The 57,213-nt window shown below is 72.1% G+C and carries 54 protein-coding genes and 1 riboswitch (2 of these 55 only partly in view); of the genes, 48 read left to right on the top strand and 6 right to left on the bottom strand.

Annotated features, from left to right (window positions below; genetic code table 11):
* From recG to mutM, 8 genes are all read left to right on the top strand, one after another.
* Positions 1-1,080, top strand: the final stretch of a protein-coding gene (gene recG, locus ABZ576_RS14315; RefSeq protein ID WP_360739781.1) for an ATP-dependent DNA helicase RecG. Its footprint begins 1,200 nt before the window's first position; the window shows 1,080 of its 2,280 coding nt (coding positions 1,201-2,280); its start codon lies beyond the left edge, outside the window; its stop codon occupies positions 1,078-1,080.
* A gap of 109 nt (positions 1,081-1,189) precedes the next feature.
* Positions 1,190-1,777, top strand: coding sequence for a 16S rRNA (guanine(966)-N(2))-methyltransferase RsmD (rsmD, locus tag ABZ576_RS14310; protein ID WP_360739779.1), 588 nt, complete (start codon positions 1,190-1,192; stop codon positions 1,775-1,777).
* Positions 1,778-1,803: 26 nt separating this feature from the next.
* Positions 1,804-2,283 (top strand): pantetheine-phosphate adenylyltransferase, encoded by a 480-nt coding sequence (gene coaD / locus ABZ576_RS14305; protein ID WP_360740062.1) that lies wholly within the window; start codon positions 1,804-1,806, stop codon positions 2,281-2,283.
* A gap of 57 nt (positions 2,284-2,340) precedes the next feature.
* Positions 2,341-3,468, top strand: a complete 1,128-nt coding sequence (locus ABZ576_RS14300; RefSeq protein WP_360739777.1) for an ATP synthase F0 subunit B — start codon at positions 2,341-2,343, stop codon at positions 3,466-3,468.
* A 130-nt stretch (positions 3,469-3,598) separates the two neighbouring features.
* A complete protein-coding gene (locus ABZ576_RS14295; RefSeq protein ID WP_360739776.1) occupies positions 3,599-4,252 on the top strand; it encodes a YceD family protein in 654 nt (217 codons plus the stop codon).
* A 2-nt stretch (positions 4,253-4,254) separates the two neighbouring features.
* Positions 4,255-4,428: a 50S ribosomal protein L32 gene (rpmF, locus tag ABZ576_RS14290; protein WP_003951102.1), complete on the top strand. Its 174-nt coding sequence runs from the start codon at positions 4,255-4,257 to the stop codon at positions 4,426-4,428.
* 20 nt (positions 4,429-4,448) lie between these two features.
* Complete coding sequence (gene rnc / locus ABZ576_RS14285) at positions 4,449-5,291, top strand: ribonuclease III (protein ID WP_360739775.1); 843 nt, start codon at positions 4,449-4,451, stop codon at positions 5,289-5,291.
* A gap of 92 nt (positions 5,292-5,383) precedes the next feature.
* Positions 5,384-6,244 carry a bifunctional DNA-formamidopyrimidine glycosylase/DNA-(apurinic or apyrimidinic site) lyase gene (mutM, locus tag ABZ576_RS14280; RefSeq protein ID WP_360739774.1) on the top strand — a complete coding sequence of 287 codons (861 nt, stop codon included), beginning with the start codon at positions 5,384-5,386 and terminating at the stop codon, positions 6,242-6,244.
* Here the strand turns inward: mutM and ABZ576_RS14275 are convergent.
* Positions 6,217-6,612 (bottom strand): helix-turn-helix domain-containing protein, encoded by a 396-nt coding sequence (locus ABZ576_RS14275; RefSeq protein WP_360739772.1) that lies wholly within the window; start codon positions 6,610-6,612, stop codon positions 6,217-6,219. The two genes, mutM and ABZ576_RS14275, sit on opposite strands and share 28 nt — an antisense overlap.
* A 104-nt stretch (positions 6,613-6,716) precedes the next feature.
* Here ABZ576_RS14275 and ABZ576_RS14270 point away from each other — a divergent pair, with 104 nt between their 5' ends.
* On the top strand, positions 6,717-7,301 hold the full coding sequence (locus tag ABZ576_RS14270) for a flavodoxin family protein (protein ID WP_360739770.1): 585 nt from the start codon (positions 6,717-6,719) through the stop codon (positions 7,299-7,301).
* 111 nt (positions 7,302-7,412) lie between these two features.
* Here the strand turns inward: ABZ576_RS14270 and ABZ576_RS14265 are convergent, their stop codons facing one another.
* Entirely contained in the window at positions 7,413-8,798 is a 1,386-nt protein-coding gene (locus ABZ576_RS14265; protein WP_360739768.1) for a CAP domain-containing protein, read from the bottom strand.
* A 208-nt stretch (positions 8,799-9,006) separates the two neighbouring features.
* Here ABZ576_RS14265 and ABZ576_RS14260 point away from each other — a divergent pair, with 208 nt between their 5' ends.
* The 4 genes from ABZ576_RS14260 (at position 9,007) to ABZ576_RS14245 (ending at position 15,676) form a co-directional block, all read left to right on the top strand.
* Positions 9,007-9,288, top strand: coding sequence for an acylphosphatase (locus ABZ576_RS14260; RefSeq protein ID WP_360739767.1), 282 nt, complete (start codon positions 9,007-9,009; stop codon positions 9,286-9,288).
* Between the two features lie 379 nt (positions 9,289-9,667).
* Entirely contained in the window at positions 9,668-9,871 is a 204-nt protein-coding gene (locus ABZ576_RS14255; protein ID WP_014675251.1) for a hypothetical protein, read from the top strand.
* Positions 9,872-10,117: 246 nt separating this feature from the next.
* A complete protein-coding gene (locus ABZ576_RS14250) occupies positions 10,118-14,077 on the top strand; it encodes an AAA family ATPase (protein WP_360739765.1) in 3,960 nt (1,319 codons plus the stop codon).
* A 180-nt stretch (positions 14,078-14,257) separates the two neighbouring features.
* Entirely contained in the window at positions 14,258-15,676 is a 1,419-nt protein-coding gene (locus ABZ576_RS14245; protein ID WP_360739764.1) for a sugar porter family MFS transporter, read from the top strand.
* A 466-nt stretch (positions 15,677-16,142) separates the two neighbouring features.
* On the opposite strand, the gene ABZ576_RS14240 is transcribed toward ABZ576_RS14245, so the two are convergent.
* Positions 16,143-17,594 (bottom strand): cytosine permease, encoded by a 1,452-nt coding sequence (locus tag ABZ576_RS14240; protein WP_360739762.1) that lies wholly within the window; start codon positions 17,592-17,594, stop codon positions 16,143-16,145.
* A 169-nt stretch (positions 17,595-17,763) separates the two neighbouring features.
* Here ABZ576_RS14240 and ftsY point away from each other — a divergent pair, with 169 nt between their 5' ends.
* Entirely contained in the window at positions 17,764-18,966 is a 1,203-nt protein-coding gene (gene ftsY / locus ABZ576_RS14235; protein ID WP_360739760.1) for a signal recognition particle-docking protein FtsY, read from the top strand.
* Positions 18,967-19,054: 88 nt separating this feature from the next.
* On the opposite strand, the gene ABZ576_RS14230 is transcribed toward ftsY, so the two are convergent.
* The gene (locus ABZ576_RS14230; RefSeq protein ID WP_360739758.1) at positions 19,055-19,711 is read right to left on the bottom strand and encodes a bifunctional DNA primase/polymerase; all 657 of its coding nucleotides are present in this window, start codon (positions 19,709-19,711) and stop codon (positions 19,055-19,057) included.
* Between the two features lie 457 nt (positions 19,712-20,168).
* Here ABZ576_RS14230 and ABZ576_RS14225 point away from each other — a divergent pair, with 457 nt between their 5' ends.
* The 6 genes from ABZ576_RS14225 to ftsH all read left to right on the top strand — a co-directional run bounded on the left by ABZ576_RS14225 (position 20,169) and on the right by ftsH (position 29,852).
* Positions 20,169-21,647, top strand: a complete 1,479-nt coding sequence (locus tag ABZ576_RS14225; protein WP_360739757.1) for a hypothetical protein — start codon at positions 20,169-20,171, stop codon at positions 21,645-21,647.
* 330 nt (positions 21,648-21,977) lie between these two features.
* The gene (locus ABZ576_RS14220; RefSeq protein ID WP_360739756.1) at positions 21,978-23,318 is read left to right on the top strand and encodes an ammonium transporter; all 1,341 of its coding nucleotides are present in this window, start codon (positions 21,978-21,980) and stop codon (positions 23,316-23,318) included.
* Complete coding sequence (locus ABZ576_RS14215; RefSeq protein ID WP_030990174.1) at positions 23,315-23,653, top strand: P-II family nitrogen regulator; 339 nt, start codon at positions 23,315-23,317, stop codon at positions 23,651-23,653. The genes ABZ576_RS14220 and ABZ576_RS14215 overlap by 4 nt, the downstream gene beginning before the upstream one ends.
* Positions 23,654-23,696: 43 nt before the next feature.
* A complete protein-coding gene (locus ABZ576_RS14210; RefSeq protein ID WP_360739755.1) occupies positions 23,697-26,186 on the top strand; it encodes a [protein-PII] uridylyltransferase in 2,490 nt (829 codons plus the stop codon).
* An 84-nt stretch (positions 26,187-26,270) separates the two neighbouring features.
* A complete protein-coding gene (gene ffh / locus ABZ576_RS14205) occupies positions 26,271-27,821 on the top strand; it encodes a signal recognition particle protein (RefSeq protein WP_360739754.1) in 1,551 nt (516 codons plus the stop codon).
* Positions 27,822-27,911: 90 nt separating this feature from the next.
* Positions 27,912-29,852 carry an ATP-dependent zinc metalloprotease FtsH gene (ftsH, locus tag ABZ576_RS14200; RefSeq protein WP_360739753.1) on the top strand — a complete coding sequence of 647 codons (1,941 nt, stop codon included), beginning with the start codon at positions 27,912-27,914 and terminating at the stop codon, positions 29,850-29,852.
* A 29-nt stretch (positions 29,853-29,881) separates the two neighbouring features.
* Here ftsH and ABZ576_RS14195 read toward each other — a convergent pair whose 3' ends face one another.
* Complete coding sequence (locus ABZ576_RS14195; protein ID WP_360739752.1) at positions 29,882-30,763, bottom strand: SAM-dependent methyltransferase; 882 nt, start codon at positions 30,761-30,763, stop codon at positions 29,882-29,884.
* A gap of 512 nt (positions 30,764-31,275) precedes the next feature.
* Here ABZ576_RS14195 and ABZ576_RS14190 point away from each other — a divergent pair.
* From ABZ576_RS14190 to ABZ576_RS14110, 17 genes are all read left to right on the top strand, one after another.
* Entirely contained in the window at positions 31,276-31,872 is a 597-nt protein-coding gene (locus ABZ576_RS14190; RefSeq protein WP_360739750.1) for a hypothetical protein, read from the top strand.
* Positions 31,873-32,305: 433 nt separating this feature from the next.
* A complete protein-coding gene (gene rpsP / locus ABZ576_RS14185; RefSeq protein WP_030785131.1) occupies positions 32,306-32,725 on the top strand; it encodes a 30S ribosomal protein S16 in 420 nt (139 codons plus the stop codon).
* A gap of 5 nt (positions 32,726-32,730) precedes the next feature.
* Positions 32,731-32,970 carry an RNA-binding protein gene (locus tag ABZ576_RS14180; RefSeq protein ID WP_003973401.1) on the top strand — a complete coding sequence of 80 codons (240 nt, stop codon included), beginning with the start codon at positions 32,731-32,733 and terminating at the stop codon, positions 32,968-32,970.
* Positions 32,971-33,052: 82 nt separating this feature from the next.
* Positions 33,053-33,607, top strand: a complete 555-nt coding sequence (gene rimM, locus ABZ576_RS14175) for a ribosome maturation factor RimM (RefSeq protein WP_360739748.1) — start codon at positions 33,053-33,055, stop codon at positions 33,605-33,607.
* Positions 33,607-34,440 carry a tRNA (guanosine(37)-N1)-methyltransferase TrmD gene (trmD, locus tag ABZ576_RS14170; RefSeq protein ID WP_360739747.1) on the top strand — a complete coding sequence of 278 codons (834 nt, stop codon included), beginning with the start codon at positions 33,607-33,609 and terminating at the stop codon, positions 34,438-34,440. The genes rimM and trmD overlap by 1 nt, the downstream gene beginning before the upstream one ends.
* A gap of 135 nt (positions 34,441-34,575) precedes the next feature.
* Positions 34,576-34,926, top strand: coding sequence for a 50S ribosomal protein L19 (gene rplS / locus ABZ576_RS14165; protein ID WP_043504413.1), 351 nt, complete (start codon positions 34,576-34,578; stop codon positions 34,924-34,926).
* Between the two features lie 45 nt (positions 34,927-34,971).
* The gene (gene lepB, locus ABZ576_RS14160; protein ID WP_360739745.1) at positions 34,972-35,673 is read left to right on the top strand and encodes a signal peptidase I; all 702 of its coding nucleotides are present in this window, start codon (positions 34,972-34,974) and stop codon (positions 35,671-35,673) included.
* Positions 35,666-36,757, top strand: coding sequence for a signal peptidase I (gene lepB / locus ABZ576_RS14155; RefSeq protein ID WP_360739743.1), 1,092 nt, complete (start codon positions 35,666-35,668; stop codon positions 36,755-36,757). The genes lepB (ABZ576_RS14160) and lepB (ABZ576_RS14155) overlap by 8 nt, the downstream gene beginning before the upstream one ends.
* The gene (gene lepB, locus ABZ576_RS14150) at positions 36,645-37,658 is read left to right on the top strand and encodes a signal peptidase I (protein ID WP_360739741.1); all 1,014 of its coding nucleotides are present in this window, start codon (positions 36,645-36,647) and stop codon (positions 37,656-37,658) included. The genes lepB (ABZ576_RS14155) and lepB (ABZ576_RS14150) overlap by 113 nt, the downstream gene beginning before the upstream one ends.
* Before the next feature lie 195 nt (positions 37,659-37,853).
* Positions 37,854-38,639, top strand: coding sequence for a signal peptidase I (gene lepB / locus ABZ576_RS14145; protein ID WP_360739740.1), 786 nt, complete (start codon positions 37,854-37,856; stop codon positions 38,637-38,639).
* Between the two features lie 100 nt (positions 38,640-38,739).
* On the top strand, positions 38,740-39,249 hold the full coding sequence (locus ABZ576_RS14140; RefSeq protein ID WP_360739738.1) for an NUDIX hydrolase: 510 nt from the start codon (positions 38,740-38,742) through the stop codon (positions 39,247-39,249).
* A 56-nt stretch (positions 39,250-39,305) separates the two neighbouring features.
* The gene (locus tag ABZ576_RS14135; protein ID WP_014675276.1) at positions 39,306-39,614 is read left to right on the top strand and encodes a DUF2469 domain-containing protein; all 309 of its coding nucleotides are present in this window, start codon (positions 39,306-39,308) and stop codon (positions 39,612-39,614) included.
* A 76-nt stretch (positions 39,615-39,690) separates the two neighbouring features.
* Positions 39,691-40,083: a YraN family protein gene (locus tag ABZ576_RS14130; RefSeq protein WP_360739737.1), complete on the top strand. Its 393-nt coding sequence runs from the start codon at positions 39,691-39,693 to the stop codon at positions 40,081-40,083.
* Complete coding sequence (locus tag ABZ576_RS14125) at positions 40,084-41,691, top strand: YifB family Mg chelatase-like AAA ATPase (RefSeq protein WP_360739736.1); 1,608 nt, start codon at positions 40,084-40,086, stop codon at positions 41,689-41,691. It begins immediately after the preceding gene.
* 283 nt (positions 41,692-41,974) lie between these two features.
* The gene (gene dprA, locus ABZ576_RS14120; RefSeq protein ID WP_360739733.1) at positions 41,975-43,243 is read left to right on the top strand and encodes a DNA-processing protein DprA; all 1,269 of its coding nucleotides are present in this window, start codon (positions 41,975-41,977) and stop codon (positions 43,241-43,243) included.
* Between the two features lie 323 nt (positions 43,244-43,566).
* Positions 43,567-44,409, top strand: coding sequence for an RNA polymerase sigma factor WhiG (whiG, locus tag ABZ576_RS14115; RefSeq protein ID WP_360739731.1), 843 nt, complete (start codon positions 43,567-43,569; stop codon positions 44,407-44,409).
* 65 nt (positions 44,410-44,474) lie between these two features.
* Positions 44,475-45,032, top strand: coding sequence for a helix-turn-helix domain-containing protein (locus tag ABZ576_RS14110; protein ID WP_360740059.1), 558 nt, complete (start codon positions 44,475-44,477; stop codon positions 45,030-45,032).
* Between the two features lie 283 nt (positions 45,033-45,315).
* Here ABZ576_RS14110 and ABZ576_RS14105 read toward each other — a convergent pair whose 3' ends face one another.
* On the bottom strand, positions 45,316-45,882 hold the full coding sequence (locus tag ABZ576_RS14105; protein ID WP_360739730.1) for a M23 family metallopeptidase: 567 nt from the start codon (positions 45,880-45,882) through the stop codon (positions 45,316-45,318).
* 275 nt (positions 45,883-46,157) lie between these two features.
* Between ABZ576_RS14105 and rpsB the strand changes: the two genes are divergently transcribed.
* The 11 genes from rpsB to ABZ576_RS14050 all read left to right on the top strand — a co-directional run.
* Positions 46,158-47,051: a 30S ribosomal protein S2 gene (gene rpsB, locus ABZ576_RS14100; RefSeq protein ID WP_360739728.1), complete on the top strand. Its 894-nt coding sequence runs from the start codon at positions 46,158-46,160 to the stop codon at positions 47,049-47,051.
* A gap of 152 nt (positions 47,052-47,203) precedes the next feature.
* The gene (gene tsf / locus ABZ576_RS14095) at positions 47,204-48,040 is read left to right on the top strand and encodes a translation elongation factor Ts (protein ID WP_360739726.1); all 837 of its coding nucleotides are present in this window, start codon (positions 47,204-47,206) and stop codon (positions 48,038-48,040) included.
* A 216-nt stretch (positions 48,041-48,256) separates the two neighbouring features.
* On the top strand, positions 48,257-49,015 hold the full coding sequence (gene pyrH / locus ABZ576_RS14090) for a UMP kinase (RefSeq protein ID WP_014675284.1): 759 nt from the start codon (positions 48,257-48,259) through the stop codon (positions 49,013-49,015).
* Between the two features lie 181 nt (positions 49,016-49,196).
* Positions 49,197-49,754 (top strand): ribosome recycling factor, encoded by a 558-nt coding sequence (gene frr / locus ABZ576_RS14085; protein ID WP_073890041.1) that lies wholly within the window; start codon positions 49,197-49,199, stop codon positions 49,752-49,754.
* Entirely contained in the window at positions 49,754-50,887 is a 1,134-nt protein-coding gene (locus ABZ576_RS14080) for a phosphatidate cytidylyltransferase (RefSeq protein ID WP_360739724.1), read from the top strand. The genes frr and ABZ576_RS14080 overlap by 1 nt, the downstream gene beginning before the upstream one ends.
* 332 nt (positions 50,888-51,219) lie before the next feature.
* The gene (locus tag ABZ576_RS14075) at positions 51,220-52,698 is read left to right on the top strand and encodes a cytochrome P450 (RefSeq protein WP_360739722.1); all 1,479 of its coding nucleotides are present in this window, start codon (positions 51,220-51,222) and stop codon (positions 52,696-52,698) included.
* A gap of 73 nt (positions 52,699-52,771) precedes the next feature.
* Positions 52,772-52,969: a hypothetical protein gene (locus ABZ576_RS14070; protein WP_360739720.1), complete on the top strand. Its 198-nt coding sequence runs from the start codon at positions 52,772-52,774 to the stop codon at positions 52,967-52,969.
* 188 nt (positions 52,970-53,157) lie between these two features.
* Positions 53,158-54,264, top strand: a complete 1,107-nt coding sequence (gene rlmN / locus ABZ576_RS14065; RefSeq protein WP_360739718.1) for a 23S rRNA (adenine(2503)-C(2))-methyltransferase RlmN — start codon at positions 53,158-53,160, stop codon at positions 54,262-54,264.
* A gap of 23 nt (positions 54,265-54,287) precedes the next feature.
* Positions 54,288-54,396, top strand: a riboswitch (TPP riboswitch).
* Positions 54,397-54,478: 82 nt separating this feature from the next.
* Positions 54,479-55,555: a thiamine ABC transporter substrate-binding protein gene (locus ABZ576_RS14060; protein ID WP_360739716.1), complete on the top strand. Its 1,077-nt coding sequence runs from the start codon at positions 54,479-54,481 to the stop codon at positions 55,553-55,555.
* A 38-nt stretch (positions 55,556-55,593) separates the two neighbouring features.
* Complete coding sequence (locus tag ABZ576_RS14055; RefSeq protein ID WP_360740056.1) at positions 55,594-57,195, top strand: iron ABC transporter permease; 1,602 nt, start codon at positions 55,594-55,596, stop codon at positions 57,193-57,195.
* On the top strand, positions 57,196-57,213 hold the start of the coding sequence (locus tag ABZ576_RS14050; RefSeq protein ID WP_360739715.1) for an ABC transporter ATP-binding protein. 1,002 nt of this gene lie beyond the right edge of the window; only the first 18 of its 1,020 coding nucleotides appear in the window; its start codon is at positions 57,196-57,198; its stop codon lies beyond the right edge, outside the window. It abuts the gene before it with no gap.

Raw genomic sequence — 57,213 nt, 5'->3', positions numbered from 1 at the left:
GCCCTGCTCGACCTGGCCACCGGCGAGGCCGGCATCGTCATCGGCACCCACGCCCTCATCGAGGACAAGGTCCGCTTCCACGACCTCGGCCTGGTCGTGGTGGACGAACAGCACCGCTTCGGCGTGGAACAGCGCGACGCCCTGCGCGGCAAGGGCAAACAGCCCCCGCACCTCCTCGTGATGACGGCCACGCCCATCCCGCGCACGGTCGCCATGACGGTCTTCGGCGACCTGGAGACCTCCGTCCTGGACCAGCTCCCGGCGGGCCGCTCCCCGATCGCCAGCCACGTCGTCCCGGCCGCCGACAAGCCCCACTTCCTCGCCCGCGCCTGGGAACGGGTCCGCGAGGAGGTCGAGGCCGGCCACCAGGCGTACGTCGTCTGTCCGCGGATCGGCGACGAGGAGGACGACCCGGAGAAGGCCGGCAGGAAGAAGCCGTCCGAGGCCGAGGGCGAGGCCGACAAGCGCCCCCCGCTGGCCGTGCTCGACGTCGCCGGCCAGCTGGCCGCCGGCCCCCTGAAGGGCCTCGCGGTCGAGGTGCTGCACGGCCGTATGCACCCCGACGACAAGGACGCCGTGATGCGCCGCTTCGCGGCCGGCGAGACGGACGTCCTGGTCGCCACCACCGTCATCGAGGTCGGTGTCAACGTCCCGAACGCCACGGCCATGGTCATCATGGACGCCGACCGCTTCGGCGTCTCCCAGCTGCACCAGCTGCGCGGCCGGGTCGGCCGCGGCTCCGCCCCCGGCCTGTGTCTCCTGGTCACCGAGATGCCCGAGGCGAGCCCGGCCCGCCAGCGGCTGAACGCGGTCGCCTCCACCCTGGACGGCTTCGAACTCTCCCGCATCGACCTCGAACAGCGCCGGGAGGGCGACGTCCTCGGCCAGGCCCAGTCCGGTGCCCGCTCCAGCCTCCGGGTCCTGGAGGTCATCGAGGACGAGGAGGTCATCGCGGAGGCGCGCGAGGAGGCGGCGGCGGTGGTGGCGGCGGACCCGGAGCTGCGGCACCTCCCGGGCCTGCGCACCGCCCTGGACGCCCTCCTGGACGAGGAGAGGGAGCAGTACCTGGAGAAGGGGTGAGCCGCAGCGCCCCGGAGGGGGCCGCGAGCGCCCGGGAAAGGGCCGTGAGCGGCCACGGCGCACCAGCTGCCACACTGAATCCGTAACCATCCCTGGACAAGGACCCGACATGACCCGCGTGATCGCCGGTCGGGCAGGCGGCCGCCGCCTCTCCGTGCCGCCCGGCACTGGAACCCGGCCCACCTCCGACCGTGCCCGCGAAGGTCTCTTCTCCACCTGGCAGTCCCTCCTCGGCGGCCCCCTGGACGGCGAGCGGGTCCTCGACCTCTACGCCGGCTCGGGCGCCGTGGGCCTGGAGGCGCTGTCCCGGGGCGCGAGCCACACCCTGCTGGTCGAGGCGGACGCACGCGCCGCGAGGACCGTCCGGGAGAACGTGAAAAACCTGGGTCTGCCGGGCGCCGAGGTCAGAGCGGGCAAAGCGGAACAGATCATCAAGGCCCCGCCGCCGGCACAGCCCTACGACCTGGTCTTCCTCGACCCGCCGTACGCCGTCACGGACGACGATCTTCGCGAGATCCTGCTCACACTCCGCTCGGAACGCTGGCTCGCTGAGCAAGCGCTCGTCACCGTGGAGCGCAGCACCAGAGGCGGCGAATTCCGCTGGCCGGACGGCTTCGAGGCGATCCGGTCCCGTCGCTACGGCGAGGGAACGTTTTGGTACGGTCGCGCCGCCTCTACGTGCGAAGACGCACGATGACCGGACCGGAGAGCGAGGGATCACAAGTGCGCCGCGCCGTCTGTCCCGGGTCGTTCGACCCGATCACCAACGGACACCTCGACATCATCGCCCGGGCCTCCCGTCTCTACGACGAGGTCTACGTTGCGGTGATGATCAACAAGTCCAAGAAGGGCCTGTTCGAGATCGAGGAGCGGATCGAGCTGATCCGCGAGGTCACCTCCGAGTTCTCCAACGTCCGCGTGGAGGCGTTCCACGGCCTCCTCGTCGACTTCTGCAAGCAGCGCGACATCCCCGCCATCGTCAAGGGCCTGCGCGCCGTCAGCGACTTCGACTACGAGCTCCAGATGGCCCAGATGAACAACGGCCTCACCGGCGTCGAAACGCTGTTCGTGCCCACCAACCCCACCTACAGCTTCCTGTCCTCCTCCCTCGTGAAGGAGGTCGCCGCCTGGGGCGGCGACGTCTCCCACCTGGTGCCCGCCCAGGTCCTGGAGGCGCTGAACAAGCGCCTCGGCAGGGACTGATGGGGCTACAGTCGTCCCGTCCGTCTCCAACCCGGCTGTAGAGAGTGGCGAGCACAGGTGGACGTGCAGAAGAAGCTCGACGAGATCGTCTCCACGGTCTCCAGTGCCCGGTCCATGCCCATGTCGGCGTCGTGCGTGATCAACCGCGCCGAGCTGCTCGCGATGCTCGAAGAGGTGCGCCAGGCGCTGCCCGGCTCCCTCGCCCAGGCGCAGGAGCTGATCGGCGGCCGTGAGCAGATGGTCGAGCAGGCCCGGCAGGAGGCCGAGCGGATCATCGAGAACGCCCACGCCGAGCGCGGATCGCTGATCTCCGACACCGAGATCGCCCGCCGCTCCCAGGCCGAGGCCGACCGGATCCTCGCCGAGGCCCGCAAGGAGGCCGAGGAGATCCGCGCCGAGGCCGACGACTACGTCGACTCCAAGCTCGCCAACTTCGAGGTCGTCCTCACCAAGACCCTCGGCTCGGTCGGCCGCGGCCGCGAGAAGCTGCTCGGCACCGGCCCCGGCCTGGACGAGAACGGCTACGAGGACGAGGACGCCCCCGAGCGCAGCCAGGACCCGGAGACCCTGCGCCAGGACGCCGACGCCTACGTCGACGCCAAGCTGGGCGCCTTCGAGGCGGTCCTCGCCAAGACCCTGGAGGCCGTCGGCCGCGGCCGGCAGAAGCTGCACGGCCGGATCGCCACCGACGACCTCGGCGCCCTCGCCGCCGACACCACGACCTTCCAGCACTCCAGCGACGCCGACTACCTCGCCGACCTCGCGGCCCTCGCGGACGGCGACCGCGCCGCCCGGCGGGAGCCCGAGCCGTCGTACGAGCCGCAGCCCGGCTACGCCCCCGACCCCGGCTACGCACCGGCGGCAGCCGCCCCCGTGCAGCAGCAGGACCCCTACGCGGGCTTCCCGCAGCAGCCGGACTACCCGCCGCAGCAGGACCCGTACGGCTACGGGCAGGCCGACCCCTACGCGTCCCCCGCCTCCGGCTACACCCCGGCGGGAGCCGCCCCCTTCCAGGGCTCCTACGACGCCCCGCAGGCCGCCTACGACCCCGGCCGGGCCCAGCGGCCGCAGGAGCCCCAGCAGCAGCCCCAGCAGGGCTACGCCCTGGACGAGACCAGCCTCTTCGACACAAGCATGATCAGCGCGGAGCAGCTGAGGGCGTACGAGCAGGGCCGGGGCCTGTAGCAGCCGGCGGATTGGGCGCTGAGCGAAAGGTCCAGTATCCTGGCTCTTCGGTCGCGCGTATCCCCGCGATCACCGCTGCCCGGAACACCTGCGGGCGGCGTCCCTCCGAGTTCGAAGATCGAAAGCAGGAATGGCCTCCAACGCCCGCCTCGACCACCGCAACCCCCTCGTGTTCGACACGCACGAGCTGGGTCGGCGTCCTGGCGCGCTCCAGCGCCTGACCCGCACGATCGACGCTCCCGCCGACCTCGGCATCGAGGGGGTCATCGGAGTGCCGCAGGGCGCCCCGGTGGAGCTCGACCTCCGGCTCGAGTCGGTCATGGAAGGGGTGCTTGTCACAGGCACCGCCCGTGCAACGGCCGAGGGGGAGTGCGTAAGGTGTCTGGAGCCGGTCGGGCTGGAGCTCGAAGCGGACTTCCAGGAACTGTTCTCGTACCCTGACGCCGACGACCGGGGCCGTGTGATCGCGGAACCCGGCGCCGACGCCGAGGACGACGAGGACAGGTTCTTCCTCGAGGACGGACTGTTCGACCTCGAACCTCTGCTGCGCGATGCGGTGGTGCTCGCACTGCCGATGCAGCCGGTGTGCCAGGAAGGCTGTCCGGGCCTGTGCTCCGAGTGCGGGGCGCGGCTCGCGGACGACCCGGACCACCACCACGACGCCGTCGACATCCGTTGGGCGGCTTTGCAGGGACTCGCCGGTTCACTCGAAGACGGCGAGAAGGACGAGATGAGCGGCGGCGCGCCTCAGTCAGCACGCGCCGACGAGAAGCAGGAGAAGTAGCCGTGGCTGTTCCGAAGCGGAAGATGTCGCGCAGCAACACGCGCCACCGCCGGTCGCAGTGGAAGGCTGCGGTCCCCACCCTGGTTGCGTGTGAGCGCTGCCACGAGCCCAAGCAGCAGCACATCGCGTGCCCGTCTTGCGGCACCTACAACAAGCGCCAGGTCCTCGAAGTCTGAGCGGGCTGGTGAGAGGCACTGTGTCCACGGCGAAGAAGAACTCTCCCCGCGTCAGCGGGGGTGGCCCGGCGGACAACCAGGCCTCGTCCCATGCGCTTCTGGAAGGGCGGCTCGGCTACCAGGTCGAGTCCGCCCTTCTGGTGCGTGCGCTGACCCACCGTTCCTACGCGTACGAGAACGGCGGTCTGCCGACGAACGAGCGGCTGGAGTTCCTCGGGGACTCCGTGCTCGGCCTCGTCGTCACGGACACGCTGTACCGCACCCACCCCGACCTGCCCGAAGGCCAGCTGGCCAAGCTGCGGGCCGCGGTGGTCAACTCGCGTGCGCTGGCGGAGGTCGGCCGTGGCCTCGACCTCGGCGCCTTCATCCGGCTCGGCCGGGGTGAAGAGGGCACGGGCGGCCGGGACAAGGCGTCCATTCTCGCCGACACCCTGGAAGCGGTGATCGGCGCGGTCTATCTCGACCAGGGCCTCGACGCGGCCTCCGAACTGGTGCACCGCCTGTTCGACCCGCTGATCGAGAAGTCCTCCAATCTCGGCGCCGGCCTGGACTGGAAGACCTCGCTCCAGGAGCTGACCGCGATCGAGGGGCTCGGCGTGCCCGAGTACCTGGTCACGGAGACCGGCCCCGACCACGAGAAGACCTTCACTGCTGCCGCCCGCGTCGGAGGCGTCTCGTACGGCACCGGCACCGGCCGCAGCAAGAAGGAGGCGGAGCAGCAGGCCGCCGAGTCCGCCTGGCGGTCCATCCGGGCCGCAGCGGACGAGCGCGCCAAGGCGGCCGACGAGGCCGCCGCGGAGCCTGTGCGGGAGACGGCCGACGAGGCCGTCAAGGGCGGCGGTACGCCGTCCGCCACCGCCTGACCGCCCAGCACACGAGCGCCCGCCCCCGCCCTCCGGGCGGGGGCGGGCGCTCGGTTCATCCACCGGTCCGTACGGTTCTGACGGGGGTCGCCATGCCCGAGTTGCCCGAGGTCGAGGTCGTCCGGCGCGGCCTGGAGCGCTGGGTCGCCCACCGGACCGTCGCCGAGACCGAGGTGCTGCACCCACGCGCCGTGCGCCGGCACCTCGCCGGTGCCGACGACTTCACGCACCGGCTCAAGGGCCACCACATCGGCACGCCCCGCCGGCGCGGCAAGTACCTGTGGCTGCCGCTGGAGGAGACCAACCAGTCCGTCCTCGCCCACCTGGGCATGAGCGGCCAGCTGCTGGTCCAGCCGCACGACGCGCCGGACGAGAAGCACCTGCGCATCCGCGTCCGGTTCGCCGACGCCCTCGGCACCGAACTCCGCTTCGTCGACCAGCGCACCTTCGGCGGGCTGTCGCTGCACGACAACACCCCCGACGGCCTGCCCGACGTCATCGCGCACATCGCCCGCGACCCGCTGGACCCGCTCTTCGACGACGAGGCGTTCCACCGGGCGCTGCGCCGCAAGCGGACCACCGTCAAACGGGCACTGCTGGACCAGTCGCTGATCAGCGGCGTCGGCAACATCTACGCGGACGAGGCCCTGTGGCGCGCCCGCCTGCACTACGAGCGCCCGACGGCGACCCTCACCCGCCCGGTCACCACCGCGCTCCTCGGCCACGTCCGGGACGTCATGAACGCGGCCCTCGCCGTCGGAGGCACCAGCTTCGACAGCCTGTACGTCAACGTCAACGGCGAGTCCGGCTACTTCGACCGTTCGCTGGACGCCTACGGCCGGGAGGGCCTGCCGTGCAGGCGCTGCGGGACCCCGATGCGCCGCCGCCCCTGGATGAACCGGTCCAGCTACTTCTGCCCGAAGTGTCAGAGGGCGCCGCGCGTCTCGTCGTAACGCGCGCGGGCCGCGAGGACGTCGTCCATCGCGCCCTCCACGCAGTCGATCAGCGCCAGGAGCCGTTCGGCGACCCGACGGCCCAGGGGAGTCAGTTCGTAGTCCACCCGGGGCGGGTTCGTCGGCTGGGCCTCGCGGTGCACCAGGCCGTCGCGCTCCAGCGCGTGCAGCGTCTGGGACAGCATCTTCTCGCTCACGCCGTCGACGCGGCGGCGCAGTTCATTGAAGCGCAGCGAGCCCTCGTACAGCGCGCCGAGGGTCAGTCCGCCCCAGCGGCCCGTGACGTGCTCCAGCGTGCCGCGTGACGGGCAGGCCTTGGCGAAGACGTTGTAGGCGAGGTCTTCGTGGTCCTCGGTGGTGGCGCTCATACCACAAGCGTACGCGAACGCAGCGCTAACCCGCAGGTTGCACTAACCAGAAGTTAGTGCTTTCCTGTGGTCACTGCTTCGCGCTGCCCATCCGAGGAGTCGTCGTGACCACCCCTGTCGTTTCCATCGCCTACCACTCCGGCTACGGCCACACCGCCGTCCTCGCCGAGGCCGTCCGCTCCGGTGCGGTCGCGGCCGGTGCCGAGGTGCACCTGGTCAAGGTGGACGAGATCACCGAGGAGCAGTGGGAGACGCTGGACCGCTCCGACGCCATAGTCTTCGGCTCGCCCACCTACATGGGCACGGCCTCCGGCGCCTTCCACGTCTTCGCCGAGGCGACCTCCAGGCGCTGGTCCGGCCAGGACTGGAAGGACAAGCTGGCCGCCGGCTTCACCAACTCCGCCTCCAAGAGCGGCGACAAGCTGCACACCCTCCAGTTCTTCCAGACCCTCGCCGCCCAGCACGGCATGCACTGGGTCAACCTCGGCCTGCTCCCCGGCTGGAACAGCAGCACCGCCTCCGAGAACGACCTCAACCGCCTCGGCTTCTTCGCCGGCGCGGCCGCCCAGAGCAACAACGACCAGGGTCCCGAAGGCGTCCACAAGGCGGACGTGGCCACGGCCGAGCACCTGGGCCGCCGGGTGACGGAAACGGCGCGCGTCTTCGCCCGGGGCCGCGCCACCGCGTAGGTCCGCCGGCACGGCGGCGCGCCGGGTGAGCCCGCCGGCACCCGGCGGTCTCACCCGAGCGCTCGGCCCCCCGGCACGGGCCCCACCCGCACCGACCGCGGGGCCGGCCGGTCAGTAACCGAAGTCCTGCGTCCACCAGGGGCCGCCCGGTCCGAAGTGGACACCGACGCCGAGGGTCTTGAAGTCGCAGTTCAGGATGTTGGCGCGGTGGCCGGGGCTGCTCATCCAGGCCGCCATGACGGCCGCCGCGCCGGCCTGGCCCCGGGCTATGTTCTCGCCGCCGAGGCTGGTGACGCCGGCCTTCGCGGCCCGGTCCCACGGAGACCTGCCGTCCGGGTCGGTGTGGTCGAAGAAGCCTCGCGCGGCCATGTCGTCGCTGAACGCCTCGGCCAGGGCGGTGAGCGAGGAGTTCGCCGCCAGCGGGCTGCATCCGGCCTTCGCCCGTTCCTCGTTGACCAGCTTCAGGACCTCCGCCCCGGCGGCGGCCTCCCTCGACACAGTCACCTGCGCGGAGGTCGGCGTCGGCGCTCCGGTGGCCGTACGCGACGGGGTGCTCCGGGGCTTGGCGGACGCCGACGGCTTGGCGGACGCCGACGGCTTGGCCGGGGTGGCCTTGCGCGTGGGCCCGGCCGGGGTGGCCTTGCGCGTGGGCCCGGCCGGGGTGGCCTTGCGCGTGGGCCCGGCCGGGGTGGTCTTGCGCGTCGGCTCGGCCGGGGTGGTCTTGCGCGTCGGTTCCCGGGTGGCGGTCTTCGACGGGGACGGCGTGGGGGAGGCGGATGCCGATGCCGACGCGGATGCCGACGGGCTCGTGGACGCGCCGTGCCCGGTCTTCGCGCCGGTCGCGGTGCCGCTCGGGCTGCCGGTGCCGGTACCGGACCCGTCGGCCCTGCCCGAGGTGCCGCCCTGCTCGCCGGCCGTGTTGCCGGGCGAGCCCGCGACCTGCACCCGGTCACCGCCGGTCGTGTGCGTCCCCCCGCCGAGCCGGTAGGTCTCCAGGCCCGGCAGCACACCCGTGGCCACCGCGACCGTGCCGAGGGCGACGGCCACGGACACCCCGAGCAGGCCCGCGCGCACCGGCCGCAGGATCTTCTTCCGGTGCCGCCGGCCACCGTAGGACCCGTCCGACGGGGTCAACCCGCCACCGGAGCCGTGCCCGCCGGAGTTCCCGCCGGAGCCGGAGCCGGAGCCGGAGCCGGAGTTCCCGCCGGAGCCGGAGCCGTGGCCGCCGCCCCGGAAGCCGCCGCCGGAGCCGCCCGCGGCCGCTTCCGTTTCGTCGTCCGTCGCGAACAGGTACGCCTGGGCCTTGGCAGTGGCCTCGGCATAGGCCTCGGGGTTCAGGTAGGGCGCAGTGCCCATGGGTATCCGCCGGCCGTCACGGTCCCGCGCGGACGAGTGCAGGGGACCGGGGCCCGCGGCACCGGAGTGCGGTGTGTCCGGAACCCCGGCGGCGCGGCCCGTGGCGGCGCGGCCGGCGCCGATGCGTCGGTGGCGGCCCATGTCCTTGCCCTCTTCCTCAGTGCTTCCTCGTGCCCGCGGTCGACCCGGTGCCCGCACGGTGAGCGACTCGCCGTCGAGTGACGACCTCTGGCCGACCCGACTCACTCGATCGAGTGAGTTTCAGCTGCGATTCATTGGGTCCGGACGGTACCCCATGGAACTGGGGGACGACGTGTCCGGAAAGACACCGGCCGGTTAGGTTGCACCCATGAGTGAGGACGTACGACTGATCGCCTGGGTACGTGGACACGTGCAAGGTGTGGGTTTCCGCTGGTTCACGCGTGCCAAGGCCCTGGAGATCGGCGGGTTGAGTGGTTTTGCTCTCAATTTGGCCGACGGCCGCGTCCAGGTGGTCGCGGAGGGCGCCCGGGAGGGCTGCGAGGGCCTGCTGGACTGGCTCCAGGGCGGCGACACGCCCGGACGCGTGGACGGCGTGACCGAGATCTGGGACACACCCCGCGGGGGCTACGACGGCTTCGCGATCCGCTGATCCCCGGCGCCTGCGGAACGGGGCCGCCGCCCTTCCATCTGCCGCGGGCATGTGCGGAAAGCGGAAACGCCCTGGTGGTTGCCAAGTCGGGCGTGGCATGGCAGGCTCCGCAGGTACTGCTGGTCGTCACGCCCTGAGGGCCCGGAGGAGTCGCAGCGCCGCCGTTTCCCGGCCGCGCGCCCCGGTTCGCCCGCCAATACAGGGCGTGATCGTGTTGACCGTCAAACTTTTTGGTGAGACGCTGAAAGCCCCGCGCACCTTAGCTGTTTGGCATGGAGCAACAGCAGAGCACCACCCGGATGTGCCAAGCACCGCGGGTGCGAATCCCTCACGACCCACACCGCATCGGTCGGTCACTCAGTGTGGAGGACCATCCATCATGGCAAAGGCGCTTCTCGGTTACGTCGGCGGCTCCGACCCTCGACTCCTCGCCGAGATGCGACGGCTGCAGCAGCGCGTTCAGGACCTGGAGTCCGAGCTCGTACGGATCCAGGCGGAGAACGAAGCGCTGACGGCTGCCGCCTCTCAGGACAGGATCATGGAGAGCATCGACGCACACCAGGCGGAGCCTGCGCTCACCTGATCGCTGCACAGCTCCACGACAGCAGTCGCAGCGGACGGGCTGCCCGTATCAACCGCTCAATTGATCCAAGCGACTGAAACCCAGTCGTTCAGAGTTGCAAGGGACGCTTCGGCGTCCCTTCTTTCTTTCCCCGCGCATCCTTTCACCTTCTTCAACGTCTGGTGTGCCCCTCCCGTTCACTGGCGAAACCGTGGGGTTGCGAGTGTCCGTGGAGTGAGATAGCGGCGGCGGGTAGAGTCCGGCGGCGTGCACCTCAAGGCCCTCACCCTCCGCGGCTTCAAGTCGTTCGCCTCGGCGACCACGCTCCGGTTCGAACCGGGGATCACGTGTGTCGTCGGCCCGAACGGCTCGGGCAAGTCCAATGTGGTGGACGCGCTCAGCTGGGTCATGGGCGAACAGGGCGCCAAGTCGCTGCGCGGCGGCAAGATGGAGGACGTCATCTTCGCCGGCACCACCGGCCGCCCGCCGCTCGGCCGCGCCGAGGTGTCCCTGACCATCGACAACTCCGACGGGGCGCTGCCCATCGAGTACGCCGAGGTCACCATCACGCGGATCATGTTCCGCAACGGCGGCAGCGAATACCAGATCAACGGCGACACCTGCCGCCTCCTCGACATCCAGGAGCTGCTCTCCGACTCCGGCATCGGCCGGGAGATGCACGTCATCGTCGGCCAGGGTCAGCTCGACTCCGTCCTGCACGCCGACCCCATGGGCCGCCGGGCCTTCATCGAGGAGGCCGCGGGCGTCCTCAAGCACCGCAAGCGCAAGGAGAAGGCGCTGCGCAAGCTGGACGCGATGCAGGCCAACCTCGCGCGCGTGCAGGACCTCACCGACGAACTGCGCCGCCAGCTCAAACCCCTGGGCCGGCAGGCGGCGGTGGCGCGCCGGGCAGCCGTCCTCCAGGCCGACCTGCGCGACGCCCGGCTGCGGCTCCTCGCCCACGACCTGGTACGCCTGCGCGAGGCACTCCAGGCCGAGATCGCCGACGAGGCCGCCCTGAAGGAGCGCAAGGAGACCGCCGAGCAGCGGCTGAAGGAGGCCCTGCACCGCGAGTCCGCGCTGGAGGACGAGGTACGCCGGCTCACGCCGCGCCTCCAGCGCGCCCAGCAGACCTGGTACGAGCTGTCCCAGCTGGCCGAGCGGGTGCGCGGCACCGTCTCGCTGGCCGACGCCCGGGTCAAGAGCGCCACCTCCGCGCCGGGGGAGGAGCGGCGCGGCCGGGACCCCGAGGACCTGGAGCGCGAGGCCGCGCGCGTCCGCGAGCAGGAGGCCGAGCTGGAGGCCGCCCTGGAGGCGGCCCAGCGGGCGCTGGACGACACGGTGGCCCACCGCGCCGAGCTGGAGCGCGAGCTGGCCGTGGAGGAGCGCCGGCTGAGGGACGTCGCCCGCGCGATCGCCGACCGCCGCGAGGGGCTGGCCCGGCTGTCCGGCCAGGTGAACGCGGCCCGCTCGCGCGCCGCCTCCGCCCAGGCCGAGATCGACCGGCTGGCCCTGGCCCGCGACGAGGCGCGGGAACGCGCGGTGCGCGCCGAGGAGGAGTACGAGGCCCTCCAGGCCGAGGTCGACGGCCTCGACGCCGGCGACGCCGAGCTGGCCGAGCGGCACGAAGCGGCGAAGCGGCAGCTGGCGGAGGCGGACGCGGCCCTGGGCGCGGCCCGGGAGGCACTCACCGCGGCCGAGCGGGGCCGGGCGGCGACCCAGGCCCGCCATGACGCCCTGTCCCTCGGCCTGCGCCGGAAGGACGGCACCGGCATACTCCTCGGCGCCCGCGATCGCCTGACCGGAGTGCTGGGCCCGGCGGCGGAGCTGCTGAAGGTCACCCCCGGCCACGAGATCGCGCTCGCCGCGGCCTTCGGCGCGGCCGCCGACGCGATCGCCGTGACGACCCCCGCGGCGGCGGCCGAGGCGATCACCTTGCTCCGCAAGCAGGACGGCGGCCGAGCAGCCCTCCTCCTGTCAGACGCCCCGGACCCGACGCCCGCCGGAATCACGCGCACCGACGCCCCCGGCCACGCCGAACGGCCAGACGACGGTTCCGCGTCAGCACCCGCACGCGACACGGGAACCGGCGCGCCTGGCCACGACGGACGGACAGCCGGCGCTCTCGGGGAAGCGCCCGCAAGGGGCGCGGGGAACGGCGCGCACAGCCACGACGGACGGACAGTCGGCGCTCTCGGGGAAGCGCCCGCAAGGGGCGCGGGGAACGGCGCGCACAGCCACGACGGACGGACAGTCGGCGCTCTCGGGGAAGCGCCCGTAGGGGGCGCGGGGAACGGCGCGCACAGCCACGACGGACGGACAGTCGGCGCTCTCGGGGAAGCGCCCGTAGGGGGCGCGGGGAACGGCGCGCCCAGCCACGACGCACCCGCACCCGCCCACCGACCAGGCACCCCCCTCCCCGGCGGCCCCCTCCCCGCCGCCGACCTCGTCCGCGGCCCCGTCGAGCTGATGCCCGCCGTCCGCCGCCTCCTGCACGGCATCGTCGTGGTCGACACCCTGGACGACGCCGAGGCGCTGGTCTACGCGCGCCCGGACCTCACCGCCGTGACCGCCGAAGGCGACCTCCTGAGCGCCCACTTCGCGCACGGCGGCTCCGCCGGCGCGCCCAGCCTGCTGGAGGTGCGGGCCTCCGTCGACGAGGCCGCGGCCGAGCTGGCCGAGCTGGCGGTGCGCTGTGAGGAGCTGGCCCGGGAGCAGCAGTCGGCGGCCCGACGGCGTACCGAGGCCGCCGCTCTCGTGGAGGAACTCGCAGAGCGGCGGCGGGCCGCCGACCGGGAGAAGTCGGCCGTGGCCCAGCAGCTCGGGCGGCTGGCCGGACAGGCGCGCGGCGCCGCCGGGGAGGCCGAGCGGTCGGCCGCGGCGGCGGCCCGCGCGCAGGAGGCGCTGGAGAAGGCCGTACAGGAGGCCGAGGAACTCGCCGAGCGGCTCGCGGTCGCCGAGGAGATGCCGGTGGAGGAGGAACCGGACACCTCCGTCCGGGACCGGCTCGCCGCCGACGGGGCCAACGCCCGGCAGACCGAGATGGAGGCCCGCCTCCAGGTCCGTACGCACGAGGAGCGGGTCAAGGGACTCGCGGGGCGCGCCGACTCCCTCGACCGGGCGGCCCGCGCCGAACGTGAGGCACGCGCGCGTGCCGAGCAGCGCCGGGCCCGGCTGCGCCACGAGGCGGCCGTGGCCGAGGCCGTGGCCCTGGGCGCCCGGCAGCTGCTCGCGCACGTCGAGGTGTCCCTCACCCGGGCCGAGCGGGAGCGCACCGCCGCCGAGGCCGCGAAGGCCCGGGGCGAGCGGGAACTGGCCGCCGCCCGGACGGCGGGCCGGGAGCTGAAGGCCGAACTCGACAAGTTGACGGATTCGGTCCACCGCGGCGAGGTACTCGGCGCCGAGAAGCGGCTGCGCATCGAGCAGCTGGAGACCAAGGCGCTGGAGGAGCTGGGTGTCGAACCGGAGGGGCTGGTGGCGGAGTATGGTCCGCACCTGCCCGTGCCGCCCTCGCCCCCCGCCGAGGGCGAACGGCTGCCGGACGACCCGGAGCACCCGCGCAACCAGCCCCGCCCCTTCGTGCGCGCCGAGCAGGAGAAGCGGCTGAAGGCCGCCGAGCGGGCCTACCAGCAGCTGGGCAAGGTCAACCCGCTGGCGCTGGAGGAGTTCGCCGCGCTGGAGGAGCGGCACAAGTTCCTCAGCGAGCAGCTGGAGGACCTGAAGAAGACCCGCGCCGACCTGCTCCAGGTGGTGAAGGAGGTCGACGAGCGCGTCGAGCAGGTCTTCACCGAGGCGTACCGGGACACCGCCCGGGAGTTCGAGGGCGTCTTCGGCCGGCTCTTCCCCGGCGGCGAGGGCCGCCTGGTGCTGACCGACCCCGGCAACATGCTCGCCACGGGCGTGGACGTCGAGGCGCGTCCCCCGGGCAAGAAGGTCAAGCGGCTGTCGCTGCTCTCCGGCGGTGAGCGCTCGCTGACCGCGGTGGCGCTCCTGGTGTCGATCTTCAAGGCCCGGCCGAGCCCCTTCTACGTCATGGACGAGGTCGAGGCCGCGCTGGACGACACCAACCTCCAGCGGCTGATCCGGATCATGCAGGAGCTCCAGGAGACCTCGCAGCTGATCGTGATCACGCACCAGAAGCGCACGATGGAGGTCGCCGACGCGCTCTACGGCGTCTCCATGCAGGGCGACGGTGTGTCAAAGGTCATCTCACAGCGGCTGCGGTAACTCTCTGTTCAAGAATTGAACACAACCCCTCAGGGCATATCTAAAAACTCACAGTCGTTGAACTATTGACTTCGAAACTTGAAGGCATAGTCTCTCCAGCGTTGCTTTTACCTTCAGGTGTCGCCACCTGAGAGGGCTCACCCCCACGCGGCAGCGTTGCCGCGGCCCGAGGAGATACACGTGACCAGCACAGCGCAGGCACCACAGTCAGGAGCCAGGACGGCCCACCCCGATCATCTCGGGCACGTCATATTCATCGCGGCGGCCGCCGCCATGGGCGGCTTCCTCTTCGGCTACGACAGCTCCGTCATCAACGGCGCCGTCGAGGCCATCCGCGACCGCTACGACATCGGCTCCGCGGCCCTCGCGCAGGTCATCGCGATCGCCCTGATCGGCTGCGCCATCGGCGCCGCCACCGCCGGCCGCATCGCCGACCGGATCGGCCGCATCCGCGTCATGCAGATCGCCGCGCTCCTCTTCGTGGTCAGCGCCGTCGGCTCCGCGCTGCCGTTCTCCCTGTGGGACTTCGCCCTGTGGCGTGTCGTCGGCGGCTTCGCCATCGGCATGGCCTCCGTGATCGGCCCGGCCTACATCGCCGAGGTCGCCCCGCCCGCCTACCGCGGCCGGCTCGGCTCCTTCCAGCAGGCCGCGATCGTCGTCGGCATCGCCGTCTCCCAGCTGGTCAACTGGGGTCTGCTCAACGCCGCCGGCGGCGACCAGCGCGGCGACCTGATGGGCCTGGAGGCCTGGCAGGTCATGCTCGGCGTGATGGTCGTCCCGGCCGTCCTCTACGGCCTGCTCTCCTTCGCCATCCCCGAGTCCCCGCGCTTCCTGCTCTCCGTGGGCAAGCGGGACCGCGCCCGGGAGATCCTCGCCGAGGTCGAGGGCAAGGACGTCGACCTGGACGCCCGCGTCGCCGAGATCGAGCTGGCGATGAAGAGTGAGCACAAGTCCACCTTCAAGGACCTGCTCGGCGGCTCCTTCTTCTTCAAGCCGATCGTCTGGATCGGTATCGGCCTGTCGGTCTTCCAGCAGTTCGTCGGCATCAACGTCGCGTTCTACTACTCCTCGACGCTGTGGCAGTCGGTCGGTGTCGACCCGACGGACTCGTTCTTCTACTCCTTCACCACCTCGATCATCAACATCGTCGGCACCGTGATCGCGATGATCTTCGTGGACCGCGTCGGCCGCAGGCCGCTCGCCCTCATCGGCTCGGTCGGCATGGTCGTCGGTCTCGCCCTGGAGGCCTGGGCGTTCTCCTACGACCTGGTCGGCGGCAAGCTGCCGAGCACCCAGGGCTGGGTCGCCCTGATCGCCGCCCACCTCTTCGTCCTCTTCTTCGCCCTGTCCTGGGGCGTGGTGGTCTGGGTCTTCCTCGGCGAGATGTTCCCGAACAGGATCCGTGCCGCCGCGCTGGGCGTGGCCGCCGCCGCGCAGTGGATCGCCAACTGGGCCATCACCGCGAGCTTCCCGTCGCTGGCCGACTGGAACCTGTCGGGGACCTACGTGATCTACACCGTCTTCGCCGCGCTCTCCATCCCGTTCGTCCTGAAGTTCGTCAAGGAGACGAAGGGCAAGTCCCTGGAGGAGATGGGCTGACCCGCGCAGCCCCCGCGACTCGGGGAGAAGGGCCAAGTCCCCGCTGCCCCTCTCCTCGTACCGTCCGCCGCCCCCGGACCGGCCACCGCCGGACCGGGGGCGGCGGTGCCGTACCCGGACCCCGGAAGCGCGGGCCGGTCGCCGAGCGCTGCCGCGTCCCCGGCCGGCAACCGGTGCCGAGCGCTGCCGCGTCCCCGGCCGGCAACCGGTGCCGAGCGGTGCCGCGTCCCCGGCCGGCAACCGGTCGCCGAGCGGCGCCGTACCCGGACGCCGCAGCCGGTTCACGGCGCCGGGTGCGACGAGGCGGGAGCCGTACGACGGCGGACGAGGCGGGAGCCGTACGACGGCGGACGAGGCGGGAGCCGTACGACGGCGACGGACATGCGGCGTCCCCCTCCGGTACGGCTTGGTGGAGGGGGACGGTGGCCGGCGTGGCGCCGGAGGGCCGGGAAGGCGGCGGCCGGTGTCAGGCGCCGGCGGGCGCGGGCTCCTCGACGGGCTCGCCGGACCGGTCCGGCGTCACCGCGGCCGGCTTCGGCAGGACCAGGTACAGCAGTCCCGAGATCACGACCGTCGCCACCCAGCCGAGGCCGTACTCGCCGATCACGTTGTTCTTCGCGAGCGGGCCGGTGAACCAGTCCGAAGTGGTGAACATCAGGCCCGAGACCAGGCCGACCGCCCAGGCGGCCACGGCGGCGGGGGCGAAGCCCCCCTTGTACCAGTAGGCGCTGGTGCGCGAGGTGTCGGCCATGGCCCGGCCGTCGTACTCGGTACGGCGCAGCATGTCCGCGCCGAACACGCCGACCCACGCCGAGAAGGCGACCGCGAGCAGCGACAGGAAGGCGATGAACGAGCCCATGAAGCTCGTGGCCACCAGCATCAGCACCCCGCCGAAGACGAGCGAGATGACGGCGTTGACCGAGACCGCCCAGTGCCGGGGCACCGTGATGCCCAGGGTCTGCGCGGTGAAGCCCGCCGAGTACATCGACATCGAGTTGATCAGAAGCATGCCGATCAGCGCGATGAACAGGTACGGCACCGCGATCCACGTCGGCAGGATCTCGCCCAGGAAGGACACCGGGTCGCTCGCCGAGGCCAGGTCCGGCGTGGAGACCGCCATCACCGCGCCCATCAGGACCATGGGCAGCACGACCACACCGGCGCCGCCGACCGCCGTGCCCACGATCGCCCGGGAGGACGCCGTGCGCGGCAGGTAGCGGGTGAAGTCCGGCGCGGACGGGATCCAGCTGACACCGCCGGCCGCGATCATGCCGATGCCGGTGATCACCGAGGCCGTGGAGCCGGCGCCGTGGTCCAGCACCTTCGACCAGTCGGTGTTCGCCACCAGGTAGACCAGGACCAGCACCGAGAAGACGCCGAAGAGGTAGGTCGCGTACGTGTTGCACTTCTGCACGGCGCTGATGCCGAGCCCGGAGATCGCGAAGGTCGCGACCACGAACACCAGCAGCATCACCATGTCCAGCACGCTGTTCGCCTTCAGGCCGAACAGGATGTCCAGGATGGTCAGCATCGCGTAGGCGCCGGTCACCGCGTTGATCGTCTCCCAGCCCCAGCGCGCGACCCAGATCAGCGAGCCGGGCAGCAGGTTGCCGCGCTGGCCGAAGACCGCGCGGGAGAGGGCCATGCCGGGCGCGCCGCCCCGCTTGCCGGCGATGCCGATCAGCCCGACCAGGCCGTACGACACGATCGGCGCGGCCACCGCGACGACCAGCGCCTGCCAGATGTTCAGGTGGTAGGCCACGACCAGGCTCGCGCCCATGGTCAGCAGCAGGACGCTGATGTTCGCACCGACCCAGGTGGGGAACAGCTCCCGGGTCCTGGCGGTGCGCTCGTGGTCCGGGACCTGCTCGATGCCGCGGGTCTCGAGAGCGCCTTCGGTCTCGACGGTTTTGCTCATGAAAAAGGGGCCAGACGTGGGGGGACAGCGGACGATCGGACTCTACGCGCGTGGATAGACGCCCCACCATCGTACTTTGCTCCGAGTCCTCGTATTACGGGGTGTTTGTCTCTCGGATGAAGGCACAAACGGGGCTCCGGAGAACCCCATGGCCGATACTGGTCGGGTTATGGAAACCGTCATCCTTGCTGTAGTCATCGCCGTGGTCGTGCTCGCGGCGCTCGGCGGGCTTCTGGTCGGCAGCCGGCGCCGCAAGCCGCTGCCCCCGCCGCCCCCGAAGGCGCCCGACATCACCGCGCCCCCGGCCGAGCCGCACGTCGGCGACGAGGCCGAGACGCCGCGCGACGAACCGCGCCGGACGATCGAGGAGGTGGATCTCCCAGGCGGCCCCGCACCGGTCGCCGTCGAGGAGCCCCCCGTTGTCGAGGTTCCGCCGATCGAGGTCCCGGAGCCCACCGCGGGCCGGCTGATCCGGCTGCGCGCCCGCCTGTCCCGCTCGCAGAACGCCCTCGGCAAGGGCCTGCTCACCCTGCTCTCCCGGGAGCACCTGGACGAGGACACCTGGGAGGAGATCGAGGACACGCTGCTCACCGCCGACGTCGGTGTGCAGCCCACCCAGGAGCTGGTCGAGCGCCTGCGCGAACGCGTCAGGGTGCTCGGCACCCGCACCCCCGAAGAACTGCGCGGCCTGCTGCGCGAGGAACTGCTCGCGCTGGTCGGCACCGACGTCGACCGCACGGTGAGGACCGAGCCCGAGGACCGCAAGCCCGGCATCGTGATGGTCGTCGGCGTCAACGGCACCGGCAAGACCACCACCACCGGCAAGCTCGCCCGCGTGCTCGTCGCCGACGGCCGCACGGTCGTCCTCGGCGCCGCGGACACCTTCCGGGCCGCCGCCGCCGACCAGCTCCAGACCTGGGGCGAGCGCGTCGGCGCCCACACCGTGCGCGGACCGGAGGCCGGTGACCCCGCCTCCGTCGCCTTCGACGCGGTCAAGGAAGGCAAGGAGATGGGGGTCGACGTCGTCCTCATCGACACCGCCGGCCGGCTGCACACCAAGACCGGTCTCATGGACGAGCTGGGCAAGGTCAAGCGCGTGGTCGAGAAGCACGCGCCGCTGGACGAGGTGCTGCTCGTCCTGGACGCCACCACCGGCCAGAACGGCCTCGTGCAGGCCCGTGTGTTCGCCGAGGTCGTGGACATCACCGGCATCGTGCTGACCAAGCTGGACGGCACGGCGAAGGGCGGCATCGTGGTCGCGGTCCAGCGCGAGCTGGGCGTGCCGGTCAAGCTGGTCGGACTCGGCGAGGGCGCGGACGATCTCGCCCCGTTCGAGCCGGAGGCGTTCGTGGACGCCCTGATCGGCGACTGAGCCGCCGCGCCCGCCCGCGGGCGCCCGGCGGGAAGCTCCCGCCCCCGAGGTGCAGTCGGGGACGGGAGCTTCGTCGTGTCCGGCGCGGTTACGCGCGCGACCGGTGGGCCACGTACGCGAGCGTGCCCAGCAGCAGCCGCGCCGCCGGCGGCCGCGTCGCCGAGTCCAGCGCCGGGGGACGCAGCCAGCGCACCGGGCCCAGACCGCCCCGGTCGGAGGGCGGCGCGGTGATGTGGCTGCCGGGGCCGAGGCCGCGCAGGTCGAGGGCGGCCGGGTCGTCCCAGCCCATGCGGTAGAGCAGCCGGGGGAGGCCGGCGGCGGCGCCGGGGGCGACCAGGAAGTGGGCGCGGCCGTCGGGCGTCGCGGCCACCGGGCCGAGCGGCAGGCCCATCCGCTCCAGCCGGAGCAGGGCGCGCCGGCCGGCCGGCTCCGAGACCTCGATGACGTCGAACGCCTGGCCGACCGGCAGCATCACGGAGGCGCCCGGGAACTCGGACCAGGCCTTGGTCACCTCGTCCAGCGTGGCCCCGGCCGGCACCACCGGGGCGAAGTCCAGCGGATGCGCGCCCGGCGCCGGGCAGCCGGACCGCCCGCACGAACAGGCGCCGCCGGAGGCCCGCGCCCCCGGCACCACGTCCCAGCCCCACAGCCCGGTGAACTCGGCGACGGCGGTGCACTCCCCGGAACGGCCGCGCCGACGCGTGCCGGAACGGATCTCGCGGATGCCGCCGATCGTGAAGCCCATGCCCCCTCCAACGGGTCCAGTGCGCCGGTGGTTACGCCACGGAGCGAGACGGAAACGGAACGTAACGCTACGGCTCCGCTTTCCCGTCGCTCCGGCGGGGCAAAGCGGCGCCTTGGGGTGTGCGAGGTGGCTCACCGCGGCGCGCGCGCCCTTGAGTGCGTCACTCCGCCTCCTTCTGGCCGTCCCATGTCAAGTGAATCGCGCGTCACCCTCCGTGAGTTCATTCGAAGGGGTGGCGAATGGTGGCGTTTCCGGGATCCCCGTGGCTGGACGGGTGATCGTAGGATTACTGTGAGTGTGCGAGTCCCCGGGGCACATGCACTCGTGGGTATGCCGGAGGCAAGTCGTCAACTCGTTCGAAGGGTGAGAACCGGCGGACGGGAGGCCGTATTGACCGGCATTCTGATAGGGCTTGGCGCATCGGACGACAAGTGGTCTCAGGGATGGGGGCGTTCCAGTGGGCGGCAACGGCGGTAGCGGGACGAACGCTGACAAGCGCCCCAACGAGCTGCTCGGCTCGTGGTTCGTGCGCAGCGGCTGGTCCAAGGGCGAGCTGGCCCGCCAAGTGAACCGCCGGGCACGCCAGTTGGGTGCCAACCACATCTCCACCGACACCTCGCGGGTGCGCCGCTGGCTGGACGGGGAGAACCCGCGCGAGCCGATCCCGCGCATCCTCTCGGAGCTGTTCTCCGAGCGCTTCGGCTGTGTCGTCTCCATCGAGGACCTCGGCCTGCGCGCCGCCCGCCAGTCACCCGCCGCCTCCGGCGTCGACCTGCCATGGACCGGCCCGCAGACGATCGCCCTGCTCGGCGAGTTCTCACGCAGCGACCTGATGCTCGCCCGGCGCGGCTTCCTCGGCACCTCGCTCGCCCTTTCCGCCGGCCCCTCCCTCATCGAGCCCATGCAGCGCTGGCTCGTGCCCGCCCCGGGCTCCCCGGCCCCGCCCGAGCCCGCGTCCGCCCTGGACACGCGCCGTCCGGGCCGGCTCTCCCGGCCCGAGCTGGACCTGCTGGAGTCCACCACCCGCATGTTCCGCCAGTGGGACGCCCAGTGCGGCGGCGGCCTGCGCCGCAAGGCGGTCGTCGGCCAGCTGCACGAGGTGACCGACCTGCTCCAGGAACCCCAGCCCGAGGCCACCACCCGCACGTTGTTCCAGGTCGCCGCCGAACTGGCCGAACTGGCCGGCTGGATGTCGTACGACGTCGGCCTCCAGCCCACCGCGCAGAAGTACTTCGTGCTCGCGCTGCACGCGGCCAAGGAAGCCGGCGACAAGCCGCTCGGCTCCTACATCCTCTCCAGCATGAGCCGCCAGATGATCCATCTCGGCCGGCCCGAGGACGCCCTGGAGCTGATCCACCTCGCCCAGTACGGCAGCCGTGACTGCGCCAGCCCGCGCACCCAGTCGATGCTGTATGCGATGGAGGCGCGTGCCTACGCCAACATGGGCCAGCCCGGCAAGACCAAGCGCGCCGTCCGCATGGCCGAGGACACCTTCGCCGAGGTCGACGAGTGGGACGAGCCGGACCCCGACTGGATCCGCTTCTTCTCCGAGGCCGAGCTGTACGGCGAGAACTCCCACTCCTTCCGCGACCTCGCCTACGTCGCCGGCCGCAGCCCGACCTACGCCTCCCTCGCCGAGCCGCTGATGCGCAAGGCGGTGGAGAAGTTCGCCGAGGACTCCGAGCACCAGCGGTCGTACGCGCTCAACCTCATCGGCATGGCCACCGTCCACCTGCTCCAGCGCGAGCCGGAGGAGAGCACGGCCTATGCCGTACGCGCCATGGAGATCGCCAAGAAGGTCCGCTCCGAGCGTGTGAACACTCGTATCCGAAAGACGGTCGACACGGCCGTGCGCGACCACGGCGACGTCGCCGCCGTCGTCGCCCTCTCCGAGCAGCTCGCCGTCGACCTGCCGGAGGCCGCCGAGGCGGGCTGACCCGCACCGGCACCCAGGCCCCGGCCGCGGCCGGTCCTCCCGAACTGCCCGACTCGGCTCCCCCATGCCAGGTCATCGAGAGGCCGCCGCGGCCGGTTCTCCTTCTCCTCGGAAGGTTGCGCCACGATAACGATCGCGCGGCCGGACATCTCGCACTTCACCGACGCGTAACACACAGAGCGCCTTCGTCACCCCGGCGAAACAACGAGGGGCTTCCACCGAAACCGCGCTGCGCCAATCTCGTGGCGCATAACCGGCCCACCCCTCACCCCGACCGGACCGCTCAGGCACCGCCCGCACGGGGCCGCACCAACCGACGAGGAGACGCCGATGGCACCAGCCATCATGCTTGCGGCGGACGCACCCAAGCTGTCGTCCGCCAACACAGGCTTCATGCTCATTTGTTCCGCCCTGGTGATGCTCATGACCCCGGGCCTGGCCTTCTTCTACGGAGGCATGGTCCGGGTCAAGAGCACCTTGAACATGCTGATGATGAGCTTCATCAGCCTGGGGATCGTCACCATCCTCTGGGTGCTCTACGGCTTCTCCCTCGCCTTCGGCACGCACAACAGCCTCATCGGCTGGAACCCCGACTGGCTCGGCCTCAGCGACATCGGCCTGACGGAGCTCTGGGACGGCTACACCATCCCCGTCTTCGTCTTCATGGTCTTCCAGCTGATGTTCGCGATCATCACGCCGGCCCTGATAAGCGGCGCCCTCGCGGACCGCGTCAAGTTCTCCGCGTGGTCCCTGTTCATCGCGCTGTGGGCCACGATCGTCTACTTCCCGGTCGCCCACTGGGTCTGGGGCGCCGACGGCTGGGCCTACAAGCTCGGCGTGATCGACTTCGCGGGCGGTACGGCGGTCCACATCAACGCGGGTGCGGCGGCCCTCGGCGTCATCCTCGTCATCGGCAAGCGCGTCGGCTTCAAGAGGGACCCGATGCGCCCGCACAGCCTCCCGCTGGTCATGCTCGGCGCCGGGCTGCTGTGGTTCGGCTGGTTCGGCTTCAACGCGGGCTCCTGGCTCGGCAACGACGACGGCGTCGGCGCGCTGATGTTCGTCAACACCCAGGTGGCGACGGCCGCCGCCATGCTGGCCTGGCTCGCCTACGAGAAGATCCGGCACGGCGCGTCCACCACGCTCGGCGCCGCCTCCGGCGCGGTCGCCGGCCTGGTCGCCATCACCCCGTCCGGCGGCGCGGTCTCCCCGCTCGGCGCCATCGCCGTCGGCGCCATCGCCGGTGTCGCCTGCGCCGCGGCCGTCGGCCTGAAGTTCCGCTTCGGCTACGACGACTCCCTCGACGTCGTCGGCGTCCACATGGTCGGCGGCATCATCGGCTCCCTGCTGGTCGGCTTCTTCGCCACCGGCAAGGGCCAGTCCGCCGCCACGGGCGTCTTCTACGGCGACCACAGCTGGGACCAGCTCTGGAAGCAGTGCGCCGGGGTCTTCGCGGTCCTCGCCTACTCCCTGGTCGCCTCCGCCGTCCTCGCCCTCCTGCTCGACAAGACCCTCGGCATGCGGGTCACCGAGGACGAGGAGATCTCCGGCATCGACCAGGCCGAGCACGCCGAGACCGCATACGACTTCAGCGGCGCTGGCGGCGGTGTCGCCGGCACCCTCGCCGCCCCGTCCCTGGCCGCCGCCCAGACCCGGAAGGTGGACGCATGAAGCTCATCACCGCCGTCGTGAAGCCGCACCGGCTCGACGAGATCAAGGAAGCCCTGCAGGCCTTCGGCGTCCACGGCCTCACGGTCACCGAGGCCAGCGGCTACGGCCGGCAGCGCGGCCACACCGAGGTCTACCGCGGCGCCGAGTACACGGTCGACCTCGTCCCCAAGATCCGCATCGAGGTCCTCGCCGAGGACGACGACGCCGAGCAGCTGATCGAGGTCATCGTCAAGGCGGCCCGCACCGGCAAGATCGGTGACGGCAAGGTCTGGTCCCTGCCGGTCGAGACCGCCGTACGGGTCCGCACGGGCGAGCGCGGGCCTGACGCGCTCTGACGCAGCACAATCGAGTCGGGGGAAACGGAACAGGAGTCGCCGGGTGACGGGTACGGATGTGCGCAAAGAGACGGAAGACTCGGGACCCGGCGGCTACGCGGCGGCCCGGCTGCGCCTCCTCACCGAGGAGACGCGGTCCGGGCCGCCGCGCCGTACCGCCCTCGCCGAACTGACCGACGACTGGCTCGCCGGACTGTTCACCGCGGCGGCCGGCTCGGCGACCGGCGTCTCGCTCGTCGCCGTCGGCGGCTACGGCCGCGGGGAACTGTCCCCGCGCAGCGACCTCGACCTCGTCCTGCTGCACGACGGCTCCGACGCCGGCGCGGTCGCCGCCCTCGCCGACCGGCTCTGGTACCCCGTCTGGGACCTGGGCCTCGCCCTCGACCACTCCGTCCGCACCCCCGCCGAGGCCCACAAGACGGCCGGCGAGGACCTCAAGGTCCACCTCGGCCTGCTGGACGCCCGCCATCTCGCCGGCGACGCGAGCCTCACCGCCGGGCTGCGCGCCACCGCCCTCGCCGACTGGCGCAACAAGGCACCCCAACGCCTCCCCGAACTCCAGGAACTGTGCGCCGAGCGCGCCGCGCGCCAGGGCGAGCTGCGCTACCTGCTGGAACCCGACCTGAAGGAGGCCCGGGGCGGCCTGCGGGACGCCACCGCGCTGCGCGCCGTCGCCGCCTCCTGGCTCGCCGACGCCCCGCGCGAGGGCCTCGCCGACGCCCGCCGCCGGCTGCTCGACGTACGGGACGCCCTGCACCTGGCCACCGGCCGCGCCACCGACCGGCTCGCCCTCCAGGAGCAGGACCAGGTGGCCGCCGGGCTCGGACTGCTCGACGCCGACACCCTGCTGCGGCAGGTCTACGAAGCGGCGCGCGTGATCGCGTACGCCAGTGACGTCACCTGGCGCGAAGTGGGACGGGTCCTGCGCTCGCGCGCCGTCCGGCCGCGGCTGCGCAAACTGGCCCGCGAGCGCGGCGACTTCCTCCGGAGGGCGGTGGCGGGCGACGGGAAACCGGTCACGGAACGGTCGCCGCTCGCCGAGGGCGTGGTCGAGCAGGACGGCGAGGTGGTGCTCGCCCGCGCCGCACGCCCCGAACGCGACCCCGTGCTCCCGCTGCGTGCCGCGGCCGCCGCCGCCCAGGCCGGCCTGCCGCTCTCCCTGCACGCCGTACGCCGTATGGCCGCCACCGCGGGCCCCCTGGCCACGCCCTGGCCCGCCGAGGCCCGCGAACAACTGGTCACCCTGCTCGGCTCCGGCCGTCCCACGGTCGAGGTCTGGGAGGCGCTGGAGGCCGAGGGCCTGATCAGCCGCCTGCTCCCCGACTGGGAACGGGTCCGCTGCCGTCCCCAGCGCAACGCCGTCCACATCTGGACGGTCGACCGGCACCTGATCGAGACCGCCGTACGCGCCTCGGAACTCACCCGCCGCGTCAGCCGCCCCGACCTGCTCCTGGTCGCCGCCCTGCTGCACGACATCGGCAAGGGCTGGCCCGGCGACCACTCGGTGGCCGGCGAGATCATCGCCCGGGACGTCGCCGCGCGGATCGGCTTCGACCGGCCGGACGCGGCCGTGCTGTCGCTGCTGGTCCGCCACCACCTGCTGCTCATCGAGACGGCCACCCGCCGCGACCTGGACGACCCCGCCACGGTCCGCTCGGTCGCCGAGACCGTCGGCACCCAGAGCACCCTGGAGCTGCTGCACGCCCTCACCGAGGCCGACGCCCTCGCCACCGGCCCCGCCGCCTGGTCCGCCTGGCGCGGCTCCCTCGTCGCCGACCTCGTACGGCGCGTCTCGGCCGTCCTCGCCGGGGCCGCGCCCGACGAGCCCGAGCCGGCCGCGCCCACCGCCGAGCAGGAGCGCCTCGCCATCGAGGCCTTCCGCACCGGCGGCCCGGTGCTCGCCCTGCGCCCCCAGACCGAACCGGTCGCCGCCGAGGAGCCGTCCGGCGATCCCGAACCGCTCGGCGTCGAACTCCTCATCGCCGTCCCCGACCAGCCGGCCGTCCTGCCCGCCGTCGCCGGCGTCCTCGCCGTCCACCGCCTCACCGTCCGCACGGCCGAACTGCGCGCCCTGCCCCTGCCGGACGACGTGGACGGCGACGGCTCCGTCCTCCTGCTCAACTGGCGGGTCGCCGCCGAGTACGGCTCCCTGCCCCAGGCGACCCGGCTGCGCGCCGACCTCGTCCGCGCCCTGGACGGATCCCTGGACATCTCCGGCCGGCTCGCCGAACGGGACGCGGCCTACCCGCGCCGCCGCGGCTGGCTCGCCCCGCCGCCCCGCGTCACGGTCGCCCCGGCGGCCTCCCGCCACGCCACGGTGATCGAGGTCCGCGCCCAGGACGCGCCGGGCCTGCTGCACCGCATCGGCATGGCCCTGGAGAAGGCGGGCGTGCGGGTGCGCAGCATGCACGTGAGCACGCTGGGCTCCAACGCGGTGGACGCGTTCTACGTCACGACGGGGGCGGGCGCACCACTGCCCGGGCCGGACGCGGCGTCGCTGGCGGGGGTGCTGGAGGAGACGCTTCGCGGATGACCCTGCCCCGGTGTCCGCGACGCCGGGATACCCTGGAGGGCGATTCCCTGAAGACCGTCACCGACCCCGAGGACCGCGAGCGCCGTGTTCGACACTCTCTCCGATCGCCTGTCAGCGACTTTCAAGAACCTGCGCGGCAAGGGACGGCTCTCCGAGGCGGACATCGACGCCACGGCGCGCGAGATCCGCATCGCGCTCCTCGAAGCGGACGTGGCCCTCCCCGTCGTGCGCGCGTTCATCAAGAACGTCAAGGAGCGCGCGCTCGGGGCCGAGGTCTCCAAGGCGCTGAACCCCGCCCAGCAGGTTCTGAAGATCGTCAACGAGGAACTGATCACCATCCTCGGTGGCGAGACCCGGCGCCTCCGCTTCGCCAAGCAGCCCCCCACCGTGATCATGCTCGCCGGTCTCCAGGGTGCCGGTAAGACCACCCTCGCGGGCAAGCTCGGCCGGTGGCTGAAGGAGCAGGGCCACTCGCCGCTGCTGGTCGCCTGTGACCTCCAGCGCCCCAACGCCGTCAACCAGCTGAGCGTCGTCGCCGAGCGCGCCGGCGTCGCGGTGTACGCGCCGGAGCCGGGCAACGGCGTCGGCGACCCGGTGAAGGTCGCCAAGGACTCCATCGACTTCGCGAAGTCCAAGGTCCACGACATCGTGATCGTGGACACCGCCGGCCGCCTCGGTATCGACGCCGAGATGATGCAGCAGGCCGCGGACATCCGGGACGCGGTCTCGCCGGACGAGATCCTCTTCGTGGTCGACGCCATGATCGGTCAGGACGCCGTCAACACCGCCGAGGCGTTCCGCGACGGCGTCGGCTTCGACGGCGTGGTCCTCTCCAAGCTCGACGGTGACGCCCGCGGTGGTGCGGCCCTGTCGATCCGGCAGATCACCGGCAAGCCGATCATGTTCGCGTCGAACGGCGAGAAGCTGGACGACTTCGACGCGTTCCACCCGGACCGGATGGCCTCCCGCATCCTCGACATGGGTGACCTGCTCACCCTGATCGAGCAGGCGGAGAAGACCTTCAGCCAGGAAGAGGCCCAGAAGATGGCCTCCAAGCTGGCGTCCAAGAAGGGCCAGGACTTCACCCTGGACGACTTCCTGTCCCAGATGGAGCAGGTCAGGAAGATGGGCAGCATCAGCAAGCTGCTCGGCATGCTCCCCGGCATGGGCCAGATCAAGGACCAGATCGCCAACCTGGACGAGCGGGACGTCGACCGCACCGCCGCGATCATCAAGTCGATGACCCCGGGCGAGCGCCAGGACCCGACGATCATCAACGGCTCCCGCCGGGCCCGTATCGCCCGGGGTTCCGGTGTCGACGTCAGCGCGGTGAAGAACCTGGTCGAGCGGTTCTTCGAGGCCCGCAAGATGATGTCCCGCATGGCCCAGGGCGGCGGCATGCCGGGCATGCCGGGGATCCCGGGCATGGGCGGCGGCCCCGGCCGGCAGAAGAAGCAGCAGAAGAAGGCCAAGGGCAAGCAGCGCTCCGGCAACCCGATGAAGCGCAAGCAGCAGGAGCTGGAGGAGGCGCAGCGCCGCGAGGCCGCCGCGCAGGGCGGTGCGTTCGGCCTGCCGGGCCAGCAGGGCGGCCAGGACTTCGAGCTGCCGGACGAGTTCAAGAAGTTCATGGGCTGAGGCCCGTCCGTACGACGCCGGGGGCGCTCCCTTCCGCAGGGGGCGCCCTCTGCGTGTGCCAAGCCCCGCTCGGTGTCGTAACGTCCAGATATGAGCAATGCGGCGCCACCCCGCAAGGCCCCTGATCAGCCGTGGCGCGCCGAGGGCACACCGGACGAGCCGCCCCGGCGGCCCGCCGGCGGCTTCCGCGGCGGCAAGTGGTGGGGCCTGCTCGCCACCGCGGTGATCGTCTTCGTCCTGGCCTACCTCGGGCTGCACTACTTCGGCCGGGGCAACGAGCCGACGATCTCGTACACGCAGTTCAGCAAAGAGGTCGGAGAGGGCAACGTCGCCACGATCTACTCCAAGGGCGACGCGATCCAGGGCCAGCTGAAGAGCCCGCGCGCCGATCCCGACGGCGGCGGCGAGTACACCAAGTTCAAGACACAGCGGCCGGCCTTCGCCGACGACCGGCTGTGGCAGAACCTGAGCAGCCACGGCGTGACGGTGACCGCGCGGCCGGTCGTGCAGGAACGCAGCCTCGTGGCCAACGTGCTGATCTCCCTGATCCCGATCGCGGTCCTGGTCGTGGTGTGGATCCTGGTGCAGCGGCGGCTCGGCGGGATGCTGCCCGGAGCGGGCGGCCTGTTCGGCCGCCGGTCGCCGCCCAAACCGGTCGGGCTGCGGCCGGGTACCGAGCGCACGACCTTCGCCGACGTCGCCGGCATCGACGAGGTCAAGGGCGAGCTCGACGACATCGTCGACTTCCTGGAGCACCCCGACGTCTACCGCGAGATGGGCGCGAAGCTGCCCCGCGGGGTGCTGCTCGCCGGGCCGCCCGGCACCGGCAAGACCCTGCTCGCCCGGGCGGTCGCGGGCGAGGCCGGAGTGCCGTTCTTCTCGGCCTCGGCGTCCGAGTTCATCGAGATGATCGTGGGCGTCGGCGCCTCCCGCGTCCGCGAGCTGTTCGCCGAGGCACGCAAGGTCGCGCCGTCGATCATCTTCATCGACGAGATCGACACCATCGGACGCGCGCGCGGCGGCAGCGCCTCGATGAGCGGTCACGACGAGCGCGAGCAGACGCTGAACCAGATCCTCACGGAGATGGACGGCTTCTCCGGCTCCGAGGGCGTGATCGTCATCGCGGCGACCAACCGCGCGGACATCCTGGACCCGGCGCTGACCCGTCCCGGCCGCTTCGACCGGGTGGTCAACGTCGCCCCGCCGGACCGCGGTGGCCGTGAGTCGATCCTGCGGATCCACACCCGGGAGATCCCCCTGGCGCCCGATGTGGACCTGACCCAGCTGGCCCGGGTGACCCCGGGCATGACCGGCGCGGATCTGGCCAATCTCGCCAACGAGGCCGCTCTGCTGGCGGTGAAGCGCAAACAGCGGCAGGTGACCGGCGCCGACCTCTCCGAGGCGCTGGAGAAGGTGCAGCTGGGCGCCGAGCGCACCCTGGTCATGCCCGAGGAGGACCGCCGCCGCACCGCGTACCACGAGAGCGGTCACGCGCTGCTCGGCATGCTGCAGCCCGGCGCCGACCCCGTCCGCAAGATCACCATCGTGCCGCGCGGCCGGGCCCTGGGCGTGACGATGTCCACGCCCGAGGTGGAGCGCTACGCCCACTCCGAGGAGTATCTGCGCGGGCGCATCATCGGCGCCCTGGGCGGCATGGCGGCGGAGGACGTCGTCTACGGGGTCGTCACGACGGGCGCGGAGAACGACCTCGAACAGGTCACCAACATCGCGCGCGGCATGGTGGGCCGCTGGGGCATGAGCGAACGCGTCGGCCGGCTCTCCGCCCTGCCGAGCGACGCCCAGCAGGCGTACGGGCTGTCGGCGGCGCCGCAGACCCTGGACGTCATCGCCGACGAGATGCGGCGGATCGTGGACGCGTGCTACGAGGAGGCGTGCACCAAGCTCCGCGACCACCGCGGCCGGCTGGACGCGCTGGCGCAGGCGCTGCTGGACCAGGAGACGCTGGAGGAGGCCGACGCCTACCGCATCGCCGGCATCACCCGCGCCGCAGCGGACGGCGGCGCCGCGTAGGCCCGCTGCACGACCGGTGGGACGGGCTCCTAGGGCACGCGGGCGATGAGGTAGCGGAAGACGTTCGGCATCCACACGGTCCCGTCCGGGCGCCGGTGCGGGTGCAGGGCCTCCGTCAGCTCCTTGTCGACCTGCTTGGTGTCGGTCGCCGCGATCGCCGCGTCGAACAGGCCGGTCGACAGCAGTCCCCGTACCGCGCTGTCGAGGCCGGCGTAGCCGAACGGGCACGCGACCCGGCCCGAGCCGTCCGGTTTCAGCCCGGCCCGCTGGGCGACCTCCTCCAGGTCGTCGCGCCGGGCCGGGCGCCAGTTGGCGGCCCCGCGCAGCGGCTCGGCCAGCTTCGCCGCCACCCGCAGCACCGAGGAGGTGGCGCAGCGCTCCGGCGGACCCCAGCCGGCCAGCACCACGGCGGCCCCGCGCGCGGCCCGCGGCAGCGCGCCCGCGAGCAGCTCGCCGAGCCCCTCGGAGTCGCCCGCCAGGCTGCCGACCGGCTCGAAGACGGTCACCAGGGTGTACGGCGCCGGCTGCGCGCCGGCCGCGTCCGCGGGCGGGCCGTCCAGCAGCCGCACGGCCGGACGCGCGCGTGTGCCGGGTCCGCCGCTCGTGCCGCCGGGCGCGGGGTCCGGCAGCAGACGCTCGCGCGCGAGGGCGAGCCGTTCGGGCGAGGCGGAGTCGACACCGGTGATCGCGGCGCCCCGGGCGGCCGCCATCAGCAGGGCGAGCCCGGAACCGCAGCGCAGGCCCAGCAGCCGGGTGGCGGGGCCCACGTCGAGTCGGTCGTACACGGCTTCGTAGAGCGGGACGAGCATCCGCTCCTGGATCTCGGACCAGTCACGCGCGCGTGCGCTCAGGTCCACGCGGGGTGCGGAGTCCGCGTGAGACACGTGCTGCCGCACGAGCGTAGGTGTCATAGGTAAGCGCCCCAATCCGCCGACGGTTCGTCGCTGTGCCCGGTTGCGTGGCCCCCGTGCCGTGCACCCACGTATGCCACGTAACTCCCGGCTCGCGGTGCCGTCCAGGGGTCGTGGGCCCTGGCTTGGGGTCGGAAGGCCGGTGTGGCGAGATTTCACATCCCGGCAACCTGGGGAGCCGTACGGTGTCGGCTCCGGGGGGCGGGCCGGTGGCGCCGGGTGCGGCGACCGGGGGTAACGTCACCGGCGCCGGGAACGCTGACCGCAGTGGGACCGCTCGCCGAGAGCGGCCGAAACACCTCTTGCGTGGCGACCGGCCACCGTCGCACCAGGGCTCACGAACGGTGCGTAGCGCGGACTACGCACCAGCTTGGTAGGAGCTGTGCGGCTTCTCCGCAGATCAGCGCACCCGCCCTCGTCAGGCCGCATGAGTGCCAACTGACGGGTACGTGCAAATTATTTGGGATGACCCGGAATAGGAACACATTCGAGCTCCCGCTCGTTGTCATTACGTGAGCACGACACAGACACCACCTGTTCTCGCCGCAGAGCTGGCGCAGGCGTGGGCCGACATTCAGCGGTACCACCCCGAGCTGCCGGACCTCGCCGCGCCAGAGTCCCTGATCGGAGAGTCGTCGTCCGCGTGCGGGCACGAGCTCTCCTTCGAGCGACTGCTCCATGAGGCAGTCCACGGCATCGCCGCCGCCCGGGGCGTCCGCGACACCTCCCGGGCCGGCCGGTACCACAACCGTCGTTTCCTGGCCATCGCCGAGGAGCTGGGCCTGGACCACCCCGAGGAGCCGCACCCGAGCAGCGGTTTCTCCCTGGTCACGCTCAACACCGAGGCGAAGCGGCGCTACCGCCCGACCATCGAGCGGCTCCAGCGCGCGCTGAAGGCGCACACGGCGGCCACCTCGGCCGACACCTCCCGCACCTTCCGCGGTCCGGCCGCCCGGCACGGCTCCTCCGGCGGCGGCGTCCGCGTCAAGGCGGTGTGCGACTGCGGCCGCAACGTCCGGGTCGTCCCGTCGGTCCTGGCCCAGGCGCCCATCGTCTGCGGCGGCTGCGGCAAGCCGTTCAGGATCCCGGAGGTCGTGGGAGTGGCCTAGTCGCGGACCGCGGAAGTCCGGCATCTCGTGGGTGCCGGGACGCGGACGACGACAGCCGCACCGTGCCTCCGGCGGGGGCGGACGTGCCGCGGGGCGGCGGGGCACCGGCCCGTCCGGCGACCGTCCGGCCGTGGGCGGTCGTGCCGCGGGGCGGCACGGGCGGGCGTGGCCGGCGACCGCACGGCGCCGGGCGGCGCACCCGACGTGACCTCACCTCCACGCCGGGTGCCGCCGAGTCATGCCCAGCTGCGGGCGCCCGACCCCCTCGGCCGGAAGCGGTCCACGGGGTGTGGCACAATGGCTAGCTGTACTCGACAGCCGCACAGGACCCCTCTCTCCTCCGGCTGACGCGTCCATCGGGCACTCGGGTACCGCAACCCCACGCGGCGTCTCGCCGTGCCCAACCACGTCAAATCCAGGAGAACCCACTCCCGTGGCAGTCAAGATCAAGCTGAAGCGTCTGGGCAAGATCCGTTCGCCTCACTACCGCATCGTCGTCGCCGACTCCCGTACCCGCCGTGACGGCCGGGCCATCGAGGAGATCGGCAAGTACCACCCGACCTACAACCCGTCGGTCATCGAGGTGGACGCCGAGCGTGTGGCGTACTGGCTCGGTGTCGGCGCCCAGCCGACCGAGCCCGTTCTCGCCATCCTGAAGAAGACCGGCGACTGGCAGAAGTTCAAGGGCGAGCCGGCTCCCGCGCCGCTGCTCGTCGCCGAGCCGAAGCCGGCCCGTCCGTCGTTCGAGGCTCTCGGCGGTGACGACGAGGGCAAGGGTGAGGCGATCACCCAGAAGAAGAAGGCTGAGAAGAAGGACGAGGCCGCGGCTGAGTCCGAGTCGACCGAGGCCTGAGCAGCATGCTCGAAGAGGCGCTTGAGCACCTCGTGAAGGGCATCGTCGACAACCCTGACGATGTGCAGGTCGCCTCGCGCAACCTGCGCCGCGGACGCGTGCTGGAGGTCCGGGTGCACCCCGACGACCTCGGCAAGGTGATCGGCCGCAACGGCCGCACCGCGCGCGCCCTGCGTACCGTCGTGGGCGCCATCGGCGGCCGCGGTGTCCGCGTCGACCTCGTCGACGTGGACCACGTCCGCTGACGCTTCATCGCAACCGGCTCGGGCCGGGGAGGGCCACTGGGCCGTCCCCGGCCCGCAGTCGTATGACAGGAGATCAAGCACAGTGCAGCTCGTAGTCGCACGGATCGGACGCGCCCACGGCATCAAGGGCGAGGTCACCGTGGAGGTGCGTACCGACGAACCCGAGCTCAGGCTCGCGCCCGGCGCCGTACTCGCCACCGATCCCGCCGGCGTGGGACCGCTCACCATCGAGACGGGCCGCGTGCACAGCGGCCGCCTGCTCCTGCGCTTCCGGGGCGTCACCGACCGCAACGCCGCCGAGGCCCTGCGCAACACCCTCCTGATCGCCGAGGTCGATCCGGAGGAACTGCCCGAGGGCGAGGACGAGTACTACGACCACCAGCTCATCGACCTGGACGTGGTCACCGAGGACGGCACCGAGGTCGGCCGGATCACCGAGATCTCGCACCTGCCCACCCAGGACCTGTTCATCGTCGAGCGCCCGGACGGCACCGAGGTGCTGATCCCCTTCGTCGAGGAGATCGTCACCGAGATCGACCTGGCGGAGCAGAAGGCGGTCATCGCGCCCCCGCCGGGCCTGATCGACGACCGCGCGGAGATCGCGTCGGCCCGCGAAGACTCCGGGGACGAGAGCTGATGCGCCTCGACGTCGTCACGATCTTCCCCGAGTACCTGGAACCGCTGAACGTCTCGCTCGTCGGCAAGGCACGCGCGCGCGGGCAGCTGGACGTGCACGTGCACGACCTGCGCGGCTGGACGTACGACCGGCACAACACGGTGGACGACACGCCGTACGGCGGCGGCCCCGGCATGGTCATGAAGACCGACCCCTGGGGCGACGCCCTGGACACGGTCCTCGCCGACGGCTACGAGACCGGCGCCCGGAGCCCGGCGCTGATCGTGCCCACGCCCAGCGGCCGCCCCTTCACCCAGGAGCTGGCCGTCGAGCTGTCCGGACGCCCCTGGCTCATCTTCACCCCGGCCCGCTACGAGGGCATCGACCGGCGCGTCACCGACGAGTACGCCACCCGCATGCCCGTCTACGAGGTCTCCATCGGCGACTACGTGCTCGCCGGCGGCGAAGCGGCCGTACTCGTCGTCACGGAGGCCGTCGCCCGGCTGCTGCCCGGTGTGCTCGGCAACGCCGAGTCGCACCGCGACGACTCCTTCGCCCCCGGCGCGATGGCCAACCTCCTCGAAGGGCCCGTCTACACCAAGCCGCCCGTCTGGCGCGGCCGGGACATCCCCGAGGTGCTGCTCAGCGGCCACCACGGCAAGATCGCCCGCTGGCGCCGCGACGAGGCCCTGAAGCGTACGACGGCCAACCGGCCCGACCTGATCGAGCGCTGCGACCCCGGCGCCTTCGACAAGAAGGACCGCGAGATGCTCTCGATCCTGGGCTGGGAACCGGACCCGGACGGGAAGCCGTACGGCCGATTTTGGCGCCGGGCCGCGGGCGTGGAAGAATAGACCGCTGTTGTGCGCCCGTCCGGCGTGCGCCCCTGCCACAGGGGGACACGACGCCCGCACCGACCCGCACGGCAGTCCTCTTGAACCTCTAGTTCCCGTTGATGACCTGTGGCATCAGCGAAGAAAGCAGACGAAATGTCTCACCTGCTCGACTCCGTCGACTCCGCGTCGCTGCGCAGCGACATCCCGGCCTTCCGCCCGGGTGACACCGTCAACGTCCACGTCCGCGTCATCGAGGGCAACCGCTCCCGTGTGCAGCAGTTCAAGGGCGTTGTGATCCGCCGCCAGGGCTCCGGTGTCCGCGAGACCTTCACGGTCCGCAAGGTCTCGTTCTCCGTCGGCGTCGAGCGCACCTTCCCGGTGCACACCCCGATCGTCGAGAAGATCGAGCTGGTCACCCGGGGTGACGTGCGCCGCGCCAAGCTGTACTACCTCCGTGAGCTGCGCGGCAAGGCCGCGAAGATCAAGGAGAAGCGCGAGAACTGAGCGCTCTCCGGGATCCACACCGGAGCGGGATAGCATCCTGCTCCGATGGACACCGAAGCACAGCCGACGGAACGCGACCGCTCCTCCCACCCCGGTACTCCGGGGCAGGAGGGCCGGTCGCGTTTTGCGTTGGTGCCGCGGATCACCGAGTGGCTGCCGGGCGGCCGGATCACCCTCACCGTCTTCGTCTGCCTGGCGTTCCTGCTGCTCCTCAACGCGTTCGTGGTGCAGCCGTTCCAGATCCCGAGCGGATCCATGGAGCGGGGGTTGAGGATCGGGGACCGCGTTCTCGTAAACAAGTTGGCGTACCGTTTCGGTGCTCAGCCACGCCGCGGCGATGTGATTGTGTTCGACGGCACCGGGTATTTCGGGAACGCCGACTACATCAAGCGCGTGGTCGGGGTGGGGGGAGACCACGTGGTCTGCTGCGACCAGAAGGGGCGGATCGAGGTGAACGGCCGGCCGGTCGACGAGACCGCGTTCCTCTATCCCGGGGACACTGCCTCCAGCGTGCCCTTCGACGTCGTCGTACCGTCGGGCCGCCTGTTCGTGCTCGGCGACCACCGCAGCGACTCCAGCGACTCCCGCGACCACCTCGGCTCGCCCGGCGGCGGCATGATCCCCGTCGGTGACGTCGTCGGCCGGGCCGACTGGATCGTGTGGCCGTACCGCCACTCGACCCGCCTGACCCGGCCGCCCGCCTACGCGCGCGTGCCCGCCGCCCCGGCGGAGGGCGCCCATGGGTAACCGCGGCAAACCGCGCGGGGCGCCCGCCACGCCCGCCGAGGACCTGCTGCCTACCGGGGTCCGCCGCACCTCCGCGCCCGGCGGCGGCCGCACGCGCGCGGAGCGGCGCAAACTCCAGCGCAAGGTGAAGCGCAAGCGCAGGCGGTCGGCCGTCCGGGAGATCCCCCTGCTGGTCGGCGTCGCCGTCCTGATAGCGCTCGTCCTGAAGACCTTCCTGGTCCAGGCGTTCGTGATCCCGTCCGGGTCCATGGAACAGACGATCCGGATCGGCGACCGGGTGCTGGTCGACAAGCTCACCCCGTGGTTCGGCTCCAGGCCGGAGCGGGGGGACGTCGTCGTCTTCCACGACCCGGGCGGCTGGCTCAAGGACGAGCAGACGGCCAAGAAGAACGACCCGGTCGTCGTCAAGCAGCTCAAGGAAGGGCTCACCTTCATCGGACTGCTGCCGTCCGACAACGAGAAAGACCTGATCAAGCGGGTCATCGGGGTCGGCGGCGACCACGTCAAGTGCTGTGACGCCCAGGGCCGGGTGACCGTCAACGGCGTACCGCTCGCCGAAGCCGACTACCTCTATCCGGGGGACGTCCCGTCCACCATGCCCTTCGACATCACCGTCCCCGAGGGCCGGCTGTGGGTGATGGGCGACCACCGGGGCAACTCCGCCGACTCCCGCTTCCACCAGAACACGCCCTACGGCGGCACGGTCTCCGAGAAATCGGTGGTCGGCCGGGCCATGCTCATCGGCTGGCCGGTCGGCCACTGGACGCGCCTGGAAGAACCTAAAACCTTCGCAAGCGTCGGCGACTCGGCGCCGGGGACGGCCGCTGCTCCCCGGCCGTCGCATAGGGTTGCCTCCGAGGATCCGAACGGAACGACCCACCTCCCGACCCCTGCGGAACTCCCGCTCGTTATGGGAGTGGTGGGCCTGCGTCGTATGCGGGGCAGGCGGCGGCACAGAGTTAGGAGTTGGCGTGGGGGATGTGGCGGTTGGCGCACGGTCGGGACACGACGGCGAGGAGCACCGCGGGCACCCTGTGGAACCGGACGTTCCCGTACCGGACGGCGCCATGACCTCCGGGAATGACCGGGCCGCGGGCGACGAGGACACGCCTGAGGGCGAGCAGGGAGCGGTCGGTGACGGCCCGGACGCGGGCGCGGCGGCGCTCCGGCCGGGGAAGGCGCGCTCCTTCTGGAAGGAGCTGCCGATCCTGATCGGCATCGCGCTGGTCCTGGCGCTGCTGATCAAGACGTTCCTGGTGCAGGCGTTCTCGATCCCTTCCGACTCGATGCAGAACACCCTCCAGCAGGGCGACCGCGTCCTGGTCGACAAGCTCACCCCGTGGTTCGGCTCCGAGCCCGAGCGCGGCGAGGTCGTCGTCTTCCACGACCCCGACAACTGGCTGGCGGGCGAGCCGACGCCGAACCCGAACCCGGTGCAGAAGGTCCTCAGCTGGATCGGCCTGATGCCGTCCGCGGAGGAGAAGGACCTGATCAAGCGGGTGGTCGGGGTCGGTGGCGACACCATCGAGTGCAAGGGCAGCGGCCCGCTGAAGGTCAACGGCAAGGCGCTGAACGAGCCGTACGTCTACCCGGGCAACACGCCGTGCAGCGTGGACGACCAGGGCGGTCAGTTCAAGGTCAAGGTCCCCGAGGGCCACATCTGGGTGATGGGCGACCACCGCCAGAACTCCCGTGACTCCCGCTACAACCAGTCCGACAAGAACCACGGCATGGTCCCGGTCGACAAGGTCGTCGGCCGTGCGATCGTCAAGGCCTGGCCGATCAACCGCTGGGGCACCCTGCCGGTCCCGGACACCTTCGACCAGCCCGGCCTGGACCAGCAGCCCTCCGCCGCCGCGTCCCTGACCACGGCCCCGCAGGGCGCGGCCCTCGCCGTGCTCCTGCCGGTGGCGGTGTGGCGGCGCAGGCGCCCGCACCGGCTCGACACCGAGGCCGCGCGCAAGCCGTCCGGCGACCGCCGCTGACCTGAGGCTCGGGGGCGGCGCGGGGCGGTGCGGCGCGGTGCGGCGCGGCGGCTCGGCCCCGGCCCGGCTCCGGCCCGGCCGCCGTGGGTCCTGCCCGCAGCCGTCCGCGAGGAGGCCGTCGCGGGACGTGGAACCGGCGTCCCCGCGGAAAGAGGGACTGCCCCCGTCCGGTACCGCCGGGTAGGGTGCGGATCCATGGGTGGCGAGAGCATGACGCGTACGGCCCCGCAGGGCGGCGGCACCGGTACGGCACGGGCCGGCGGCGGCCGTCTCGGGCAGCGGCTGTCCGGACTGGCCGTGGCGCTGGGCCTGGTGCTGTTCCTCGGCGGCTTCGCCTGGGGAGCGGTGGTCTACCGCCCGTACACCGTGCCCACCAGCTCCATGACCCCCACGATCGACGCCGGTGACCGGGTTCTGGCCCAGCGGGTCGACGGCGACGAGGTGCGCCGCGGTGACGTGGTCGTCTTCGAGGACAAGACCTGGGTCGACAACGCCAAGGTGGTCAAGCGCGTGGTCGCGGTCGGCGGCGACACCGTCGCCTGCTGCACCGACGGCAAGCTGACCGTCAACGGCAAGCGGATCGACGAGCCGTACCTTCCCGAGGGCAGCCTGGCCGGGATCAAGAACTTCGGCACGGTGACCGTGCCCGAGGGCCGTCTCTTCCTCCTCGGCGACGAACGCCAGGGCTCGCTCGACTCCACCGCCCACCTCACGGACGCGGCCCAGGGCACCGTCTCCCGCAGGGCCGTCTCGGCCCGCGTCGACGCCGTCGTCTGGCCCTGGAAGGGCATGCTGGAGCGCCCCACCGGCTTCGAGACGCTGGGCACCCTCTCCGCACCCGGTCCGCTGCCCGTGATCGAGGTGCTGGTCGTGGCCGGCGCGGTCCTGGTCCTCGGCGGCGGTGCCTACGGCCCGATCGCCGCCCGCGTGAGCCGTTCCCGCGCCCGCACCGCCCGCCCGGAGGCGGCCGGTGCCCGCTGACACCGCGCGTCCGGCCGAGGAGTCGTCCGAGGGCGGGGGCGCATCGCGGAAGGTGGCCGAGGAGTCGTCCGGGGGCGGGGGCGCATCGCGGAAGGCGGCCGTGGAGTCGTCCGGGGGTGAGGGCGGGGGCGGTCTGCGGAAGGTGGCCCGGGTCGTGCTCCTCGACCCCGCGGACCGCATCCTGCTCCTGCACGGCCACGAGCCGGACGACCCGGCCGACGACTGGTGGTTCACGCCGGGTGGCGGTGTCGAAGGCGACGAGACGCGCGAGGAGGCCGCGCTGCGGGAACTCGCCGAGGAGACCGGCATCACCGACGTCGAACTCGGCCCCGTGCTCTGGCGGCGGCGGTGCTCGTTCCCGTTCGCGGGCCGCCGCTGGGACCAGGACGAGTGGTACTACCTGGCCCGTACGACGCAGACGGTCACCGCCGCGACGGCGCTGACGGAACTGGAACGGCGCAGTGTCGCCGGAGCGCGCTGGTGGACGTGTCGGGAACTGACCCGGGCACATGAGACGGTGTATCCGACCAGACTCGCCGAGCTGCTGCGCACGCTGCTCGTCGAAGGTCCCCCGGCCAGGCCCGTGACCCTCGACACGGAAATCGTCTGAGGGCGTGTGGAACTGGCGCACAATGGGGGGATCGCACGGCTGAAGGGGAACATGCCATGAGCGCCGAGGACCTCGAGAAGTACGAGACCGAGATGGAGCTGAAGCTCTACCGGGAGTACCGAGATGTCGTCGGTCTGTTCAAATACGTGATCGAGACCGAGCGGCGTTTCTACCTCACCAACGACTACGAGATGCAGGTGCACTCGGTCCAGGGTGAGGTGTTCTTCGAGGTGACCATGGCCGACGCCTGGGTCTGGGACATGTACCGGCCGGCTCGCTTCGTCAAGCAGGTCCGGGTACTCACGTTCAAGGACGTGAATATCGAGGAGCTCAACAAGAGCGACCTGGAGCTGCCGGGCGGCTGACGCCACCCGCCCGGGTGAAGGAGTTTTCCACAACCGCCGGGTAGTGCACCAAGATCAACAACTTGGGGCGGGATGCGTGACGGTTGGCGCCGGAGGTGGTGCCGACATGAACGCACGAGAGGCACTCGGCAGGTACGGCGAGGACCTGGCCGCCCGGCGGCTCGCCGAGGCCGGCATGACGATCCTGGAGCGCAACTGGCGCTGTGGACGGTCCGGCGAGATCGACATCGTGGCGCGCGACGGTGACGCGCTCGTCGTCTGCGAGGTGAAGACCCGCCGGGGCGGTGGCTACGAACACCCGATGGCCGCCGTGACCCCCGAGAAGGCGGCGAGGCTCCGGGAACTCGCCGAGCACTGGATCCAGGCCCACGGCGGCGCACCGCCGGGCGGCGTCCGCATCGACCTCGTCGGCGTCCTCCTGCCCCTGCGCGGCGCCCCGGCCGTCGAGCACGCACGGGGGGTGGCCTGAATGGCGTTCGCCCGTACGTGCTCGGTGGCCCTGGCCGGCGTCGAAGGCGTGGTCGTCGAGGTCCAGGCCGACCTCGAACCCGGCGTAGCGGCCTTCACCCTGGTCGGCCTCCCCGACAAGAGCCTGACGGAGAGCCGTGACCGGGTGCGGGCGGCGGTGGTGAACTCGGGCGCGGCCTGGCCGTCGAAGAAACTCACCGTCGGTCTGAGCCCCGCGTCCGTGCCCAAGAGCGGCAGCGGCTTCGACCTGGCCGTCGCGGCGGCGGTCCTCGGCGCGGCCGAGCGGATCGACCCCCGCGTGCTCGCCGACATCGTCATGATCGGAGAGCTGGGCCTGGACGGCCGGGTCCGGCCCGTCCGGGGCATCCTGCCGGCGGTCCTCGCCGCGGCCGACGCGGGATACGAACAGGTCGTCGTCCCCGAGTCGGCGGTGCCCGAGGCCTCACTGGTGCCGGGCGTGTCGGTGCTCGGTGTACGAAGCCTGCGCCAACTGATCGCCGTGCTCACCGACGAACCGGTGCCCGACGAGGAGCCCGTGCCCGGGGACATCCGCCCCGACCCCTTCCTCGCCGGTCTCGCCCTGCCCGGGTCCGGGCTGGGCACGGGGGCCGCCGGCGGGCACACCCCCGACCTGTCCGACGTCGCAGGTCAGCACATGGCGCGGGCGGCGCTGGAGGTCGCGGCGGCCGGCCGGCACCACGTCTTCTTCAAGGGCCCGCCCGGCGCCGGCAAGACGATGCTCGCCGAGCGGCTCCCCGGGCTCCTGCCCGAACTGAGCCGGACCGAGTCCCTGGAGGTCACGGCGGTCCACTCGGTGGCCGGCCTGCTCCCCGCCGGCCATCCCCTGGTCGACCGGGCACCGTACTGCGCACCTCATCACTCCGCGACCATGGCCTCGCTCGTGGGCGGCGGCAACGGTCTGCCACGGCCCGGCGCGGCGTCCCTGGCTCACCACGGGGTGCTTTTTCTGGACGAGGCCGCCGAATTCCACAGCAGCGTCCTCGACGCACTGCGCCAGCCGCTGGAGTCCGGCCACGTGGTGATCGCCCGAGCGGCGGGGATATTGCGGATGCCGGCCAGATTCCTCATGGTCCTGGCCGCCAACCCGTGCCCGTGCGGACGGCACGGACGAGGCGACGACATCTGCGAGTGCAGGCCGTCCTCGATCAAGCGCTATCGCGCCCGGCTCTCGGGCCCCCTGATGGACCGAGTGGACCTGCGGGTCACCGTGGAGCCGGTCGCCAGGGCCGAGCTGCTGCGGATGCATACCGGTACAGAGCCGACGGCCGTCGTGGCCGACCGTGTCCGGCTCGCCCGGGAACGGGCTGCCCGACGCTACGAGGGACTGCCCTGGCGCACGAACAGCGAGGTCCCCGGGCACGAACTGCGCACCCGCTGGCACGTGCAGCCCGGAGCGCTCACCAAGGCCGAGGAGGACCTGGACCGCGGCCTGCTCACCGCCCGCGGCCTCGACCGCGTCCTCCGGGTCGCCTGGACCCTCGCCGACCTCGGCGGCCGCGACCGGCCCTCGGCGAACGACGTCAACTGGGCCCTGGAACTGCGCACCGGCGTCCGCCGCGGTGCGCTCCTGGAAGGAATCGGCAGGTGAGCGGCGACAGGGCCCGCCGCCGCGCGGGCCCCGGCGACGACCGGCCCCTGGCAGGGCCCGGCAGGGCACCCGGTGTAGGCGCCCGCGGCAGCGCGAGCCCGCCCGGAACACCACCGTGCCGGGCGGCCGGAGGGCGCGACGCGGCCAAGACGGGGTTCGGCGAGCGGTCCGCCGTCGGTGCCCGCGGGAGCGCGAGCCCGCCCGGTACACCACCGTGCCGGGCGGCCGGACGGCGTGACGCGGCCACGACGGGAGGCGGCGTATGAGGGATGACGGGCGGCGGATGAGTGGATCGCGGGCGAGTCACCCGGAACCCGAAGACGCCGAATACGCCGAAGACACCCGAGTCGCCGAAGACGCCGGGGGCAGCGAGGGCAGCGAGGGCGCCGAGGGCGCCGAGGGCGGTGAACCCGGCGGTGAACTGCTCGGCCGGGTCTTTCTCGGGCGGGTGGTCGAGCCGGGGGACGAGGTCGGTGGGCGGTGGGTGCGGGAGTTCGGGGTGGGGGAGGTGGTGCGCAGGCTGACGTGCGGCGGGGCGGCGCTGCCGGGGGTGAGCGGGACCCGGTGGGCGGGTCTCGTCGCGCGGGCCGGGCGGGCCGACCCGCGGCGGGACCTCGCGCTGGCCCGGGCCGCGGGGGCCCGGTTCGTGTGCCCGGGTGACACCGAGTGGCCCGGACAGCTCGACGACCTCGGCGACGCCCGCCCCCTCGGACTCTGGGTGCGCGGCCGGCCCAGTCTGCGCATGTGGGCACTGCGGTCCGTGGCCCTCGTCGGTGCCCGCGCCTGCACCGAGTACGGCACCCACACGGCCGCCACCCTCGCCTCCGCCCTCGCCGAGCGCGGCTGGGTCGTCGTGTCGGGCGGTGCCTACGGCATCGACGGGGCCGCCCACAGAGGCGCCCTCGCCGCCCGCGGCGCGACCGTCGCCGTGCTGGCCTGCGGCGTCGACCAGCCCTACCCGCGCGGTCACGCAGCGTTGATCGGCCGGATCGCGGAGCAGGGACTGGTGGTGGGCGAATTGCCGCCAGGCGACCATCCGACACCCAGCCGGTTCATCCTCCGCAACCGCGTCATCGCCGCGCTGACCAGGGGAACCGTCGTCGTGGAGGCCGCCCGTCGCAGCGGTTCCCTGGCCACCGCACGAGCCGCGCAGCGCCTCGGCCGGTTCACGATGGGCGTGCCCGGCCCCGTCACCAGCTCCCTCTCCGCCGGTGTGCACGAGCTGCTGCGGGGCGAGGCCACGCTCGTCACGGACGCCACGGAAGTCGTCGAGCTCGTGGGCGACATGGGTGAGCTGGCACCGGTCCACCGGGGCCCGGTCCTCCCGCGTGACCTGCTGGAACCGGCCGCCCGCAGCGTGCTCGCCGCCCTCCCCGGCAGCCGCGCGGCCCCCGCCGGGGAGATCGCGCTCGGCGCGCGCACCACGCCGGACGAGGCGATCGCGAGACTGTACGAACTCCGAGCACTTGGTTACGTCGAACGACACGGCGATGGCTGGAAGTTGACACGCCAGGCCGTGATGTCGGTCCGGGCCGGTCACCGTCCGTGTTGACCGAGCGTGTTCGGCCGTCCGGGGGAACCCCCGACACCCTTGGCCTTTCCCGGAGTTGGCGACCCCAGCCGGTCACACAGAGCGAGCTGTGGAGCGCGGCCGCACACCCGGTGCGACCGCCCCGCGCACGGGTGGTGCCTCGCTGTTCGCGCACCGCGACTCCCCAGTCACGCTACGCTCACGAAAGCGTGGGCGCAGACCACGCCAACCCGCCACCAGACCGACACCTCACCCAGGCAGCCCACTTCCCCGCATCCACCCTCACCCCCACCCACTTCCCGGCACTTCACGGCACTTCACGGCAGAACGGCACAAGGCGACGAATGCCCCAGCACACCTCCGGGTCCGACCGGGCGGCGATCCCCCCAGCCGCCCGCGACGGTGGCAGCGTGCGGCCGCCCGCTCCCTCGACGCTCGACGAGCTGTGGCGGTCGTACAAGGCGACGGGGGACGACCGGCTGCGCGAGCAGCTGATCCTGCACTACTCGCCGCTGGTCAAGTACGTGGCGGGCCGGGTGAGCGTCGGTCTGCCGCCCAACGTGGAGCAGGCCGACTTCGTCTCCTCGGGGGTGTTCGGGCTGATCGACGCGATCGAGAAGTTCGACATCGACCGGGAGATCAAGTTCGAGACGTACGCGATCACCCGGATCCGCGGGGCGATGATCGACGAGCTGCGGGCGCTGGACTGGATCCCCCGCTCGGTCCGGCAGAAGGCGCGCAACGTCGAGCGCGCCTACGCCACCCTGGAGGCACGGCTGCGGCGGACCCCGACCGAGGGCGAGGTCGCCGGCGAGCTGGGCATGGAGGTCGACGAACTGCACGCCATCTTCAGCCAGTTGTCGCTGGCCAACGTGGTCGCGCTGGAGGAGCTGCTGCACGTCGGCGGCGAGGGCGGGGACCGGCTCAGCCTGATGGACACGCTGGAGGACACCGCCGCCGACAATCCGGTGGAGGTGGCCGAGGACCGTGAGCTGCGGCGGTTCCTGGCACGGGCGATCAACACCCTGCCCGAGCGGGAGAAGACGGTCGTCACCCTCTACTACTACGAGGGGCTCACCCTCGCCGAGATCGGCAATGTGCTCGGGGTCACCGAGAGCCGGGTCAGCCAGATCCACACCAAGTCGGTGCTCCAGCTGCGGGCCAAGCTGGCGAGCTTCGGACGCTGAGTCGCTCCCCTTCGCCCGGGCGCGTCCGTAAAGTGGTCGACGTGCCAAGGATTCGAGCGGCCTCCGTGGCCGAGCACCGGTCGATGCAGCGAGCCGCCCTGCTGGACGCGGCTCGTTCCCTGTTGTCCGAGGGGGGCACGGAGGCGCTGACCTTCCCGGCCCTCGCCGAGCGGACGGGGCTCGCGCGGTCGTCCGTGTACGAGTACTTCCGCTCGCGTGCGGCCGTGGTCGAGGAGCTGTGCGAGGCCGACTTCCCCGTGTGGGCGGCGGAGGTCGCGGCGGCGATGGAGCGGGCCGGCACCGCCGAGGGCAAGGTCGAGGCGTACGTACGGCAGCAGCTCGCGCTGGTCGGGGACCGGCGGCACCGGGCGGTCGTGGCGATCTCCGCGAGCGAGCTGGACGCGGGCGCCCGGGAGAAGATCCGCGCCGCGCACGGCGGACTGGTGGCGATGATCGTCGAGGCGCTGGCGGAGCTCGGCCACGCGCAGCCCAGGCTCGCCGCCATGCTGGTGCAGGGGGTCGTGGACGCGGCGGTCCGGCGCATCGAGCTCGGCGCCGCGGAGGACCCCGCGGTGGTGACGGACGCGGCGGTGACCATGGCCCTGCGGGGCGTACGGGGCTGAACGGCGCCGACCGCGCGCGCCGTATCCGGCCGCGCGCCGCACCCGACCACGAGCAGCCGCAGCCGCGGCCGAGCAGCAGCCATGCCGGCCGCGTGCCGCCACCTGCCCGTACAACGGCGGCAGCCGGCCCGCCCGCGCGCCGCACCCGTGCACAACAGCCGTAGCCGTAGCTGCCAGCCGCGCCGGCCGCGTGGCGCTACCCGCACACCGGCAGCCGTCGGGCTCCTCGGCGACGGTGACTTCCGACGGCCGCGGCGGGGCGATGCGGTGGTGCCGCGCCCCGCTACGCGTCCCGCCCCCCGTACACCGGCAGCAGTCGCGACGGTCCCCTCGCGAGCAGCCACGGTGGGAGCAGTGACAGCGGGTCCAGGTAGGTCCCGTCGCGCAGCAGGCCCCAGTGCACGCACGTCGCCGGTCCGCAGTGCGACCCGCCCGGTTCCACCACCCCCACGGCCCCGCCCGCCGCCACCTCGTCGCCCTTGGCCACCGACGGGCGCACCGGCTCGTAGGTGGTGCGCAGATCCGTGCCCGTCAGGGCCACCGACACCACGCCCCGTCCCGCCACCCGCCCCGCGAACAGGACCCGGCCCGGTGCCACCGCACGCACCGGGGACCCGGCCGGTGCCGCCAGGTCCACACCCCGGTGCCCGGGACCGTAGACCGTGGCCGGTGGCTCCCAGCCGCGCAGGACCGCCGGGCGCACACCCACCGGCCAGGTGCGGCCGACGGCCGCGGCCGGGGGCGCCGCACGCGGCGGCGCCGGGGGCGGGCTCTCCGCCCGCGCCGGGGGAGTCGGTGCCGTGGCCGCCGACGCCAGCAGCAGAGCCGTCCACACGCTCACGTATCGCATGCCGCACACCGTGCCGCACCCCCGCCGAACGGACCCGGCGCCTGTGGACCACTCGCCGGTTGTGGAGAGCGGCGTCACCCGGTGCCTCGTCGGTCCCGTACACTTCTTCTGGCGATCCGGGTCACCGGGTCGACTTCGCACGCCCGGGTACGGCAGCCGGCAACGGTTCGTACCAAGCGCCCCTCGGTCCTTCGTGGCACGGCGCACCGCGGGCGTCAGGCGCGACCGCCGTCCGGCGGACGCGGCACAACCGAGTAATTCGAGGAGATACGGCCATGGCCGTCGTCACGATGCGGGAGCTGCTGGAGAGCGGCGTCCACTTCGGTCACCAGACCCGTCGCTGGAACCCGAAGATGAAGCGCTTCATCTTCACCGAGCGCAACGGCATCTACATCATCGACCTGCTCCAGTCGCTGTCGTACATCGACCGCGCCTACGAGTTCGTCAAGGAGACCGTCGCCCACGGCGGCACGGTCATGTTCGTCGGCACGAAGAAGCAGGCGCAGGAGGCCATCGCCGAGCAGGCCACCCGCGTCGGCATGCCCTACGTCAACCAGCGCTGGCTGGGCGGCATGCTCACCAACTTCTCGACCGTCTACAAGCGTCTGCAGCGCCTGAAGGAGCTCGAGCAGATCGACTTCGAGGACGTCGCGGCCTCCGGTCTGACCAAGAAGGAGCTGCTGGTCCTCTCCCGCGAGAAGGCCAAGCTGGAGAAGACCCTCGGCGGTATCCGCGAGATGCAGAAGGTGCCCAGCGCCGTCTGGATCGTGGACACCAAGAAGGAGCACATCGCCGTTGGTGAGGCCCGGAAGCTGAACATCCCGGTCGTCGCGATCCTCGACACCAACTGCGACCCCGACGAGGTCGACTACAAGATCCCGGGCAACGACGACGCGATCCGCTCCGTCACCCTGCTCACCCGTGTGATCGCCGACGCCGTCGCCGAGGGCCTCATCGCCCGCTCCGGCGTCGCCACCGGCGACAAGGGTGAGAAGGCCGCGGGCGAGCCGCTCGCCGAGTGGGAGCGCGACCTGCTCGAGGGTGAGAAGAAGGACGAGGCTCCGGCCGCCGAGGCCGCCCCGGCCGCCGAGGCCGCTCCGGCCGAGGCTGCTCCGGCCGAGGCTGCCGCCGCCGAGGGCGAGAAGGCCGCCGAGGGCGAGCAGGCCTGACGCCGGTCCGTCAGCGTTGACAGCGGGGGCGGTGACATGCGTTCCGCCCCCGCTGTTCACCCGTAGGTCGGCACGACGTACGCGGTCCGCGACTACAAGTGGGTCGCGACCGTGCGGACCCAAACCAGACTTCGAGAAAGACTCACAGACTCATGGCGAACTACACCGCCGCCGACGTCAAGAAGCTCCGTGAGCTCACCGGCGCCGGCATGATGGACTGCAAGAAGGCGCTGGACGAGGCCGAGGGCAACGTCGAGAAGGCCGTCGAGGCGCTGCGCATCAAGGGCCAGAAGGGCGTCGCCAAGCGCGAGGGCCGCTCCGCCGAGAACGGCGCCGTGGTCTCCATCATCGCCGACGACAACTCCTCCGGTGTCCTGGTCGAGCTGAAGTGCGAGACGGACTTCGTCGCCAAGGGCGACAAGTTCCAGGCCGTGGCCCAGGCCATCGCCGAGCACGTCGCCAAGACGAACCCGGCCGACCTCCAGGCCCTGCTGGCCTCCGAGATCGAGGCCGGCAAGACCGTGCAGGCGTTCGTGGACGAGGCCAACGCCAACCTCGGCGAGAAGATCGTCCTGGACCGCTTCGCGCAGTTCGCCGACGGCTACGTCACCGCCTACATGCACCGCACCATGCCCGACCTGCCCCCGCAGATCGGTGTCCTGGTCGAGCTCGACAAGCCGAACGCCGAGGTCGCCAAGGGCGTCGCCCAGCACATCGCCGCGTTCGCGCCGAAGTACCTCTCCAAGGACGAGGTCCCGGCCGAGGTCGTCGAGTCCGAGCGCCGCATCGCCGAGGAGACCACCCGCGCCGAGGGCAAGCCCGAGGCCGCGATCGCCAAGATCGTCGAGGGTCGTCTGAACGGCTTCTTCAAGGACGCGACGCTGCTCGGCCAGCCGTACGCCCTGGACAACAAGAAGTCGGTCCAGAAGGTCCTGGACGAGGCCGGTGTCACCCTGAAGCGCTTCTCGCGCATCAAGGTCGGCATCTGAGTCCGTACCGCGATCGACGCGCGACCCACGGAGAAATCCCCGGGGAAATCCCGATAGGGTCGACAGCAGTCGTCCGCGCACACCGCCACACCCGGGCGTGGGGCGGACGGCAGCAGATCTGACGAGGAGGCCATTGCCGCGCATGGGAGCGAAAAGCAACCCCATCGGCAATGGCCTTCTTCGTATGTGCAACACGTGAAAGAGGCGGGATCCCCCATGACCACCAAGGCCCAGAAGAGCGACGACGGCAAAGTACGCGGCCGGTTTCTGCTGAAGCTGTCCGGAGAGGCCTTCTCCGGTGGCGGGGGCCTGGGCGTCGACCCGGACGTGGTGCACAAGATCGCCCGTGAGATCGCGGCCGTCGTGCGCGACGGCGCCCAGATCGCGGTCGTCATCGGCGGCGGCAACTTCTTCCGCGGCGCCGAGCTCCAGCAGCGCGGCATGGACCGTGCCCGCTCCGACTACATGGGCATGCTCGGCACCGTGATGAACTGCCTCGCCCTCCAGGACTTCCTGGAGAAGGAGGGCATCCAGTCCCGCGTGCAGACCGCCATCACCATGGGCCAGGTCGCCGAGCCGTACATCCCGCTGCGCGCCGTGCGGCACCTGGAGAAGGGCCGCGTGGTCATCTTCGGCGCCGGTATGGGCATGCCCTACTTCTCCACCGACACCACCGCCGCCCAGCGCGCCCTGGAGATCGACGCCGAGGCGCTGCTCATGGGCAAGAACGGCGTGGACGGGGTCTACGACTCCGACCCCAAGACCAACCCCGACGCCGTCAAGTTCGACGCCCTCGGCTACGGCGAGGTCATCACCCGTGACCTCAAGGTCGCCGACGCCACCGCCATCACGCTGTGCCGCGACAACAAGCTCCCGATCCTCGTCTTCGAGCTCCTCGCGGAGGGCAATATCGCCCGCGCCGTCAAGGGTGAGAAGATCGGCACGCTGGTCGGCGACCAGGGCAGCCGGGACTGACGGCACACCCCCGCCGCCCGGGGTACGCCACCTGTCCGGGGGACGGACGGGACGCACCCAGGCCGGGGGATGGACAATGTCCTGCCGGTCGGGAACCGTGCAGGAAGAAGACGCGACGCAGCCGGCCGCCGCCGACAAGGAACCGCAGCCGGGCCTCACTCAAGACACGCAGGAGCAAGTGGTGATCGAAGAGACCCTCCTCGAGGCCGAGGAGAAGATGGAGAAGGCCGTCGTGGTCGCCAAGGAGGACTTCGCCGCGATCCGCACCGGCCGTGCGCACCCGGCGATGTTCAACAAGATCGTGGCCGACTACTACGGTGCCCCGACGCCGATCAACCAGCTGGCCTCGTTCTCCGTGCCGGAGCCGCGCATGGCGGTCGTGACGCCGTTCGACAAGAGCGCGCTGCGCAACATCGAGCAGGCGATCCGCGACTCCGACCTGGGCGTCAACCCCAGCAACGACGGCAACATCATCCGTGTGGTGTTCCCCGAGCTGACCGAGGAGCGCCGCCGCGAGTACATCAAGGTCGCCAAGGGCAAGGGCGAGGACGCCAAGGTGTCCATCCGCTCCGTGCGCCGCAAGGCCAAGGACGCCATCGACAAGCTGATCAAGGACGGCGAGGTCGGCGAGGACGAGGGCCGCCGTGCGGAGAAGGAGCTCGACGACCTGACGGCGAAGTACGTCGCGCAGGTGGACGAACTCCTCAAGCACAAGGAATCGGAGCTGCTCGAAGTCTGATGAGCGACTCTTCCTGGGGGGCGCCGCCGCAGGCGGGGCAGGCCGGGTACTGGGGGCCCACCGGGGGTGGGCCTGTCCAGGGGGCCGCCCCGGCGGGTCCCGCGTACGATGCGCCTGAGGCGCAGCAGACTCGCCCCATGCCCATCGTGCCCGACGGACCCGCGTACGGCGGAGACCAGGACGACGACCGGGGGGCCGCCCGGCTGAGTGGTCCCCTGTTCCGAGACGAGCCGTTCCAGGCCGGGGGACTCCCGGCCGAGACCCAGAACCCGGAGCCCATGCCCGACGTCCCGCAGCCGGCGCCAGCGCCGCAGAAGAAGAGCGCGGGCCGTGACCTGAGCGCGGCCATAGGCGTCGGCGTCGGACTCGGTGTGCTGATCGTCGCGTCCCTGTTCATCGAGAAGGCCGTCTTCGTCGGCGTCGTCGCGGTCGCCGTCGTCGTCGGCCTGTGGGAGCTGACCAGCAGGCTCCAGGAGCGCAAGGGCATCAAGGCGCCGCTGGTCCCGCTCGCGGTCGGCGGTGCGGCGATGGTCGTCGCCGGCTACGTGCGCGGTGCCGAGGGCGCGTGGGTCGCCATGGCCCTCACCGCTCTGGCCGTCTTGGTCTGGCGTATGACGGAGCCGCCGGAGGACTACCTCAAGGACGTCACGGCCGGCGTCTTCGCCGCGTTCTACGTGCCGTTCCTGGCGACGTTCGTCGCGCTGATGCTCGCCGCCGACGACGGTCCCTGGCGGGTGCTGACCTTCCTGCTGCTGACGGTCGTCAGCGACACCGGTGCCTACGCGGTCGGCTGGCGGTTCGGCAAGCACAAGCTGGCCCCGCGCATCAGCCCCGGCAAGACCCGCGAGGGCCTGCTGGGCGCGGTGCTCTTCGCGATGGTCGCGGGCGCGCTGTGCATGCAGTTCCTGATCGACGGCGGAGCCTGGTGGCAGGGCCTGCTGCTGGGCCTCGCGGTCGCGGCCAGCGCCACACTGGGCGACCTGGGCGAATCCATGATCAAACGCGACCTGGGCATCAAGGACATGGGCACCTTGCTCCCCGGTCACGGCGGCATCATGGACCGCCTGGACTCCCTCCTGCCGACGGCACCGGTGGTGTGGCTGCTTCTGGTGGTGTTCGTCGGCAGCGGCTGAGGCGGGCGGCCACCGGCCCTCCGCGCGCCGATCCTCGTACGGCTTCCGGGCCCCTGTCCTGAGCGAAGGGCGGGGGCCCGGTGTCGTACCGAGGCCCGGCACCTGGAACCCGGCACCCGTCACCTGAACCCGGCACCCGGCCCCGGAACCTCGAACCCGGCCCCCGCACCTGAACCCGGCACCTGAACCCGGCACCGGCACCTGGACCCCGGCAGCGGAACGCCGCCCCGGATGCCGCAGCAGAAATCGCCGGGCCCGGCCGGCGGGCGGCAGACTCCCTGACAGGACACACGGCGTGTGCCGCGCCGCCGACGCCGCAGGGAGCGTGCCCCATGCCCCTCGACCCAGCCGCCTCCCCGGCCGACCGGTCCGCCTCCCCGGCCGACCCAGCCGCCTCCCCGGCCGACCGGTCCGCCGCCCCGGCCGACCCAGCCGCCTCCCCGGCCGACCGGTCCGCCGCCCCGGCCGGCCCAGCCGCCTCCCCGGCCGGCCGGTCCGCCGCCCCGGCCGACCCAGCCGCCTCCCCGGCCGGCCGGTCCGCCTCCCCGGCCGACCGGTCCGCCGCCCCGGCCGACCGGTCCGCCCTCCCGGCCGACCGGTCCGCCGCCGCGCCGCTTCCCCCCGTGCGGTTCTGGGCCGTCGGTGATCTGCCCGCGCTCGACCCCGACCCGCTCCTGGACGAGCTGCTGCGCAGCGAACCGGTCAGCCGGATCAGGCTGCCGTACGGCACCGGGCACGCATGGCTGGTGACCCGGTACGAAGACGTCCGCTTCGTCACCTCCGACCCGCGCTTCTCCCGGGAGGAGGTGGTCGGCCGCGACGTCACCACGATGCGTCCCGTGCCGGTGGCCTCGCAGACGGCGGGCGTGCAGTACGTCGACCCGCCCCGGCACACCGTGCTGCGCAGGGTCGTGGCCCGGGCGTTCACCGGGCGGAGCATGCAACGCCTGCGCCCGCTCGCCGAGCGCCGGGCCGCCGCACTGCTCGACGGCATGCGGCGCGCCGGCGCACCGGCCGACCTCATGGAACACCTGCACGGTCCCTTCCCGCTCGCCGTGCTCCGGGACTTCCTCGGCGTGGACGAGCGGGACTGGCACCGGTGGGCCGAGACGGGGGAGGCGCTGCTGTCCGCCGGAGCCGAGTCCGGGGAGCGCGCCGCGGCGGCGGCCCGGGCCACCCGGGCCCACATCGCCGAGCTGCTCCGGCGCCGCCGCGAGGAACCCCGCGAGGACCTGGCCGGAGTGCTGGCGCGGGCGGCCGAGGCGGGCGAGATCACGGACGACGAGGCGATCTCCCTGGCCACCGCCGTCCAGGTCAGCGGCGGCCACGCGGTCCGCAACAACAGCGGTTCGATGATGTACGCGCTGCTCACCCACCCCCGCCACCTGGAACGGCTGCGCCGCGAGCCGGAGCTGCTGCCGCGGGCCGTGGAGGAGCTGTTCCGCTACGTCCCGCACCGCAACGGCGTCGGCATCCCCCGGGTCGCCACCGAGGACGTGCGGGTCGGCGGGCGGCTGATCCGGGCGGGGGACGTGGTCTACAACGCGTACCTCGCCGCCAACCGCGATCCCGAGGTGTTCCCCGACCCCGACACCCTGGACTTCGACCGCGCGGGCGCCGCGCACCTCGCCTTCGGCCACGGCCCGCACCACTGCCTGGCCGCCGTCATGGCCCGGATGGAGGCGGAGGTGATGATCGGCGCCGTACTCACCCGCTTCCCCGGCATCCGGCTGGCCGTACCGCCCGAGGAGGTGGAGTTCCAGCGCCGGGGCCTGATCCGCGGACCGCGCACCCTGCCCGTGGCTTGGTGAGGGAACCTTTCACCCGTGGACGGCGTCTGCCCGTACGACAGCGGCTTCCGGTACGACGACACAGGTGGGGACCATGATTCTGCTCTTGCTCGGCGTCCTGGCGCTCGTAGTCGGCGGCTGCGTCTGCGTGGTGTGGGCGGAGCGCGGCGGCCCGCGCTGGACCCGCGCCGTCGCGACCGTCACCCTCACCGCGGGCGAGCTGGCCCGCAGCGCCTCGAAGAAGCGCGGCGGAACCGCGAACGCCACCCAGCCGGACAACACCGACGACTAGCCCCACCCACCCCGCCGGCTCGGCCCGGGAGATCAAACAATCGCTGACAAGGCTGCAGATCTTCCAGCGAAGTCTGGTGGTGGTACTACTTTGGGCCGTCCGATGCTGACCACCGGTACCCACGGGTGACCGCCCCCACCCCGCTCCGGCCTGGGCCACCGGAGTCGATCTGCGACACTGGTAAGACCATGCCCAAGCCCGGAGAACTCACCTTTGTCGCGCCGCGCGGTGCCAAGCAGCCGCCGCGGCATCTTGCCGACCTCACGCCCGCCGAGCGCAAGGACGCTGTGGCCGAGATCGGTGAGAAGCCGTTCCGTGCCAAGCAGCTCGCGCAGCACTACTTCGCGCGGTACGCGCACGACCCGGAGCAGTGGACCGACATCCCGGCCGGTTCGCGCGCCAAGCTGCAGGAGGCGCTGTTCCCGGAGCTGATGACCGTCGTCCGGCACCTCTCCACCGACCAGGGCACCACCCGCAAGACGCTGTGGCGGCTGTTCGACGGGACGCTGGTCGAGTCCGTGCTGATGCGCTACCCGGACCGCGTCACCATGTGCATCAGCTCGCAGGCCGGATGCGGCATGAACTGCCCGTTCTGCGCGACCGGGCAGGCGGGGCTGGACCGGAACCTCTCCACCGCGGAGATCGTCCACCAGATCGTCGACGGGATGCGGGCGCTGCGGGACGGCGAGGTGCCCGGCGGGCCCGCTCGGCTGTCCAACATCGTCTTCATGGGCATGGGCGAGCCGCTCGCCAACTACAAGCGGGTCGTCGGCGCCATCCGGGCGCTCACCGACCCGGCCCCGGACGGGCTCGGCCTCTCGCAGCGCGGGATCACCGTCTCGACGGTGGGCCTTGTGCCGGCCATCCACCGGTTCGCCGACGAGGGCTTCAAGTGCCGGCTGGCGATCTCCCTGCACGCCCCCGACGACGAGCTGCGCGACACCCTCGTCCCCGTCAACACGCGGTGGAAGGTGCGCGAGGTCCTGGACGCCGGGTTCGAGTACACCGAGAAGTCGGGCCGCCGGCTGTCGATCGAGTACGCGCTGATCCGGGACATCAACGACCAGGCCTGGCGCGGTGACCGGCTCGGGCGGCTGCTCAAGGGCAAGCCCGTACACGTCAACCTCATCCCGCTGAACCCGACGCCCGGCTCCAAGTGGACCGCCTCGCGGCCCGAGGACGAGAAGGCGTTCGTCGAGGCCATCGCGGCCCACGGGGTGCCCGTCACCGTCCGGGACACCCGCGGCCAGGAGATCGACGGGGCGTGTGGTCAGCTCGCGGCCACCGAGCGGTAATCTGACCGGGTCCACACATCTTCATATTCCGACAGGGGAGCGCCACAGCGCTGAGAGTGCGGCGGACAGGGCCGCAGACCCTCTGAACCTCGCCCAGGTCATTCTGGGTAGGAAGTTCGGTCATCACTCAAGCTGTTGCGCCCTGCCCGGGTCTCCTTGGCGGAGCCCGGGCAGGGCCGCGTCTCTTCCTGGCCAACCCCCAGGAGGACATCCAGTGCACACCAAGACCCTCGCGACCGCGGCCGCCGGCCTCGTCGCGCTGTCCGCGCTGACCGGGTGCGGCTCGTCCGACACCAAGGGCTCCGCGGACACCAAGACCGTGACCCTGGTCAGCCACAACTCGTGGAGCGTCTCGAAGAACGTCCTGAAGGACTTCGAGAAGCGTTCCGGATACAAGGTCCGGGTCCTCGAGGACGGCGACGCCGGTCAGGCCGTCAACAAGGCGATCCTGACCAAGGACAACCCGCAGGGCGACGTCCTCTTCGGCGTCGACAACACCCTGCTCTCCCGCGCCCTGGACAACGGCCTCTTCCAGCCGTACGAGGCCAAGGGCCTCGACACGGTCGGTGCCGCCTACCAGCTCGACAAGGACAAGCACCGGGTCACGCCGGTCGACTACGGCGACATCTGCGTCAACTACGACAAGGCGTACTTCAGCGAGCACAAGCTGACCCCGCCGCGGTCCTTCGCCGACCTCGCCAAGCCCGCGTACAAGAACCTCCTCGTCACGGAGAACGCGGCCACCTCCTCCCCGGGCCTCGGCTTCCTGCTCGGCAGCGCCGCGGAGTTCGGCGACGGGGGCTGGCCGGACTACTGGAAGAAGCTGAAGGCCAACGGCGTCAAGGTCGTCGACGGCTGGGAGCAGGCCTACTACCAGGAGTTCTCCGGGTCCTCCGAAGGCAGGAAGGCGGGCGGCGACCGGCCCCTCGTGGTGTCGTACGCCTCCTCCCCGCCCGCCGAGGTGATCTACGCCAAGAAGCGGCCCGGCACCGCGCCGACCGGTGTGGCCACCGGTACCTGCTTCCGGCAGATCGAGTTCGCGGGGCTGCTGAGCAACGCGAAGAACACCGAGGGCGGCAAGGCGCTCATCGACTTCCTGCTGACCAGGGAGTTCCAGCAGGACATGCCGCTGAACATGTTCGTCTACCCGGTCACGCGGGGGGCCGCCGTGCCCGCCGACTTCACGAAGTACGGCCCGGCCGCCGAGGACCCCGAGACCCTGGCGCCCGAGAAGATCGCCGCCAACCGCGACCAGTGGGTCAAGTCGTGGACGTCGCTCGTACTGAAGTGACCGGCACCCGGCGGGGGAACGCGGCGCGGCTCGGGCTGATGGCCCTGCCCGTCGCGTTCTTCGCGCTGTTCTTCGCCTGGCCCGTGGCCGCGATCGTCGCGCGCGGGCTGAAGGTGGACGGCGCCTGGCGGCTGGGACGGATCGCGGACGTCGTGGCCCAGCCGGACGTCCGGCACGTGCTGTGGTTCACCACCTGGCAGGCGCTCGCCTCCACCGCGCTCACCCTGCTGCTGGCGCTGCCCGCCGCCCACGTCTTCGCCCGTCTGGACTTCCCCGGCAAGCAGCTGCTGCGGGCCGTGGTCACCGTCCCGTTCGTGCTGCCGACCGTCGTCGCCGGCAGCGCCTTCCTGGCCCTGGTCGGCCACCGCGGCCTGCTGGACGAGCTGTGGGGGGTACGGCTCGACACCACCGTGTGGGCGATCCTGCTGGCCCACGTCTTCTTCAACTACGCGGTCGTCGTCCGCACGGTCGGCGGGCTGTGGGCCCAGCTCGACCCCCGGCAGGAGGAGGCGGCGCGGATGCTGGGCGCCTCCCGGCTGACCGCCTGGCGGCAGGTCACCCTGCCGGCGCTCGCGCCCGCCGTGGCCGCCGCCGCCCTGATGGTGTTCCTGTTCACCTTCACCTCCTTCGGCGTGGTGCAGATCCTCGGCGGCCCGGCCTTCTCCACCATCGAGGTGGAGATCTACCGGCAGACCTCCGACGTCTTCGACCTCTCCACGGCCGCCGTCCTCACCCTCGTCCAGTTCGCCGCCGTCGGCGCGATCCTCGCCGTGCACGCCTGGACGGTCCGGCGGCGGGAGACCGCCCTCCGCCTGGTCGACGCCCGGACGACCGCGCGCCGGCCGCGCGGGGCCGGGCAGTGGGCGCTGCTCGCCGCGGTCCTCGCCACCATCGCCGTGCTCCTGGTGCTGCCGCTCGCCGTCCTCGTCCGGCGCTCGCTCGACGCGCCCGGCTTCGGCTATTACCGGGCGCTCACCGCGGCCGACGGCGGAGTGTTCCTGGTGGCGCCGGTGCAGGCCGTGTGGACCTCGCTCCAGTACGCCGTCGCCGCGACCGCCATCGCCGTCGTGATCGGAGGTCTCGCCGCCGCCGCGCTGGCCCGCCGGGACGCGGGGCGGCTGGTGCGCGGCTTCGACGCGCTGCTGATGCTGCCGCTCGGGGTGTCCGCCGTCACCGTCGGCTTCGGCTTCCTGATCGCGCTGGACGAGCCGCCACTGGACCTGCGCCAGTCCTGGATCCTGGTGCCCCTCGCCCAGGCGCTGGTCGGTGCCCCCTTCGTCGTGCGCACCATGCTGCCCGTGCTGCGCGCGGTGGACACCCGGCTCCGCGAGGCGGCCGCCGTGCTCGGGGCCTCGCCCTGGCGGGTGTGGCGGGAGGTGGACCTGCCGCTGGTACGGCGGGCGCTGCTGGTCGCCGCCGGCTTCGCGTTCGCCGTCTCGCTCGGCGAGTTCGGGGCGACCGTGTTCATCGCCCGGCCCGACAACCCCACGCTCCCGGTCGCCGTGGCCCGGCTGCTCAGCCGTCCCGGCGAGCTCAACTACGGCCAGGCGATGGCCCTTTCCACGATTCTCATGGTGGTCTGCGCCGCCGCGCTGCTGGTCCTGGAGCGTCTGCGCACCGACCGGACGGGGGAGTTCTAGATGCTGCTGAGCCTTGCC

Source organism: Streptomyces sp. NPDC013455 (assembly GCF_040632975.1).
In the GTDB taxonomy this organism is placed as follows: Bacteria; Actinomycetota; Actinomycetes; order Streptomycetales; family Streptomycetaceae; genus Streptomyces.
This window is presented reverse-complemented; position numbering and strand designations above follow the sequence as displayed.

Coding starts and splice junctions, on each gene's coding strand:
- rsmD (WP_360739779.1), top strand. CDS start 1,190: ATGACCCGCGTGATCGCCGGTCGGGCAGGCGGCCGCCGCCTCTCCGTG.
- ABZ576_RS14295 (WP_360739776.1), top strand. CDS start 3,599: ATGGCCTCCAACGCCCGCCTCGACCACCGCAACCCCCTCGTGTTCGAC.
- mutM (WP_360739774.1), top strand. CDS start 5,384: ATGCCCGAGTTGCCCGAGGTCGAGGTCGTCCGGCGCGGCCTGGAGCGC.
- ABZ576_RS14275 (WP_360739772.1), bottom strand. CDS start 6,612: ATGAGCGCCACCACCGAGGACCACGAAGACCTCGCCTACAACGTCTTC.
- ABZ576_RS14265 (WP_360739768.1), bottom strand. CDS start 8,798: ATGGGCCGCCACCGACGCATCGGCGCCGGCCGCGCCGCCACGGGCCGC.
- ABZ576_RS14260 (WP_360739767.1), top strand. CDS start 9,007: ATGAGTGAGGACGTACGACTGATCGCCTGGGTACGTGGACACGTGCAA.
- ABZ576_RS14255 (WP_014675251.1), top strand. CDS start 9,668: ATGGCAAAGGCGCTTCTCGGTTACGTCGGCGGCTCCGACCCTCGACTC.
- ABZ576_RS14240 (WP_360739762.1), bottom strand. CDS start 17,594: ATGAGCAAAACCGTCGAGACCGAAGGCGCTCTCGAGACCCGCGGCATC.
- ftsY (WP_360739760.1), top strand. CDS start 17,764: ATGGAAACCGTCATCCTTGCTGTAGTCATCGCCGTGGTCGTGCTCGCG.
- ABZ576_RS14230 (WP_360739758.1), bottom strand. CDS start 19,711: ATGGGCTTCACGATCGGCGGCATCCGCGAGATCCGTTCCGGCACGCGT.
- ABZ576_RS14220 (WP_360739756.1), top strand. CDS start 21,978: ATGGCACCAGCCATCATGCTTGCGGCGGACGCACCCAAGCTGTCGTCC.
- ABZ576_RS14215 (WP_030990174.1), top strand. CDS start 23,315: ATGAAGCTCATCACCGCCGTCGTGAAGCCGCACCGGCTCGACGAGATC.
- ftsH (WP_360739753.1), top strand. CDS start 27,912: ATGAGCAATGCGGCGCCACCCCGCAAGGCCCCTGATCAGCCGTGGCGC.
- ABZ576_RS14195 (WP_360739752.1), bottom strand. CDS start 30,763: ATGACACCTACGCTCGTGCGGCAGCACGTGTCTCACGCGGACTCCGCA.
- ABZ576_RS14180 (WP_003973401.1), top strand. CDS start 32,731: ATGCTCGAAGAGGCGCTTGAGCACCTCGTGAAGGGCATCGTCGACAAC.
- trmD (WP_360739747.1), top strand. CDS start 33,607: ATGCGCCTCGACGTCGTCACGATCTTCCCCGAGTACCTGGAACCGCTG.
- rplS (WP_043504413.1), top strand. CDS start 34,576: ATGTCTCACCTGCTCGACTCCGTCGACTCCGCGTCGCTGCGCAGCGAC.
- lepB (WP_360739745.1), top strand. CDS start 34,972: ATGGACACCGAAGCACAGCCGACGGAACGCGACCGCTCCTCCCACCCC.
- lepB (WP_360739743.1), top strand. CDS start 35,666: ATGGGTAACCGCGGCAAACCGCGCGGGGCGCCCGCCACGCCCGCCGAG.
- lepB (WP_360739740.1), top strand. CDS start 37,854: ATGGGTGGCGAGAGCATGACGCGTACGGCCCCGCAGGGCGGCGGCACC.
- ABZ576_RS14135 (WP_014675276.1), top strand. CDS start 39,306: ATGAGCGCCGAGGACCTCGAGAAGTACGAGACCGAGATGGAGCTGAAG.
- ABZ576_RS14125 (WP_360739736.1), top strand. CDS start 40,084: ATGGCGTTCGCCCGTACGTGCTCGGTGGCCCTGGCCGGCGTCGAAGGC.
- dprA (WP_360739733.1), top strand. CDS start 41,975: ATGAGTGGATCGCGGGCGAGTCACCCGGAACCCGAAGACGCCGAATAC.
- whiG (WP_360739731.1), top strand. CDS start 43,567: ATGCCCCAGCACACCTCCGGGTCCGACCGGGCGGCGATCCCCCCAGCC.
- ABZ576_RS14105 (WP_360739730.1), bottom strand. CDS start 45,882: ATGCGATACGTGAGCGTGTGGACGGCTCTGCTGCTGGCGTCGGCGGCC.
- rpsB (WP_360739728.1), top strand. CDS start 46,158: ATGGCCGTCGTCACGATGCGGGAGCTGCTGGAGAGCGGCGTCCACTTC.
- tsf (WP_360739726.1), top strand. CDS start 47,204: ATGGCGAACTACACCGCCGCCGACGTCAAGAAGCTCCGTGAGCTCACC.
- pyrH (WP_014675284.1), top strand. CDS start 48,257: ATGACCACCAAGGCCCAGAAGAGCGACGACGGCAAAGTACGCGGCCGG.
- ABZ576_RS14080 (WP_360739724.1), top strand. CDS start 49,754: ATGAGCGACTCTTCCTGGGGGGCGCCGCCGCAGGCGGGGCAGGCCGGG.
- ABZ576_RS14075 (WP_360739722.1), top strand. CDS start 51,220: ATGCCCCTCGACCCAGCCGCCTCCCCGGCCGACCGGTCCGCCTCCCCG.
- ABZ576_RS14070 (WP_360739720.1), top strand. CDS start 52,772: ATGATTCTGCTCTTGCTCGGCGTCCTGGCGCTCGTAGTCGGCGGCTGC.
- rlmN (WP_360739718.1), top strand. CDS start 53,158: ATGCCCAAGCCCGGAGAACTCACCTTTGTCGCGCCGCGCGGTGCCAAG.
- ABZ576_RS14055 (WP_360740056.1), top strand. CDS start 55,594: ATGGCCCTGCCCGTCGCGTTCTTCGCGCTGTTCTTCGCCTGGCCCGTG.